The following is a 57,671-nucleotide window of genomic DNA, read 5'->3' on the forward strand; positions in this document are numbered from 1 at the left end:
TCATCATGGCCGGCGTTTCCTATGCCACATGGATGCTCGAGCAGGAAGCTCGTGCGCTGATGACCAGGTTGCAACGCATCAAGCCTTTCGTATTACATGAAAGCATGTTGCCAACAGCGGCTATTTTACCCGCAGCACAAACCGGCATCGAACGGTACCTTATGAAAGGCCGGCGAGAGCTGAGAGATTTAATTCGACGTTATATCAGTTGGTTACGTGGACCATCAGGTCAAAGAGCGACACCAGCGCAAGCGCAACGGCTATTTTCACTACTTCGGCTCAGGTTCAATACCATTTTGACTCAGTTCGATTTGTTCAATGATGCGCTGACGCAGCGGAGTGAGAACGAAATCGGTGTTTGGCTTTCAGGACTCGATATCGTCTCTGCCGATGCGCTGACACTGCCTGGTCATTACTATGATGTTCCCCCCGTAATCTGTTATCTCGATCGCGGCGTCGGAGCCGCCATTCGGCGGGCTCGAACACGACTGCCGGGCGGTGGCGAAAATCCGGTGGCAGTGATTCGCGTGCCAAGGGAACGCTTGATCGGCAGCGGTATCGCCTCTTCCTTGATTCACGAAGTAGGTCATCAGGCCGCTGCTCTGCTCAATCTGGTGAATTCACTGCGGCCCGTTTTGCAGGGGATGCAGCGAGGCAGCGGATCGCATAGCGCCATCTGGTCATTATGGGAGCGCTGGATTTCCGAGATCGTCGCCGACTTATGGTCGGTCGCGAGGATCGGGATTGCCTCTACCTTGGGATTGATGGGTGTTGTAAGCCTGCCGCGTGCTTTTATGTTCCGTCTGAACCGGGATGATCCGCATCCTTCTCCCTGGATTCGCGTCAAGCTGAGTTGTGCCATGGGACAGACGCTTTATCCTCATCCGCAGTGGGGACGCCTGGCCCGGTTATGGGAAACCTATTACCCGCTCAGCGGGCTGGATGCTGAGCAGCAGCGAAATTATGACGCCCTGCAGGCGACGCTACCCGGATTTGTCGCACTGCTGGTCAATCACAGACCTCTCAGCCTGCGCGGCCATAGCCTTGCCGAAGCCTTACAGGTGAGAAACCGCCAGCCACATCAGCTTCAGGCGCTTTTGCGGGTCTGGCAACAACAGCCGTCGAAAATGTACTGGGCATCCCCTACCCTGGCTTTTGCCGTGATCGGCCAGGCCCGCTCCGACGGCCGCATGAGCCCGGAACAGGAAAGCACCATTCTGGGTAAATTGCTGACCCACTGGGCACTCAGCAGCACCTTGAAAATAGCCGCAGACTGCTCCAGACAGGGCTGGGGACACAAAGTACCAGAGTTTAAACTGGCAATCAAATATTGAGCATTAAGTTTATTAAGGAGAAACCCATGTTTACAAAAAATGCACAGTTAGGTGAAGTGATCATTTTGGTGACCGCCGACAACACAGAAATCCCAATAAGAAATGCTCGGGTTACCCTTACCCTTCAAAGTAAAGAAAGAGGAGGGCAAGCTCGGCAGAAATCTAGAATGGAAGAAAACGTCGGAGAATATTCGGATGATTCTTCTTGCGAAGAAAAAACTTTTTATAGGAAAGAAACGAATGAAGATGCTCGCGCCATTTTTGAAGTGCCCTGTGGCTACTATGAAATTTGTTGCGAAGCTTTTGGAGTTTGTTCTAAACCAGAGTTCATCACGGTTATTCCGAAGAGCTGCATCACGAGAACAATACCCGTTCCATTAGAGTTTAACATTGAGTGGGGGGCGCTCCCAGAAGGCTGCCAAGGATCAGAATTTAACGCCTGTGCTCAGGCGGATGAAGGAACGACCTGGATTTTCAGAGCTTCAGCAGCAGTACAACCGGAAAATCGGAAATTCAGATGGACAACAACTGGTGGTAGTTTTTATGAATCCGATACCACGCGGGATATAGTTCATCTCAATACTCATGGGCATGTTGGTGAAACGAAGGTCAGTGTCACAATGAGTGAAATAGGAAGTGCTTCCACTACCTTGACAACAACTGTCTTCTCAAAGCGGCCACCCACAACCAATGTTGACGGTAAGCTTAACGTTTCGCTGACGCGCACAGAAACTTCGTTTACAGAAGATACGGCATTCTGGACAGGTATCCGTAATAGCACCGAGGCGCTCTCGTTCAATAATTATTTTCGTTTCATGGATTGGATTTTTTGCGGCGGAGAACCTCCAAATCCAGAAAATGGTTTTGAAGATGGACGTTTTCTGGTGAAGCAAAGGAAATACGATCACCTGAAGAATCAACGCTTTCTATCCTTTACCGATTCAGATACCTACCGCGTCGTGAAGGCGGCTACCGAAGCCTTCGTGATGGTGAATTGTGGCATACAGCAGGTCAATTGTGGCGTACAGCAGGAGCCGTTACCGTTACCGTTTGATCCGAATACGAATCGCCCCAATCGCGATGACGCCTATCTTGATCGCAGGGATTTGCCCATTCCTGACATAGGATTGAGCGACGCTTTTGGTCAATATCTTGTACCCGTAAATGGCGACAAAACACTTCCTTATCTTGCGGTCATTCGCCGAAAGCTACCAGATATTACCATCAAGACAACATTGTTTGAAAACGCTATTCCGAGAATAAGAAATGGGGGTCAAGCTGAAATACTCGATAATTGTTTCGGGATATTGCAAGACAAGCTCACTAATCCTTGCCTGTTGGAGCTCATCTGGTCTTACTGGCACGAAGAAGGCATGCTGGTACAAACGATGAACGCTCTCTCTCGACGCTTCCAGAACATGCGCTCATCAGCGCAGGACCCGCTTGCCAACCTGGAGATGGATCCATTGCGCCCGCTTAACAATTTGTTATGGAGTTACATCCAGGATGAACAGAATCGGCTAACGATCAATCGTCGTAATTACGAGTACGATCATCATTACGGTCTGCGACTGGAAGGCAAGGCTGTACAGAATTTTCGCCCGGCGGATACGCGCTCGAAATTCCTGGAAGCCTTCCATCACTTGCTACGCTTGTGTGCCGTGTTCTATAAGCAGGATGACGATACCACGGTTAAAGCCGATGCCTTTCCGGTGCTCAATGCCCTCAAGGAAGTGCATCTGATCCTTTCCGAGGGAGCACACAACCAGTTCGGGGATCTGCCGTCAACCGCCCGCATCGAAATGCTGATACAGCAGTGGTTATTAGCCAGACCCGAATTTCGAGAGTTTCTGCCTACCCGCATTATGGTGGCTTATCCAGAACCATGGATGGATCGTGTCGACGCGATGAAGAAGCTCCAAGGTTGGACCGATACTAGCGTGGTGCAGTTCCGTAACCTTGCTATGTTCGGTGAGCAGCTATTCCTTTCAATCCGCTGGGGTCATTGGAGCGATGAATTCGAGCCTGTTAAAGCGCTTAATTGGGCAAGATTCTTCCGTCCACAGGTGCAGGGTTATATCCATGCTTATCGTGCAGCAACGGGCGTGGATCTATCGGCTGATCCAACGGTTAATGCGCGTGTGGATTCCACCTTGCCATCAGTGCTGCTGCAGAAGCGTTTGGCAAGCCAACTGCGGACAAATTGAGATGCATCGGCATGAGCAACTTTACCTCGGCACTCTACCTGGGATTGCATCACCCGAGCAGACTTCTGCAGCCTTGGCAGCAGTTCACCCTGGGGGTTCCGGCTGCGCTGGCCGAACCTCCCGGTGCCGAGGAAGTTGCGCAGAAACTGGCGCAGTTACAGGGTTGCGAGCAAGGCGTGCTGATGCCTTCTACCTTGCATCTCTTCTGGGATTTATTCGGGATGCTGTGCCAGCAACCGGTAGCGTTGTATCTGGACGAGGGAACTTATGCAATTGCACGTTGGGGGATGGAACGTTTAAATGCAAGGGGTATTGCCGTTTACCCTTTTCGCCATCACGCTGCCGCAGCGCTTTGGTCCCAAATTACCGTCCAGACACGCAAAAGGGAGTATCCGGTGGTGGTCGCCAACGGTTTTTGTCCTGCTTGTGGCAAGGCAGCACCTATCGGCGACTATTTGGAGATAGTGCGACGCTTCGGCGGTCTGCTGGTTTTGGACGACACGCAGGCTTTAGGCATCTTGGGTGAAGCGCCCGCGTTGCATGCCCCCTATGGTAGCGGCGGTGGAGGTATTTTGCGCTGGAGCGGACATTTCGGTCCGGATATTCTGCTGGGCTCTTCTCTGGCCAAAGGATTCGGCGTGCCGGTGGCAGTTCTGACAGGAAGCAAACATCTGCTCAGGCGCTTTATAGCGGCAAGTGATACGCGTGTGCATAGTAGTCCACCTTCGGTAGCTGTTATCCAAGCTGCCGCACATGCACTGGCGGTAAACCGGCTTCAGGGTAATTTGCTGAGACAAAGGCTGGCGCAGCGAGTCAGACAATTCCGCAAAGGGTTGAAACGCATCGGATGGTTTACTAGCGGCGGATGGTTTCCAGTGCAAACTCTGCGTGGCATCTCAGGAAATACCGCGATATGGATGCACCAACATCTTTCTCAGCGGGGCATGCAAACCGTGTTATCACGGCCCCATAGCAGCATGGAAACACGTCTAAGTTTTTTAATCACAGCCCGGCACAGTGTCATGGAGATTGATCGATGTATCGATATGTTGGATGCATTGGCCCATCGTCAAAGCTTCAACGAACAATTTCAGGGACAGCCAATTCCGGCTTGTCACCAAAAATGGTGACCTACACATTCAAGAGGTGAATCATGAATCAAGAACTCAGCTTTGAAATGATACCTTTCAAAATCGCACCCGAATCCCAAGGTGAAATGTTCGAAGAAGAAAGCGAATGGGGACGGCGTGGCTCTTATGGTGGCGGGCGCAGGCATGGCGGACCCCACTCCCGGGCGGGGCTGCATCCGAAGGGAATCAAACGCCCGCCGGTTGCAAGGCCCCGTCCCGCTCCGAGGGGGCGTCGGCGGCCTTGGGGAGTGATACGTGAACCTTATGGTATCGTGAGTGAACCCTACTTCGCCGAACCGGTACCGGTTGGCTCGGAGCGAGTACGCTGGCTACAAGACTGCCTGAATCAGGCGATGGGCACGCAATTGCCAGTGACGGGGACGATAGGGCCGGAAACGCGCAGCGCTGTCAGGAGCTTTCAACGGCAGCAAGGCCTAAGAACAACGGGCATCGCCGGTCCCGATACCGAAGAGGCGTTGAGATCCGCTTGTGAAAGGCGGGATGGCCAGCCGTCAGCGGAGGAAATGGAATTCGGTACAGGTTACGAGGGCGAGTGGCTGGAAATGGAATTGCCTACTGACTTTCTAGATAATTACAATCGGCTTCTCAGCTCCATGTCGCCAGCAGATCGGAGTCTCTGGGCCACCAGACGATGTTATCGGCTCTCGCAGTGGGATCGCGCTCCCGCCCAAGGAGGAGTATATCTTGTCATTTTCCGTAAACCGATGCGGGCAGGCCGCATTGGTTATGTCGGTGAAAGCGGAAACCTTCGCGACCGGATGCAAGGATACCGCCGGGATGCCATTTTCCTTGGTCTTGATCCCGACAATTATGCCTTCTGTTATGTCCGAACGCCTGAGCGAGGGATTATCGAAGGACGTCTTCGGGATATTCTGAATCCAACGGGTCTGGTTACCAATCAGCTGGAACTCGAAATAGCGCTGGAAAGCCCGTTCAGTGAGGCTGAAGAAATCGAACTCGCTGCGGAATTGTTATCGATTTCCAGTGAGGAAGAGCTGGATCAGTTTCTCGGCAAGATGTTCAAGGGAATAGGCAGGGGTCTCAAAAAAGCGGGTCGCTTCATCGGCAGGCGCGTGCTGCCTGTACTGGGCAAGGGGTTGAAAACCCTCGCAAAGGCTGCGCTTCCGGTCGCGGGTAAAGTGTTGGGCTCCTTTATTCCAATACCGGGGGTCGGCACCGCCATCGGTGGTGCCGTGGGAACAGCGCTGAGCAAAGCGCTGGAGCTTGAATTCAGTGGCTTGAACACGGAAGAGGCAGAGTTGGAAAGGGCGCGGCGCTTTGTCCGCATTGCGGGCACAGCGATGCGGCAGGCAGCCTTGTCATCGCCCGACATCGACGCGGAAATCGTAGTTAACGAGGCGATTATGAGTGCGGCTCGGAAACATCTGCCTTATCTTCACCTGAGTGAGTCCGAGCGTATCGGCATGCCCGGTGCAATGCAACAAGGCCGATGGATGCGTCGCGGCGACAAGATTGTTGTATTGGGAGCGCCTGCTAGCAGCATGATGAATCCCGCCACATCACAAGGTTTTTCAAGCGAGTTAAAAGACGTTGGCCCGCTAGGCGAATTCGAACCGGGATCTCCATTTAGGGAGTTCGAGACCGAAAGTAGTGCCGGAGAGTTCGAAACACGCGGTGATCAAAAGAATTGGTACTATTTCGACGCCTGGTTGCGTCCGACGAAGGGTAATGTTCGGCGTCTCAAGGAACAGGGACCTTCACTTATGACGGCGGCAGCTGCGAAAATTTTTTGCCAGGGGATGTGTGAAGAATTTGCCAGCCAATCCAACTGGTTGCGCGGAACGGTCGTCACGCGCTGCTGGGTATGGCTTCCGAAATCAGAAAAGTGGCGTCCTTGCAAGAATGTGAGCATGAACGCGACTGGATCGTTCTCGTGCGGATTGCGCTGCTCTGACGAGACCCCGGAGCTGAAATGAGCGCCTTGTGGCCGGTGGAACTGGAGAAGCCGTTTGGCGAAACAGAGGTACCGTTCGGTTCGTTCAATCCCCCATGGTCAGGGGTCTCAAGTGACGGTTTTCGGTTCGAACAAGAATATTCCTTGGTCAGCGATACCCCCGTTCCAGGCCGCTTTTACAAGATCAAGTATGGCGGAGGTGGCCTTCTCGAAACGACCGGACGCGCTTATGGTCTCAAGCAAGGCGCGGAACGCCTGACGCACGCACAAGCCATCAACAGTCATCCATCGAATATTAAATTCTGGCGGCCACCCGGAAATGCTTTCGAATACAAATATTTCGGCAAAGGCGTGATCTCGTTCTCGCCCCGTTTCACCTGTGGCGGCAGGAAATGCTTCGCCACGATCTGGATACCGCCGATGAAGCCGTATGTCCACCCATTCCTGGGGCGCGGTATCGCAGTCGACAGTTTCAACGAGCCGGTCGACCTGCGCCAGTCCCAACGGGAATGGGATGGAGAAAGCTCCTCCGGGCGCTTTTCGGCGGGGCGTCGTATCGATATGACGAAAGTACCGTTCAGGTGGATATGCCGCTTACGGGTGTTTCTTAAACAGCCAGATGGGGAGATCAGACAATCGTTTGCGACCGGCACGCTCGTCGGTCCGAGGCACGTGCTCACGGCCGCACATGTTTTTGACGCGAACTGGGAAAATGATCCAGCTACGCCTGTCGAAGTGCTCGCCATCAATGTTGCCGCCGGCGCTGATGGTTTGCGGACTCCCTTCTCGTGGTCGAAGACGAAGCCCATCGATTGGCGGTCACACCCCAATTGGCGATCCGGCAACTTCGATCCGCGCTTCGATTTCGGCCTGATCAGGCTGCCAAATCCACCCATCGCGTATCGAAGATTTAGCAAACTGAAGAACGAGACGCTGAGCTTCTGGGGCAACGCGGGGGAAATAGATGGCGCCTTCTTGCTACCTGTCGAAATCCTACCCGAATACGAAATTCGGACATTGACCGGGAAAACACTCAACATTTGCGGTTATCAAACAGATTCCAACGGCCGATCAACGCTTCTTCCAGCCACGGTCAGGAGTGTTAGCCCGACTGCGAGGGGGCAGCAAATCCGCCAACTCATTAGCTATGCCGCCGACACATCCCAAGGCATCAGCGGATCTCCGGTTTGGTATTGGGATGAGAAATCGAAGAGACGGTATCTGATCGCGGTTCACCACGGCGGCTGCGGCAATTGTAAAACGCCACCTGGTTTGGATGGCTGCACGACGCAGTTGGTCGGCGAAGATTGTATGAGCGACCCCAGAATCGGCGTCCTGCTGACGCAGCGGGTGGTCAGGCAAGTACGTGATTGGATAAACGAGGACTACGACAGGACTACGACGTGAGGAGAAATATCGCCTTATGATCATCGATTGCCATGCCACGCAAGACCGGATCGATTGGACCTTGATGGCATTTGAGCCTCTGACCCTGCAAGTCGGCATTGAATATTCACCGGTAAGGTGTCGCTGTGACGCCCTTGCCAGAAAAGCAGAGTCCGTCGGACTCTCGGCTGCCCTAAGGAGCGACCTGCGATGCGCTCATATCACACTGCCAACGATTGGGTAAGTGCCACGGCGTTATCCGCCGAGAATGGGGCTCTTGCCTATGTTTCGGCCAAACGTACGCGCTTCGTCTCCGAACTGAAAGAGTTCATCCGCTTCCCAAGCGTCAGCGCGCAGCCCGAGCATGCCGGGGATCTGAAACGATGTGCGGCTTGGCTGGCAGAGCATCTGCAACGGATTGGCATGGAGCGGGTAGCGGTCGTGCCTACGGATAGCCACCCTATTGTCTATGCTGAAAGCTGTCATGCCCCTTGGCGGCCAACAGTATTGATCTATGGTCACTATGACGTACAGCCAGCTGCCCCTCTTATCAAATGGCGTTCGCCGCCATTTAAGCCGGTCATGCGCGGCAACGATCTGTACGGGAGAGGCGCATCGGACGATAAGGGACAGCTATTCACGCATGTGAAGGCATTGGAGGCATTTCTCCAGACGAACGGAGAACTACCGGTCAACGTCAAGTGCCTGTTTGAGGGTGAGGAAGAGATTGGCAGTCCTCATTTGCCCGCCTTCGTGGCCGCCAACCCGCATGTGCTGAACGCTGACTGCGCCGTGATATCGGACACGCAAATTCCCGCCCCTGATCGGCCTGCCATTACCTATGCATTGCGGGGTGCACTTAATCTTGAATTGGAAGTGTTGGGGCAAAAGCGGGAACTGCATTCCGGTGTTTTGGGTGGGGTTGTCCATAATCCGCTGCAGGCATTGTGCGAGATAATCGCCCAATTGCACGATACTAATGGGCGCGTTAACATTCCAGGCTTCTATGACCGAATCCGCCGTTGGGACGCAAAGGAGCGTGCTTACATGAGTAAAGTGGGCCCCTCGGATGCACAAATGCTTCGAGATGCGGCTGCGACAACAGGATGGGGCGAGCGAGGCTATACGCTTTATGAGCGCGCAACGATCCGCCCGGCCATCACGGTAAGCGGCGTCATGGGCGGTTATCAGGGAACGGGCATCAAAGCAGCCATACCGACACGCGCGTTAGCTAAATTGGACTTCCGGCTGGTTCCGGATCAGGATCCGCAGGAAATCGATGATCTGTTCCGGCAGTACATCGCGAAGATCACACCAGCGAGCGTAAAAACGCGAATTCGCACACTCATGTCAGCAAAATCTGCGCTGATCGATCGTAGTCACCCTGCTATCGCAGCCGCAGCTCGAGCCTATCAGCAGGGTTTCGGAACACCACCGGTATTTCTCCGGAACGGTGGTACCATCCCGGTGGTTAACCTGATTCAGGAAACTCTGGAAATTCCGGTAGTGATGATGGGCTTCGGTTTGCCGGATGACCGCATTCATGGTCCCAATGAGAAATTTCATTTGCCCAATTTCTTCAAAGGCATTGAAGCCAGTATTCGCTTCCTGTCTGAAATAAGTAAATGGCAAGGAAATGTCTCCGCCTAGGAGGCATTGCCCCCTCCATAATCCTTAAGGAGAAAAAGATGATCATCGATTGCCACTGCCATGCCGGAATGGGCGATGGCTTAACCGGACCCTGGGATACCCGCGCACCGTTGCAGCATTATTTGCGCCGGGCAGCAGCGGCTGGGATTCGTCGCACGGTGCTGTTTTCTGCGTTTCATTCGAACTATGCCGTCGCCAACCAGGAAGTGGCGCGTATTGTGGCAAGTCAGCCCGATCGGTTTTATGGCTTTGCCTTTGTGCATGCTGAACGTGATCGGGGACGCATACAAAAATTGATTGAGATCGCCGTAAAACGTTATGGCTTCGTTGGCATCAAGGTTCACCGCCACGATGCTGCCATTACTCGTGAGATCTGTGCGGTCGCTCGTGCCTACGCTATACCGGTGCTGTACGATGTGGCCGGTGAGGTATCTGTCTGTGAATTGCTTGCCCAAGAATACCCAGATGTTAACTTCATCATTCCGCATCTCGGCAGTTTTGCCGACGACTGGCGTGCCCAACTTGCCGTGATTGACCACTTGGTTCGGCATCCGAATATTTACGCCGATACGTCCGGAGTACGGCGATTTGATTTGTTGGAACAAGCTGTCAAGCGGGCGGGGGCGGCCAAGCTTTTATTTGGCTCAGATGGCCCCTGGCTTCACCCAGGGGTTGAGCTGGCAAAGATCAAGGCATTGCGATTGCCACCTTCTCAGGAAGGCCTGATTCTGGGAGGAAATTTTAGAAATTTAATCAGTCCAGCTTGGCGCCGCCAAACAATGTCGATATCATCGGCTGACAGATTGTTGGCTACGCGGTACTCGAAAACTCGCTTATCTATTTGGTAAGTGGCTTTACCAAAACGTAGCTTCGCTAAGATTTTGTTTTCTTTCTGAGCACTCTGTTGCCTTGCACTTCACAGGGTATTCCGGGATTTCTACTAGGTTTCCTGTCGCTGTGCTGCTCGTCGCATCTGAAGGGCACGATCGGTTACACCTAAGCGCTGAGCGGCTCGCTGCAGATTACCGCCAGCTTCATCCACTGCAATGCGGATGGTAGTTTCTTCAGTGTGTCGACTAATGATTTTAAGTCCTACGCCTCGATTCAGCGCTACGCGGAGCGCACGTTCGAAACCAATATCACGCCACTCTTTCCAATCTTCTGTCCAGTTTGGTCGATCATCCGGTGGGATACAACCTACTGTAATAGACCCTTTACCAGCATAACGGCACAGCATACGCGCTATAACTTGTTTGAGATCGCGTACATTACCGGGATATTCTCTGCGTAGCAAATACTCCTGAACGGGAGCATCCAGGACGGGCGGATCCTGATCGGGATAGTTCTTTTTTAGGAAATAGTTCGCCAAAGGAAGAATATCCTCAGATCGTTCTCGTAGAGGAGGCAAATGACAAACATAACTGGCGATACGATAGTAGAGATCGGCACGAAATTCACCCTTCTGAACTTGCTTCCAAAGGTCTCGATTGGTGGCGCAAACTAGCCGGAACGAGGTACGTTGCCAAGCATTGCCACCAACACGCTTGAAAGTTTGTTCTTGAATGACACGTAACAGCTGGGTTTGCAGTGTAAGTGGCAACTCCCCTACTTCATCCAGAAACAGCGTACCGCCGTTTGCAAGAGCAAATACACCTTCACGTGAGGATACCGCACCAGTAAAGGCGCCCCGCTCATGGCCGAAGAATTCGCTACCGGACAATTCCGGCACAATAGTGGTGCAATCCTGGATAATTAGATTGCCCTTATTAGGGCGGGGATCCAGCGCATGGATGAGGTTTGCCAACAACTCCTTGCCAGTACCGCTTTCACCCAGAATTAAAACCGAAGCATCTGTGAAATGCGCCACTTCCACTACTTGGCGCAAGATTGCCTTCAAAGCCTGGCTTCCTCCAATCAAAGTATTCTGAACTACAGGTGAATTTATCATACGATTCACAGCCTCCCAGCGCTGGAGACGTGCGGCTATTTCATAGTTTATCGTATTGCTACACTCTTCCTGGCACACTAATACGTCAGAAGCACCTGCCTCCATTAGCTGCCAAATTGCATTACCCGGAATGGCCGCATAGCAACAGGCAAGAACCTGTATCTGACCATTACGGCTAAGTTCGCGTATCTGCTCGCAGACTTTGGGAGTGACCTCACTACTAAAAATTACACCGGGATTGCAGAAAAGATAGTTATCATGGTTTTGTATTTCAATACCCTGCTGGTTAAAGAAACTAATGATTTCATGAGCAGCTTGTTTCTGATATTCACTAATCCAGTGCATCCATACCTTAATAGCCATTTCAAACCTCCAATATCTTGAATTTAGAGTATTAACTCTTAAATAGAGAGAAAAAGAAGTTTATTTTTATTAAAAGCTAGATTTGATTTTCTCAGGTTAAGTTAGTACACAAGCCAACTTGTAAAGAATTTTTTGGTGCTGACATTTTATTAGAAACTTTCCTACTTAATCTACAGATATTTTGTAGTTATCATGAAAGTTATCATGAAGCTGAGCTATTTAATTTTTAACAGAGGAAATCACAGAAGCAGGTGCTTGAGTCAAAGTCGATAACAAAATTCAATGGGTAGAAAGCCAATTAGTTGGCGTACGCTTGGTTGCTTATGGCCGAATAGTTTTTGCCTGAAGAGACGTTTAAATTTCAGGTCTGATTTGTTCCAGCTGTTGGCCATTACATGCTGCAAGCAGTGGCGCAATGGAGCCATGACCTGGAATATGGCAGTCCGGAGCAATCTCCATCAGCGGCTTGAGGACAAACGCTCGTTGCGACATGCGCGGATGTGGTAGCGTCAGTTTTTCATCGCAGCATTCCAAATCATCATACAACAGGATATCCAGATCCAGTGTGCGAGGTGCATTTAAAAATTCACGGATGCGTCCGTGGCAGCGTTCAATATCAAGCAATGCCTTGAGCAGGTCATGCGGTGCAAGACAGGTTTCGATCAGTACCACTGCATTGATAAAATCCGGTTGATCCAAGCGTCCAACCGGCGCGCTTTTATAAAGGGAAGACTTACCTATCAGCCGTGAGCCTGGAAGCTGGTTTAATTCTTCAATGGCTTGCCGTATCTGGGAAAGTGGATTTTCCAAATTGCTGCCTAAAGCGATGAACGCTCGACTTGGATTTTTGCTCATGAGATACAGATCAGTGAGGATTGATAGGAATAGCGTTTTCTGGTTCCAGCACCAGATCTGATGATGTTTTTTTACGACTGCGCCTTCTCCTGCCTTTTTTTGCTAGGGCTTGCTTAGGCAGCATTTTCTCCCGTTTCTCGCTATCAGCCGATAGAAAGGTTTTCCACCATTCTCCCAGTTCCATGCTGAGTTCACCGCTTTCACAACGCAGCAGCATGAAATCGTAAGCGGCACGAAAACGCGGGTGCGTGAGCAAGCGAAAAGGTTTGCGTCCGGCGCGAACTTCGAAACGCGGCTGCATGACCCATATTTCTTGGATCACCGCATCAAAGCGACGCGGGATGGCCAGTTTTTTATGTTGTATCGAAAGAATTTGGTCGATTGCCTTAAACAGAGCGGGCCAAGGCTTTTCGCCGGCCGACTGGAGAGAATTCCACTTCGATAGCACTTCATGCCATAACAGGATGGCAAACAAAAATCCTGGCGAAACCGGTTTGTTTTCTCTGATCCGTTCATCGGTATTCTTTAATGCAATGGTGATGAAGCGTTCGCCCAAAGGCTGTTCCAGTATGATATCGAGCATCGGCAAAAGGCCGTGGTGCAGGCCTCGTGCACGCAACTCAACAACGCAAGGCAGCGCATGTCCGGACAATAACAGTTTTAACATTTCATCAAATAAGCGGGATGGCGGAACGTTTTGCAGTAAGGGCGCCAGATCGCCAATGGGCTTGGCGGTTTCCGCTTCAATTTGCATACCTAGCTTGGCTGCCAGGCGCACAGCCCGTAGCAGGCGCACTGGATCCTCCCGGTAGCGCTGTACCGGATCTCCGATAATGCGCAATTTTTTAGCTTCGAGATCTTCATAACCATTCAGGTAATCAAGAATCTCTTCTTTGATAGGATCATAGAACAGCGCATTGATAGTAAAATCACGGCGTATGGCATCTTCTTCCTGGCTACCAAAGACATTGTCATGTAATAGACGGCCGTGCTGATCGGTTAGCTGTGCCGGTCTATGGTTATGCTCATCATCCAGTGAAGGTCCGCGAAAGGTAGATACTTCCACAGTTTCAGCGCCGCACATCACATGCACCAGACGAAAACGCCGCCCGATAATGCGTGACCGGCGAAAAAGATGATGTGCCTGCTCAGGCGTCGCGTTGGTTGCCATATCGAAATCTTTCGGCGTCAAACCCAACAGCAAATCGCGCACTGCTCCACCGACAATATAGGCTGAAAATCCGGCTTGCTGTAGTTGAGAGGCTATTTTTAATGCACAGGGAGTAATCTGGTTACGCCGGATACCGTGGCGTTGAGAGGGAATAATATTCAGCCTTGCGATTGATTCGGAAGCAGCGGGATTGCGGCTGAATACTTTGCGGAGAAATTTACGGATCATTGTGAATTACTGAAAGTACCAGCATTAGTTATGCATCGGGCATCCGTTTTGCATCATAGTTATGAAATTAGTCAGTCAATAAAATTAAGTGAAGCCAGCCGATAAGCCGGATTCTGTCGTGGACAGTCATTCCTCTAGATGCACAGTTACCTGTACATTCAAGCAACCTACCCGCAGGCTCTGCGAGCAACGTCATTGCCTGCCTATTTGGTCTTGCTCCGGATGGAGGTTACCGCGTTTCACCGTAACTGAATACGCTCGTCTCTGTGGCCCTGTTCCTCACCTCACGGTGGGCGGCCGTTAGCCGTCATCCTGCTCTGTGGAGTCCGGACTTTCCTCCCCCCTGTGTTCTGATGAACAACGGGCGGCGACTGTCTGGCCAGCTTCGCTGATTATTTTATCACTTCTATGACTTGCAAAAATGATCGGTTAGGGAAATAATCGGCCAAAAAGTTCATCTTTATTCCGCGAAAAGCGCAAACAAGGGATATTTAGAGCCCATCAAAGACATGCCAGGTAATTTCTAACTATCTGGTGCTTATTGAAAATCATGCCTTCAGGCTATTCTACTGCTGGATGATTATTTTACCTTTTTACAACTATTTTCATACATGTGGTTAAAGTCATTAGTTAAATTTCTTATTTCTATTTTTTTGTGTAGCACGCTATCCCTGCTTGGGTTATCTGATCATGTTTACTCAAAAACTGAACCTTCTGTATCCAAGGCAATTGATACTGCCCGTAAAACAGTTGAACGCAGCAAACTGGAGGAAACTCAGCGACAGGTGGCGATCGACCATCTGGATGCGGCGCGCGCTGACGAGCGAGAAGTAGAAGCGCTGAACGAACGATTAACTGCGCTGCGCGCTGAGACCGCAGATCAACCGGCACGAATGGAGCAATTACAAAAAGCGCTGGCGATGGACCGTGAGCAGGAACTATCGGAATGGTCCAAGCGCATACCGGCCAATGCCGATGGGGAGACACTTGAACAGCTGCTGGAGCGGGAGCGTACTATTGTGACCGATCTGCGTGCGCAAATCGAAGCAGCCGGCGAAGAGTTGGCTCTGACGCTATCGCGTCCAGCCCAAACAGAAAATGAAATCACAACCTTGCACCGCCGCATTGAAGAGTTATCAGCACCGCTGGTAGCCACAAAGGATGAACCTGCGGTGCTATTTGAAGCGCGGCGCTTGCGTCGCAAGAGCGAGCTACGCCGCTTGCAGGCAACACTGGAACTGCAGGTTGCCGAGCAGAGTACCGCCACTCAACGTCAGAGTCTGGATGACTTGGCACTGCGTGAACTGCGCTTTCGATTGGGGCTGCACGAAAAACGGATAGAACATTTACAACAACGGATTACCAGCCGCGGTCGAAGTGAACTGGAATCGTTACTGCAACGGCTCATCAAACGTGAACAAGCATTGGCAGGCAGTACTGCTACCGTAATATCTGCCGCTGCTGAGAATCGTGCAATTGGTGAGGAGCTCATTCAACAACATGAGTATTTGGCGCAGGATCGCGCTGTATTGACCAGTATTGAGGAAGCTCGCGAGCGCATTGCAGTCAATTTGCAAGATAGCCGTACCCGGCTTGATATGGGTGGAGCCGATGAGCGCGTTGGCCGCTGGCTGTGGAGTGAGCGGCGCCGGCTGAAATCTTCGGAACATCTTCAGCATCGTTTGAAATTGATCCGCGACAATTTAGCCGATTTGCGGCTGAAACGGGTGATGCTAAGCGAACAGCAACGCGATTTACTCGATATCGGAGTTGTCACTCAAGCGTTGACTGAAGCACATGCAGAAACAGACGGTAATGGAAATACGGATGAAAACGCGAAAACCCTGTTACTTCCTTTGTTGCAAAAACGTGTTGAACTCTTATCCTTGCTAGAATCTTTGCTTCAACGGCGCATCTCGGCATTGGAAGAAAGCGCACAGGCTCTGCAAGAGCAGATCAAGACCACCCGGGAGCTGCAGCAGATGCTGGATCGCCACTTGTTATGGATTCCTAGTCATAGCTTGATCGACAGCGACTGGCTGCAGCGATTGCCAGAAGGATTATACGATCTCATTAAACCATCGCGCTTCACCACCTTGATGGAACTGAGCTTACGTGACTTCCACCAGGATCCCCTTCGCTGGCTAGGGAGCCTGCTGCTTGTACTGATTCTTTTGGAACTTCGGCGTCGTGCTCCAGCTCGTATCGAAGCACTGGCAATCGATACTTATCAGATTCGAAAAGATAGTTACCAAACTACCTTCAAATCACTGGGATGGACTTTACTGGCTGCTTTGCCTGCGCCTGTGGCATTAGCATTGCTTGGGCAATTGCTACAAGGGGTGGGTAATCCTGGACGGTTCAGTCATTCTTTTGGTCAAGCTTGTATGTTAGTGGCATTGCCACTGTTGGCGTTACAATTGCTGCGCTGGACCAGTGTGGAACGTGGGCTTGGCCATGCTCACTTTCGCTGGACTCGGCAACGCCGTACCGCACTGCGTGACTGGTTACCGAAAATCGCTGTGATCGTACTACCACTCTATTTCATCAGTGCGCTAGCCTTCATTCGCAGACTTGATCTGGCCATCGATGTTCAGGCCCGCATAGCAATTGTATTGAGTTGTATAGCCCTCGCCTGGACTCTCTGGCAATTACTGGATGCTGGCCGATTGTGGGTGATCCGGGGTGTCATCATTGAACCGTCGACTCTGCGCAAGCAGTTACGCGTACTGCTGCCAATATTACTGCTGGCTGTGGCAATATTGGCGTTGACTGGCTATGTTTACTCTGCTGGTATGATGTTGCAGTCGCTGTTGGCCAGCTTTAACGTAATTGTTGTCGTTGTCATCGTGGTAAGCTTGCTAGCGCGCTGGTTTTTGCTCGGAGAGCGCCGTTTGGCGTTGCACCGATTAGAGGAGCGCCGCTTAGCGGCGGCTCAGGCAGCTGAAACAACGGGGGAGGTAACGCCAGAGCCAGACGAGAACATTACGCTGGAGCAAGTAAACACGCAAACCCGCCGACTGCTGCGTGCTTTACGTCTCAGCCTGCTTGCACTGGGTCTGATCTGGGTCTGGGTGGCTATACTACCAGCTATTACGCGCCTGGATGAGATTGCATTGTGGCATTTCAGCGATACGAGCGCCGATGGTACTACTATCCAACAGCCCGTCACGCTAATGGCAGTGTTGCTGGGTATCGTTACGTTAGCGCTGACGATCGCTGGTGCCAGAAATTTACCCGGCTTGATCGAGATCAGCCTGTTGTCTCATATTCGCATTGATGCAGCTTCCCGTTATGCCATTACCAGCGTCTTGCGCTATGCGATCGTCATCGGCGGCACTTTGATGGGATTGAGCTTTCTGGGTATGCGTTGGTCACAATTGCAGTGGATGGCCGCGGCTTTGACGGTCGGACTCGGGTTTGGTTTGCAGGAAATCTTTGCTAATTTCGTATCCGGCATTATTTTGTTGTTTGAGCGGCCGTTCCGGGTCGGTGATGTGATCACGGTCGGTGGATTTTCAGGGCGGGTCACTCGGATACGCACACGCGCTACCACCGTTCTGGATTTCGATAACAAGGAAATTATCATTCCCAACAAGACTTTCATTACCGGTCAACTGACCAACTGGACATTGACCGATACGATCACTCGCGTGGTTATTAAAGTAGGGGTTATCTACGGTACTGATGCCAATAAAGTACGTGCATTGCTATTGCAAGCCGCCAGGGAAGATACGCGGGTGCTGGCGGATCCAGAACCATCGTGCTGGTTTATGACTTTCAGTGCCAACTCTCTTGATTTTGAGCTGCGTGTATTTGTGAATACCGTCAGTGATCGAATGGAAGTTCAGAATGCGCTCAACACGCGAATCACGACACTATTCGCTGAACATAATATTGAATTTGCATCTACGGCTTGATTTGTATTCAAGTTATCTTGAAATCAGGTCCTTTTAATAAGGAAGTGACTGTATTACAAAGGATTATTTACTATTTAATCAGCATGGCGTTGATTTGGGTTAAGGTATCTTCATCCAGTTCACCGGCTTCTGCATTCAGCCGCAATCTTGACATCAAATAGCTGTGGTAGGCCTTGGCCAAATCGCGCCTGGCTGAATACATTTGCTGCTGTGCGTTTAGCACATCGACTTCGGTTCTGACGCCGACTTGCTGTCCAAGGATGCTTGAATCCAGCTGGCTTTTACTGGATATCAGCGCTTGCTTGAGCGCTTTTACTTGCGCGATGCCGTTGGTGACATTCAGATACTGCTGGCGGATTTGTAAGGCGATATTGCGTCGGGTGGTTTCCAGATCGTGTAATGCCTTATCCTGAAGCGCAAGTGCCTCCCGTACCTTGGATTGCACGGAAAAGCCCTGGAACAAAGGCACGTTGAGTTGTAGTCCAATCGATTTGGAGATGATATCGATGCCGCGGCCGGTGATAGCGCCACCGACACCGGTTTGATCGCTGTATTGTGCAACCAGATCCAGTGTCGGATAATGTTGTGCCCAGGCTTTTTTTACATCCTGATGAGCGCTTTCATACATAGCTTGCTGGATTTTCAAAGTGAAGTTTTTTTCCTCAGCAACCTGTACCCATTCCTCCATGCTGCTGTACTGCAAGTTAGCCAAATTAGAGGCGATTTCCCGAGCGCTTTCAAGATTTTCAGGCAAGCGGTCAATGATGCCCTGGAGTGCGCGCTTCCTGATTTCAATCGCATTACGTGCAGCGATTTCCTGCGACAGGGTAAGATCATAGCGCGCTTGCGCTTCATTGGTATCTACAATTGTAGATGTTCCGACTTCAAAATTGCGCTTGGCTTGTTCCAGCTGGCTCAGAATCGCTTTTTTCTGTGCTTCGGCGACTTCGACATCGACCTGAGCATCCAATACATCAAAATATGCTTGCGCGACACGCAGAATCAAATCTTGTGCAGCAACAACAAATTGTGCATCTGCTTTGCTGACTTCTATTTTTGATTGCTGATAGATGACAATATTTTCCATCCGAAACAGCGGTTGTGTCGCTGATAGCGTTAAACCCCGGCTTTGAATCGTAACCTCTGGCGGATTAACATTGCCCACTCCGGGAAAAACAACATTGTTTGCATCTACTTGCTGAACTGTGCGTGTTCCTAATAACGTAATGCTCGGTAAAAAACCTGCTCTACCTTGTGCTAATTTTTCCTGCGCGGCTTGATAGGTAGCGCGCGCCGATCGATACTTCGCATCCTGCGCCAAAGCCTCATGGTAGATCTTCATCAAATCTGCAGCTTGCAGAGCGGAATGCCATAAGATACAGATAAAAGCAGCAAAAATGAATTGCAAGAATTTCATGGGTTTTTTTGATGGAAATCCAGAGTTGATGAAGTTTCAGCAATAAATGAATGCTACACCGGATAACATGCGCAATTCTTAAATACTCAGAAAGTAAACTTGGGTGGTTGTAATGCATTGATAAGAGGTGCCGTACTGGTTTCAAACAGCTTGGTGGTGGTAGATTCGCCAGGTTTCTTGCAAGTGATCAATAAAGCCTCCATTACTGGCTCTTCTCCAACGATTGCAAATAAACGCCCTCCCGGGTTCAGGCTGTTCTGAAAAGCATCCGGCAAAACCGGTGTTGATGCAGTTAACACGATAACATCATAAGGCGCGTGTTTAGACCAGCCTTGAGCAGCATCACCTTGTTCAATAGTAACATTCGTGATGCCGTGCGCTTTAAGGTTATCTTCCGCCATTGTTTTCAGCTCTGGTATGATTTCAACACTGTAAACGTGCGCGCCTTTTTCAGCCAGCAATGCGGTCATATAACCACTGCCGCTGCCGACTTCCAGGATTTTATCGGTTTTCTTGACATGGAGTTCCTGCAGTATGCGCCCTTCCATTTTGGGGGCCAGCATGACCTGGCCATAACCCAGCGGAATTTCCATATCTACAAAAGCCATTGCGCGACTTTCCGCTGGCACGAATTCTTCGCGTTTTACTTTGTACAGCAAATCCAGCACGTTATCATCCAATACATTCCATGTGCGAATTTGCTGTGCAACCATATTTAACCGGGTTTGTTCAAGATCCATTTTTATTCCATATTCTTAAAATTAATATAAGACTTGCAATTATTTCACAATTCCATTAGCTTCACAGCATCAGCTAGGGGTCCGTTTTCAGAATTGTCTGATACTGGTGAGAGAGTCCCTCAATACCTGACGCGGATAATGCCGCCGTAGGGAAGCTGGGATTCATCCTCCCGCTCTTTATGGCATTTGACTAAGGAGCAACACTATTATGAGCATTACAGTTTTAAATCCAAAAAGTTTTTCCAATACCACAGCCCAAGTCGATGCTGCAGCTATAAAGCCACTGCCTAACTCGCGCAAAATCTATGTGCAAGGCACGCGAGTCGATATTCAGGTACCGATGCGGGAAATCCGTCAGAGCGATACTACCACCAGCATGGGGGGAGAAAAAAATCCGCCGATCTGGGTTTACGATACTTCCGGCCCGTATACCGATCCGGCGGTAAAAATTGATATTCGCGCAGGGCTTCCCGCACTGCGCGAAGAGTGGATTGCCGAGCGCAATGATACCGAAATTTTAGCCAGTCATAATTCCGCTTACAGCCAGGCACGTCTGAAAGATCCCAAACTGGCGGATATGCGCTTTAATCTGCAGCGGCAGCCGCGGCGCGCCAAGGCGGGCTTGAACGTCACGCAAATGCATTATGCGCGCCGTGGCATTATTACCCCGGAAATGGAATTTATCGCCATCCGCGAGAATCAGCGCGCGGAAGCGTTCAATAATCAACATTATGAACTGTTGACACGCCAGCATCCGGGACAAGATTTCGGCGCAGCATTACCGAAAATGATCACGCCTGAATTTGTGCGATCGGAAGTTGCGCGTGGGCGTGCCATCATTCCGGCGAATATCAATCACCCTGAATCCGAGCCGATGATTATCGGACGCAATTTTCTGGTCAAAATCAATGCCAACATCGGTAACTCCGCATTGGGTTCCAGCATACAGGAAGAAGTGGAAAAAATGACCTGGGCGATCCGCTGGGGTGGCGACACGGTGATGGATCTTTCCACCGGCAAGAACATTCACGAAACGCGCGAATGGATCATCCGCAACAGCCCAGTGCCGATCGGCACGGTGCCTATTTATCAGGCGCTAGAGAAAGTCGACGGTAAAGCCGAGGAACTCACTTGGGAGATTTTCCGTGACACGTTAATCGAACAGGCCGAGCAGGGCGTTGATTACTTTACCATCCATGCCGGGGTGCGTCTGGCGTATGTGCCGATGACTGCAAAGCGCATGACTGGCATCGTGTCCCGCGGCGGCTCGATCATGGCGAAATGGTGTCTGGCGCATCACAAGGAAAGCTTCCTGTATACGCATTTTGAAGAAATCTGCGAGATCATGCAGGCATATGATGTCAGTTTTTCGCTTGGCGACGGCTTGCGTCCCGGTTCAATCTATGATGCCAACGATGAAGCGCAGTTTGCTGAACTGAAAACGCTAGGTGAACTCACCCAGATCGCGTGGAAACATGATGTGCAGACCATGATCGAAGGGCCTGGCCATGTGCCGATGCATCTGATCAAGGAAAATATGGACTTGCAACTGAAGTATTGCGATGAAGCGCCTTTTTATACCCTCGGCCCGCTTACGACCGACATTGCACCCGGTTATGATCATATCACCTCTGCGATTGGTGCAGCGATGATCGGCTGGTATGGCACGGCGATGCTGTGTTATGTGACACCGAAGGAACACTTGGGCTTGCCGGACAAGGATGATGTCAAGGATGGTATCATTACCTATAAAATCGCTGCGCACGCCGCCGACCTGGCGAAAGGCCATCCTGGCGCGCAGATTCGCGATAATGCACTATCCAAGGCGCGCTTTGAATTCCGCTGGGAAGATCAGTTCAATTTGAGTCTCGATCCTGACAAAGCGCAGCAATTTCATGATGAAACCCTGCCGCAAGAGGGAGCGAAAGTAGCGCATTTCTGCTCGATGTGCGGTCCGCATTTTTGTTCCATGAAAATCACCCAGGATGTGCGGGATTACGCAGCTAATCAGGGCATTGCCGAGGATGAAGCGTTAACGCTGGGAATGGCGCAGAAGTCAGCGGAATTTAAGGAAAAAGGCGCGGAAATTTACAGCAAACTGTAACTGCTGATCTCGCATCATTGTCAATTTAATAAAAATGTAACAACGCCTATGGACTTAATTTTATTGTTGAAAGCGTTGATCCTAGGTGTTGTTGAGGGATTAACCGAATTCCTGCCGGTTTCTTCTACCGGCCATTTGATTTTAGTGGGCGATTTGCTCGATTTCAATGACGAGCGCGGCAAGGTTTTTACCATTGCAATTCAATTGGGGGCAATTCTTGCAGTATGCTGGGAATATTTCGGCAAGATCGCTGAAGTGATGCGTGGCATCGGTTCTAGTCCGGCGGCCAATCGTTTTGTGATCAATTTGCTGATTGCCTTTTTGCCGGCCGCGCTCATGGGATTGCTGTTCATTAAAACCATCAAGTTTTATTTGTTTCATCCCGTGCCGGTTGCTATGGCGCTGATCATCGGCGGCTTGCTGATTTTATGGGCGGAGCGCAGGGAACATGTGATTGACGTGGAGCAAGTCGATGACATGGACTGGAAGCATGCGTTGAAAGTCGGCCTGGCGCAATGCTTGGCACTGATTCCAGGCACTTCACGCTCGGGTGCCACAATTATCGGCGGCTTGTTTTTCGGCTTGTCACGCAAAGCCGCTACCGAGTTCTCATTTTTTCTGGCAATTCCCATCATGTTTGCCGCTACCTTTTATGATGTATATAAACATCGTGATTTTTTGCAATGGGATGATCTGGGTATGTTTACTGTCGGTTTTGTTTCTGCTTTTCTAAGCGCGCTGCTGGCGGTGCGCGGCTTATTGCGCTTCATCAGTCAGCATGATTTCACGGTATTCGCCTGGTATCGCATCGTATTCGGCATCATTATTCTGGCAACGGCATATAGCGGTATCATTGCCTGGTCAGAGGTGTAAGAAAATAGAATTCAGAAATCTTGGGTTAAGTTTATCATTCGCTGTCACTGTCATAGAGATAGAGTTTGAATTAAGGAATCTCATGATCATCAATTAATGTGTTTGACTGCTCATTCGACTTCCAGTACAGTTGTTAGAGCAGAACAAGTGTTTATTTTTCCTACAACTCGGAGGTAAAAATCATGAATCTGAGCAAATTACTTTTTGGAATTTTTGTTTTGATTGGTGGGGTGTTACCGGCTGCAGCAGACCAGACGAAGTATACGACTTCTCTGCTAGGTAGCAGCGAGGTGCCACCTGTTTCTACACCTGCTACAGGCACAGTGTTGGTCACAGTTAACTCTGACTTGTTGACGATGCGGGTTGAGGCTGGCTTTAGCGATCTACTGGGTAGTGTCACGGCGGCGCATATCCACTGCTGTGTAGGTCCTGGATCCACGATCGGCGTCGCGACTCAGCTTCCGTCGTTTGTCGATTTTCCGATAGGAGTGACAGCGGGATCGTATGACCATATATTTGACATGTCACTGGCCTCCAGCTATAACCCGGATTTTATCACTACTGCCGGCGGCACCGTGAGTTCAGCCTTCAGCACCTTGCTTAGCGGTCTTGATGCGGAAATGGCTTACTTCAATGTTCACACCGATTTATTCCCAGGCGGTGAGATACGCGGGCAGTTGGCCCTTGTGCCAGAGCCTGAGAGCTATGCATTGCTGTTGGCAGGCCTTGGGGTTCTGACGATCTTTGCACGTCGCGCTAAACACAAAGCTGCTTAAGTGTCGGCGTTGAGAAGGGCCTGTTAGTGCCTTTATCATCGGCTGCGCAGTAATTTTCATACGGACCAATGATGGTTAGTCCTTTCTTGGCCAAGCGCAGCCGATTTGGCTTCCAGTATGGCATGACCTTTCTTCCTCCATTACCATCATGATGGCTGGCATGCACATGTACGGCATGTACGTTGGGTGGGTTTCGAATTACAATCAGCGTGCGATGGTGAACTTCTGTTCTTTGCCTAATAGTTAGCAAAAATAACTTGAACAATTAGATATCCCATCACACGGAGCTTGGTTGGATGCGGTAATCCTCTTCTTTCTTCGCAATGATTGCACCTTGATGGGTAACAAACATACCCGTGGAAGCACGATCACTCCATCTTTCATTATTCATCAAACGCTATTCATCAAATGACCCCCGTGATCATCGGTTTTCTGGATCAGCTTATCCAATAACTTAATCAAGATTCATCCGTTTGTTAATATGTTGCGTGTTTATATTGGTTTTGTTTCATTTGTTGTTTTAATTACTGAAGCTGAAGCGGCAGGTGGCTGGAGAACAAATATATTTAATATATGCTTATACGATTATCAGTAACTTAATAAAAATTAAGCTCGATTAATCAAACTGCACGTATTTCCATTGAGGGTATCCGGTAAATGAAATGATTCCAACAGCGTGATGTATTCTCCAATGCAAAAATATTTTTAAATACAACAGATGAAGGCCCAAAAAGATTCGCATACTCCAATGATGCAGCAATATTTGCGTATCAAAGCGCAGCATCCAGATATGCTGATGTTTTATCGGATGGGGGATTTTTATGAGTTGTTCTTTGACGACGCAGAGAAGGCCGCCAAGCTGTTGGGAATTACTTTAACGCAGCGCGGCGCTTCTGCTGGAAAGCCCATTAAAATGGCTGGCGTACCGTATCACGCTGCTGAGCAATATTTGGCGAAACTGGTTAAAGCAGGTGAGTCGATAGTCATCTGCGAGCAGGTGGGCGATCCGGCTGTGAGCAAGGGGCCGGTTACCCGCGAAGTGACCCGTATTATTACCCCTGGAACGTTAACCGATGCGGCATTGCTCGAGGATAAGCGTGACTGCATTTTGCTGGCTGTCTGGGTGAATGAATCAAATCTGGGGCTAGCTTGGCTTAATCTGGCAGCGGGGCAGTTGCGCATGATGGAAACATCACCACGAAATCTGCTCAGCGAGTTGGGGCGCCTGCAGCCATCAGAAATTCTTTTGCCCGAATCGCTGGCATTAGTCGAGGTACAAGGTAAAAATTGGGTGGTAAAGCGCTTGCCTGTGTGGCAATTCGATTATCATACTGCCATTCGTAATCTTACCCGGCAATTTGAAACGCATGATCTTTCCGGTTTTGGCTGTGAGGATTTGTCTGCTGCAATCTGTGCGGCCGGCGCTTTACTGGAATATACCCGTCTGACACAAGAAAGATCTGTCACGCTCCATATTACCTCATTGCAGGCGGAACGGGAAAGTATATATGTACGTATGGATGCCGCGACACGCCGCAATCTGGAAATTTCTGAAACCATACGCGGCGAAAGATCGCCTACTTTATTGTCACTGCTGGATACTTGCTCAACCAGCATGGGTAGCCGGTTATTACAATTCTGGCTGCATCATCCCCTGCGCGATCGTGCAGTTATACAAAAAAGGCTCGATAGTGTCGCGGCCTTGATCGGAGAAAATGAGCGGAATAATTATTCAGTCGTGCGCGATCTACTGCGGCAGATTGTCGATGTTGAGCGAATAACTGCCCGCATCGCACTTAAATCAGCGCGCCCGCGAGATTTGTCGGGCTTGCGTGACAGCCTGAAACTGCTGCCTGAAGTCACTCAGGCGATTGCAGGTTGCTCTAGCGAGAGAATCTGTCAGTTAATCCAAGTCCTGCAGATCGAGCCCGCGCTGCTTGAATTGTTGAGTCGATCATTATTGGAAGAACCTGGCGTGGTGCTGCGTGAAGGTAATGTGATTGCCGATGGTTATGACGCTGAATTGGATGAGTTGCGTGCGTTGCAGAACAATTGCGGCGAGTTTTTGTTACAGTTGGAAATACGCGAAAAAGAGCGTACCGGTATCCCTAATCTCAAGGTGGAATATAACCGTGTACATGGTTTTTATATTGAAGTCACGCACGTACACAGCGAAAAAATCCCTGCTGATTACCGGCGTAGGCAAACTTTAAAAAGCGCTGAGCGCTATATCACGCCAGAACTAAAAGCATTTGAAGACAAAGCATTATCCGCACAGGACCGAGCGTTGGCGCGGGAAAAGTATTTATATGATGTACTACTGGATGCACTTACAAAATATATTCATGCACTGCAGAAACTGGCTGCAAGCATTGCAGAAATTGATGTTTTGAGCACATTTGCAGAACGGGCGCAGGCGCTTGACTATACTGCTCCTCAGTTATCCGATGAGGATATTTTTACCATCGATACAGGTCGTCATCCGGTGGTGGAAAATCAGGTAGAGAACTTTATTGCTAACGATGTTCAGTTGGGCGCCGAGCACACAGGAAAACCACGCATGCTGATGATTACTGGTCCTAACATGGGTGGTAAATCAACCTATATGCGGCAAATCGCACTGACTGCCCTGCTTGCGCACTGCGGCAGTTACGTGCCCGCCGCAAAAGTGCATATCGGGGTGCTGGATCAGATCTTTACCCGGATTGGGGCTGCTGATGATCTGGCCAGCGGGCGCTCCACGTTTATGGTAGAGATGACGGAAACCGCCAATATACTGCATAACGCCACAGCGCATAGTCTGGTACTGATGGATGAAGTCGGGCGCGGCACATCCACTTTTGATGGGCTGGCGCTGGCGCTTGCCATCGCCCGGCAGTTATTGACCAGGAACCGTAGTCTTACCCTGTTTGCGACACATTATTTTGAATTGACGAAACTGGCTGAGGAGTTTAAGTACATTAAGAATGTGCATCTGGATGCAGTAGAGTATAAACATCGCATCGTCTTTCTGCATAAGGTAGCCGAAGGTCCGGCCAGCCAAAGCTATGGACTGCAAGTGGCTGCCCTTGCAGGTGTTCCTGAGACGGTCATTAAATCAGCTCGAAAGCACTTAACTAGACTGGAGCAGGAAAGTGCCAACAAGCAATCTCAGTTGGATCTGTTTTCTTTTTCCGCTCCAGAGCCGGAAAAAGAAATGCCGCAAGAACATCCCGCCATTGCCATGCTGCAGAACCTTTCTCCGGATGAATTGAGTCCCAGGCAAGCGCTGGAACAGCTTTATTTATTGAAACAGGCGCTGAATACCGCTAAGAATGGCTAGCTTATTTATCAGATTTAAAGAGATTCTTAAGGCTCATGGTCATGTGCGCCATGCGCATGTTGATGAGAGATTTCTTCTGGCGTAGCCGGACGAACGGCGGTCACCGTGCAGATAAAATTCAATGTCATGCCTGCAAAAGGATGATTGCCATCGACAACGACGGTGTCATCAGTAACATCGGTCACTTTGTAGATGATGACGTCATCTGAACCTTCGGCGCCACCCTCAAAATGCATGCCAACTGCTACATTATCAGGAAAAGAACTGCGTGGCTCCACACGGATCAATTCGGCATCATATTCACCAAAAGTATCCTCCGGCTCCATCGAAACTGAGCAGGAATAGCCGATTTCCTTCTCATGTAGCGCTTCCTCAACCAAGGGGAAAATGCCGCCATACCCGCCGTGCAAATAACTGATCGGTGTATCCGTTTGCTCCAGAATGTTTCCTGTAGCATCTGACAACTCATAGTTGAGAGAGACTACGGTATTTTTTTCAATGCGCATTTTAGACTTATCCTCGTAGGTGATATCAAAAAGTAGAATATTTATAATAATCAGAACTATTGCAAAAATTGAATTGACTAGATGTCATTATACGCATACAAAATAGGTTTTTTCTTGCTTAGAAATATAAAACACAAGAAAATTCAGGATTACTATTGATTTAGATCAGCTTTTTGCCACCTTTAATGCTCTTACCGGTGCAAAGCTTTGCCGGTGTATTTCGCATGCGCCATGCGTCTGTAGTGCTGTTAGATGCTGCGGTGTCGCATAACCTTTGTGTTGATCAAACCCATACTGCGGAAAACACTGATGCCATCTTTGCATTTCCGCGTCGCGTGCGGTTTTTGCCAAGATAGAGGCAGCTGAAATTTCGGGTATCAAGCTGTCACCCCGGATGATGGTGCGTACCGAGCATTTCAGATGTGGGCTTTGGTTTCCATCAATCAACACGATATCTGGTATCAGGGGCAAGCTTTCTACTGCGCGTTTCATGGCCAGCAAACTGGCTTGTAAGATGTTTAGCTGATCGATTTCTTGCACTGAGGCAGAGGCAATCGCCCATACTTTCGCATATTTCTTGATAGTCATCGCGAGCTCATTGCGCCTTTTTTCACTCAGCACTTTGGAGTCGGCTAATCCATCTATTTTATAGTCAGCATTTAGCACAACGCAGGCTGCATACACAGGACCAGCCAACGGTCCCCTGCCGGCTTCGTCGACACCGCAAGTCAATTCATCAGTATAAGTTTCAATTTTTGCGCCCACTCGTTGCGGTTCTGGTTCTATCAGGGCATAAATATTACACATTTCTTGCAGTACACATGAGCTTGGCTTCAGTGACAAGTTGCCCATCGACTTCGGCGCGGGCTGAATATTTCCATAATCCTTTTATTTGTCGCTCTATTTCAACTCTGAGGATTAACTGATCACCGGCCATCACAGGTTTTTTAAAACGAACACCATCAATGCCTACAAAGTAATAAACTGTGTCATCCTTGTTGATTGTGTCTTCTGTTCTAAGTGTCAGAAGGGCGGCGGCTTGGGCTAAAGCCTCAACGATCAGAACACCGGGCATGACAGGATAATGCGGAAAATGTCCGGAAAAGAAGGGTTCATTGATGGAAACATTTTTTAATGCAACAATATCCTTACCCGCTTCGAAAGAAATGACTCTATCCACCAGTAAAAGCGGATAGCGGTGCGGAAGGTATTTCAGGATTTCGTGGATATTCATCGTGCTCATTTGATTTTTCCTTTTTTAACTCAGGACTTAACTGGCAGCTCTTGAATGAACTCTGCTCAATTTCTATTCATTATCGAGCGCTTTAATAACCTTGTCTGTAATATCGATACGCTGACTCCTGTAAACAGAATCCTGGAGTTGCAATATCAGGTCATAATTTTCTATTTCGGCGATTTTACTGATCGCCCGATTGGTGCGCTCCAGAATCGCACTGTATTCTTCGTTTTGACGCACACTTAAATCTTCTCGCAGTTGTTTTTGCGCACGTTGATACTCCCGGCTGAGATTAGCCAAATTTCTTTCCAAGTTACGTCGCTCTGTTTCTTCCATGGTTGCGCCATTTTTCTCAAGCTTGTCTTGCAGTGTTTTAGCTTGTACAGCAATTTTCTTGATATCTTCGTCGCGTGGTAAAAATTCCTGCTCAATTTTCTTTTGTGCTTGTAGCGCGGGTAATGATTCTCGTAGAATTTTTTCGGTATTGACTACACCAATTTTGATATCACCTGCAAAAGCAATCCCCCATCCATTGGTTGATACAATGGCTATCAGAACCATTACCAGATTGCGCCACACATGGTTGATTTGTTTCAATATATTCACTTAATAGAATCTCATATAAATTCAGAATTGCTGACCAAACATAAATTGGAACCTTTGCAAATTATCGGTGGGTATATCATTTAACGGTTCTGCAACACTGACTTTCAGTGGTCCCATCGGTGATACCCACGTAAGCGCAACGCCAGCCGAATAACGCATGAAATTGTTCAGATCACCAAAATTGTTGAATGTGGTACCGCCATCCAGAAATGTGCTTAAGCGCAACGACCGGTCTTCTTTCATGAAAGGAACAGGAAACATCAGTTCGATATTGCCGACAACGCGTTTACTGGCACCAACTGCAAACAATCTAGAAGTATTGTTATTGAGTGAATCACGGGGCCCCAAGGAATTCAGGTCATAACCCCTGACTGAATTGTTACCGCCCGCAAAGAAGTTCTTGAAGAAAGGCAGCGGGCGTCCTGCATAGCTGTCACCATAGCCAACTTCCCCATTCAGCATCAGCGTAAAAAAATCAGTGATAGGGTAATACCATCTCTGATGATAGCTGATCTTGTAGTAATCCAAATCCCCACCGGGTACGCTGACTTCACCAAACAGCCGGTGTGTTGTTCCTGAGGTCGGCCAGATGGCGCTATCACGGCGATCGCGCGCCCAGCTTAATGTCAGTGGAAAGTTATTGGTTGATCTTCCAAATTCATTAACGAAATCAATGTTGCGTTTCGGACTATTCTCAAAAACGCTGATCACCGTGTTTTCAGCAGCCAAACCTAAAGACACAATATCGTTTTCTGCAATGGGTATTCCCAGCCGAAAACCTGCACCCAAGGTTTCAGTTTTAAAAGTTCCAACCCGGGATAACGGTCGTGTATCCAGGTCACGTTTGTAGGCATCAAATCCCAGGCTAACCCCATTGATTGTAAAATAGGGATTGGTAAATGATGCAGCGTAAGTCTTGTTGATTGCACCGGTATTGACATCAAGACTAAAAAAATTACCGGTACCAAAGATATTGTTCTGAGAGACCGAGCCATTCAGAATCAGGCCTTGACGATCAGAGTAACCGGCCCCGAACATAATCGCGCCAGTCGGTCTTTCTTCGACTTTGACATCGATATCAACCTGATCCGTTTTATTAGGGACAGCGGGTGTTTCCACATTCACACTATTAAAGAAACCCAATCGATCAACGCGTTGCTTGGAATTGTTAATATGCTTGGTGGAGTGCCAGGCGCCTTCCATTTGGCGAAACTCGCGGCGGATCACCTCATCGCGCGTACGATCATTACCTGTTATGTTGATGCGTCGTATATAGACGCGACGATTAGGGTCAATAAAAAAAGTGAAAGCTGCTTTCCGGTTTTCGTGATCTATTTCAGGTGATGCGTTGATATTGGCAAATGCATAGCCATCATCGCCTAAGCGATCGGTAATTAATTTAATGGATTCAGTTAGTTTTTGCCGTGCAAATACTTCTCCGCTTTTGAGCAATATGAGTTTGCGTATTTCTTCTTCCGGTATGATGGTATCGCCTGCTACTTTGATATCGGAGACCGTATACTGGGCGCCCTCGGTGAGATTGATGGTGATATAGATATCACGCATATCAGGCGTTATCGATACTTGCGTAGATTCAATATTAAATTCCAGATAGCCTCGATCTAGATAAAAGGAGCGTAGTGTTTCGAGATCGGCTGCTAACTTTTGTTTGGAATATTGATCATTTTTGGTGAACCAGGTCAATAAATCGGGTTTTCTGAGAACAAGCTCGCTACGCAACTCGCTATCTTTAAATTTCTCGTTACCGACAAAATTTATTTTTTTGATACGAGCTGTCCGGCCTTCGTTAATATCAAAATTAATGGCAACGCGATTACGTTCCAGAGGCGTTGTGGTGGTTGTGATTTTGACGGCATATTTTCCTCGACTGATGTATTGGCGCTTTAATTCCTGTTCGGCTCTTTCCAGTAAAGAACGGCTGAAAATCCGTGATTCCGATATACCAGCCTGTTTTAGGCCTTCAATTAGCTTGCTTTTTTCAAATTCTTTTGCGCCATTGATACTAATTTCAGCAATAGCCGGACGTTCATCGACCTCTACGACTAAGATATCGTTTTCTGATTTCAATCTGACATCTTTGAAGAAACCGGTGGCATACAGTACCTTGATAGCTTCTGTGGCTTTTTCTTCATCCAACGTATCGCCGACTTTGACCGGTAGATAACTGAATACCGTACCCGCTTCAGTACGTTGTATCCCTTCAACACGAATATCTTTCACTACAAAAGGTTCAACAGCCCAGGATGAGATAGCATAGAAGAAGCTTGCAAATGCAACAGCATGCTTGAATTTCATTGTTTAACCAGTGATGAGCCGATTGATATCGTTATAGATGGCAAAAATCATGAGTGTAAGCAACATCGCCAAGCCTATCTTTTGGCCAATCATCATAGTTTTATCAGAAAGCGGAGCTCCTCTAATTATTTCAATGAAGTAATACATTAAATGCCCACCATCAAGAATCGGAATGGGCAGTAAATTCAGCACACCAATGCTGACGCTGATCAGAGCAAGAAATGCTAGATAGGAGACCAACCCCATCTGTGCCGATTGCCCAGCGTAGTCGGCAATAGATATCGGTCCGCTGACATTTTTCCAAGACACATCGCCGGTAATCATTTTAGAGAGCATTTGTAACGTCAATACCGTCGTTTCCCACGTTTTCTCGAAGGCTTTCTGAAGCGCTTTACCGGATGGATAGCTTACTGTGACCATCAATTCTTCAAACTCGGCTTGATTGATAACGGGTGCTACCCCAATCTTACCAACTTGCTTGCCATTTTCTGTCGTGGTCTCCGGCGTGACGGAACGTGTGATGACTTGATTATCGCGTAGAATTTCCAGTTCTAGTGTACGTCCTGGATGCGTGCGAATTTCGCGGACAACATCCACCCAGCTTTTAATTTCGAGGTCATTGATGGCTAAAATTTCATCCCCCGCTAGTAAGCCTGCCTGGTAGCCGGCACCATCAGCCAGCACTTGAGCAATCACAGGCTTTATAAGAGGCTGGTAACTGTTGAGTCCGATCACACCGAGGAAATTTTCGTTGAGCTTGTCTGGATCAATATGACTTAAATCTAATTGCCGCCAATTGATCTCGCCATTTTTATTGATGGTTTGTACTTTTACATTGGTTGATTGATCAATACCGTATCTTAATAAAGTCCAGCGCACATCCTGCCAGCTGACCACCGGTTCATTTTCGATACTGACAATGGTTTCGCCTGTTTCAAATTTTGCGTAGGCAGCAGGCGTGGCTGGCTCAATAGGGCCCAGTATGGGCTTCACGCCATTCACGCCCAGTACAAAAAGCAGCCAATACAGAACAATGGCTAGCAGGAAATTGGCCATGGGACCGGCGGCAACGATGGCAAAGCGGCGTGCTACCGGTTGACGGTTAAACGCACGAGGCAAATCTTCGGGAGCTACCTTACCTTCATTTTCATCCAACATCTTGACATAACCTCCCAAGGGAATAGCTGCAATCATCCATTCTGTTTGATCTTTCCCCCAGCGTTTGCGGAAAATGGGTTGGCCAAAACCTATACAGAAGCGTAACACTTTGACACCGTTCCAGCGTGCTACCAGATAATGGCCGAATTCATGAAAGGTGATTAGGATGCCTAAGGCGATAATGAAAGAAATGATGGTATAAGTTATTGACATATCAGATCATGGTATAGGAAGCACTGTGAAGAAGGAGGAAGGATTTAACTGCATGATACTTCATTACTTCATTGCGTAAGATGCAGGATACTATCATTAAAATTGGATCTAATCATCTCAGCAAGCTTTTTTATTCAGCTTGTTGCGAGCGGCAAGCCACTCCCGTGCTGTATCACGAGCCAGTGTGTCAGTTCTCAGTACATCGTCCAGCGTAGCCATTTCTTCCTGCTGTACTGTTTGCATCACGTGCTCAATCATGGCGGGGATGGATGTAAATGCCATATGCCTTTTAAGAAAGGATTCTACCGCTATTTCATTGGCTGCATTCAATACTGCCGGCATGTTTCCACCAGTAGTGAGTGCTTGATAGGCTAATCCTAAGCATGGAAATCTTTTAAAGTCAGGGGGCTCAAAATCAAGATGAGCGACTTTGAACATATCTAAAGCAGATACTCCACTGTCAATCCTATCAGGATAGCCCATCGCATGTGCGATAGGTGTACGCATATCAGGATTGCCTAATTGCGCGATAACCGAGCCATCCACATAAGCAACCATTGAGTGAATCACACTCTGCGGGTGAATCACTACCTGAATTTTATCCGGAGCTGCGTCAAATAGCCAACGTGCTTCAATGACTTCCAGTCCCTTATTCATCATAGTAGCCGAATCAACGGAAATTTTTTGCCCCATATCCCAGTTCGGATGCGCGCAAGCTTGTTCTGGCGTCACTTTTTCCAATGAAGCCAAAGGTGCGCATCGAAATGGACCACCTGATGCGGTAAGCAATATGCGACTGATGCCTGCCGCGGCCAGGTTACCGTTAAAGTGATGCGGCAATGATTGATAAATCGCATTATGTTCGCTATCAATAGGCAGTAGCGTGGCGCTGCTCTGCTTTACTAAATCCATGAAAATCCGCCCAGCCATCACTAAGGTTTCTTTATTGGCGAGTAAGACGAGTTTTCCTGTTCGGGCTGCTGCAAAAGTTGGCCGAATACCGGCAGCACCTACAATAGCTGCCATCACAGCGTCTACTTCAGGTAGTGAAGCTACTTTTTCTAAAGATTCAATGCCTGATAATATTTCCGTATCTATCCCAGTTGCTTTGATTGCTTTAGCCAATTGCTCAGCACTTTCCGTATCCAGCATTACTGCATAGCGTGGTTGAAAACGTTGACATTGTGATAGCATCTTTTCAGTATTATTATTTGCAGTCAGTGCAAAAACCTGAAAGCGATCCGGATGACGGGTTATAACATCTAGCGTGCTTTCTCCGATACTGCCAGTAGAACCGAGAATAGTAACTTGACGGATAGTTTTCATAACGAAGGTGAATAAAAAATGAGTAATGCCAGAATAGCAAGAGGCAGTGTAGATGTCAGCGCATCGATTCGATCAAGTATTCCCCCATGACCTGGCAAAATATGGCCACTATCCTTAACACCCGCATGCCGCTTAATCAGTGATTCGTACAAATCTCCGATAATACCCAGTATGGTCATAACGATCAGCAAGGGTATCAATTTCGTCGCCAAAGACTCTTCAGTGACCCACCAATCCCAGACTAGACCGTACAGGAATACAGCAACCAAAGCACCAGCGACACCTTCCCAGGTTTTATTCGGACTAATCGTGGGCGCAAGTTTGCGCTTGCCTAGCGATCGTCCGGTAAAATACGCTGCGGTATCTGAGATCCAGATAGTCGCCATAAAACCCAGCAAGAGCAGCGGGCTGATCGCGCGTAACTGATAGAGTGCAAGCCAGGTGGGTAATAATACGATCCAGCCAGTCAACATCCAAATAAGGGGGTTTTTTATGGTATAAGACTGCTTTAGATAGAGTGGCGCCCCAACTATCCAGAAAACGACGGATAAGATATATAGTCCTATCAGATTCGATGAGTAAGCATTGATTTGTACAGATTCGCGTAATAGGAACAATAATTCTCCACCTACTAATACTGTGAGCAGTAGAAAAATAATAGTATTTCTAACTGAGAGCTGCGCCAATTTGCTCCACTCGTATGCTCCGATAATTGTCAGTACGAGTAGAAGGGCCGACCAGAAAATGTCCTGCAAGTAGAATATCGCGGCTAGAAATAAAGGCAGGATAACAATTGCAGTAAGAATGCGGGCTTTAAGCATGTCAACTGTCTTCTTATCCTTCAGCGGACATGGCCATCTGGAGCTGCTCGCTGGTACGACCAAAGCGGCGTTCCCGCTGCTGATAAGATTGAATGGCTAACTCAAGTTCATGCTCATCAAAATCAGGCCATAAAGTATTCGTAAAATATAATTCGGTATAAGCAAGTTGCCATAGCAAAAAATTACTGATGCGGCATTCTCCACCTGTCCGGATAAACAAGTCCGGTTCAGGCGCATAGCTTAGGGAAAGATATTGTGCCAGATTTTCTTCTTCGAAGTTAAGCGGTAACTCGGTGGATTGAGCCATCATCTTACGCATGGCCTGCATAATATCCCAGCGGCCTCCGTAATTGGCTGCAATAGTAAATGTTAGCCGGGTATTTTGGGCAGTTAATTGCTCGCCACTTTTAATGAATTCCCTTATCTTGGATTCAAATTTGGATAAATCACCGATTACTTTGAAGCGAATACCATTTTGGTGCAACTTGGTAATTTCTTGTTCCAATGCTCCAGTAAAAAGCTGCATCAAAAAAGAAATTTCTTCTGTAGGTCGGCGCCAGTTTTCACTACTGAAAGCAAATAAGGTGAGATATGCAACCTCGCGCTCGATGCAAGCTTTTATAATCCCGCGGACTGTTTCAACGCCTTGTTGATGTCCAGCCATGCGGGGCATGAAGCGATTTCGAGCCCATCGGCCATTTCCATCCATGATAATGGCGATATGTTTGGGTATTAAACCTGTTTCAGGTATTTCTCGTGTTGAACTCGGGCCTTGAGGCATATCAAACAGCCATCAGTTCTGCTTCTTTAATTTGTAAAATCTTATCGATCTCAATGATATAACGATCAGTCAATTTCTGAATATCATCTTGACCCCGGCGCTCATCATCTTCAGATATTTCTTTGGATTTTAATAATTCTTTCAAATGAGCATTGGCATCGCGGCGAATATTGCGCATTGCGACACGTACAGCCTCCGCTTCATGTTTTACAACTTTAATGAGGTCACGACGTCGTTCTTCTGTAAGTGCTGGCATAGGCACGCGAATGGTTTCGCCTACTGGCATTGGGTTTAAACCTAGATCAGACTCACGAATCGCTTTTTCAATCGCGCTAGCCAATTTTTTCTCCCAGGGAATAACGCCAATCGTTCGTGCATCGATCAGGTTGATGTTAGCTACTTGGTTAATAGGTGTTGGTGTACCATAATAATCCACAGTGATATGATCCAAAAAACCAGTATGTGCTCGCCCACTTCTGATCTTACTTAAATCTACTTTCAATGCTTCAAGGCTTTTTTGCATTTTTTGTTCAGCAGATTTTTTTACATCACCAATCATCATATTTATCCCTTTTGTATCTTATTGCAAGAGATTCTCATTATATAAATCAAACAGTTACTAAAGTTCCTTCATCTTCTCCAGTTATTATACGTTTAAGAGCCCCAGCCTTGAAAATACTAAATACATTCAGTGGCAATTTCTGGTCACGGCACAGTGTCAACGCTGTGGCATCCATTACCTGCAGATTTTGGGTAATCGCTTCATCAAAAGATAGCTTATGAAAGCGAGTTGCTTCGGGGTTAATCTTGGGATCACTAGTATAGATGCCATCCACTTTGGTAGCTTTAAGCATAATATCGACGTTCATTTCCATGCCACGTAAGGCAGCTGCAGTATCAGTAGTAAAAAAAGGATTGCCAGTGCCTGCTGCAAAAATAACTACTCTACCGTCTTTCAGATAACGCATTGCCCTTCCGCGGATATAAGGTTCTACTACTTGTTCGATACGCAAGGCAGATTGTATGCGTGGTACTAATCCGACCAGTTTCATCGCGTCTTGTAATGCTAAAGCGTTCATTACTGTAGCCAGCATACCCATATAATCCGCGGTGACACGTTCGAGCCCGTCGTTAACTGATTTCATACCACGAAAAATATTACCGCCGCCTACCACAATAGCGATTTCAACACCCAGTTTACTTATTTCCTCAATTTCAGCAACAATTCTTCTCATTACGGTATGGTTAATGCCATATTTGTCTTCTCCCATCAGGGCTTCACCTGATAGTTTAAGGAGGATGCGTTTATAGATAGGAGCTGGGGTCATGGGTGATCGTTTTTGAAATATCGAAGTTATTTTGCTTGTCCCATCTGTGCTTTTACTTCTTCCGCAAAATTCTCCGCTTTCTTTTCTATTCCTTCACCTACAATGAACATGGTAAAACCATTTACTTTGGCGGATTTTTTCGCCAATAATTTATCGACAGTTTGTTCCGGATCTTTAACAAAAGGTTGGCCCAGTAGTGTTATTTCTGCAAGATATTTCGCAATACGCCCATCGACCATTTTCTCAATAATATTTGCTGGCTTGCCGCTTTCAGCGGCCTGAGCAGTAAAAATTTGACGTTCATGTTCCAATACATCAGCTGATACCTGCTCTGTGGACACGCACACAGGCTTGCTTGCTGCAATATGCATTGCGAGGTCCTTACCCAGTGCTTCATCTCCTCCTGTGTAATCCACCATTACACCGATTTTTGTTCCATGCAGATAAGAAGCCAGTTGCCCTTGTGTTGCATGACGTCCGCAGCGGCGAATGCTGATGTTTTCACCTAATTTCATGATCAATGCCTTGCGCGTTGCTTCTACCGTTTCACCAGAAGGTAATGACGCATCGCTCAGCGCCGTCATTTCAGTCAGATCCTTCTTTGCTACGAGCTCAGCCAAACCCTTGGCAAAATTAATAATATCGTCGTTTTTGGCAACAAAATCTGTTTCGCAATTAACTTCAACCAATGCACCGCTTTGGCCATCTGCTGAAATATAGGCACTTACAACTCCTTCTGCTGCAATCCGACCAGCCGCTTTACTGGCTTTGGCGCCACTTTTTATTCTCAACAGATCTTCAGCCGCCTTCATATCACCGTTAGTCTCTGCTAAGGCTTTCTTGCATTCCATCATGCCAAGCCCTGTCATCTCGCGTAATTCTTTTACCATGCTTGCGGTAATTTCCGCCATATTTACTCCAGATACAAAATTAGTTTATGAATGAGATATAGATATTTATCAGGGGGAAGAATATACTTACCTTACTGCAAATTAATTTAATTCCTGACATCCGGTAATAAAAAATTAAACTAGAACAGGTAATTTCTAAGATAATCCAGTACCAATATTTCGATAAGTAATTCTATGTAAATTACAATTATATATCCAATCTATTTCTGAATATTCAGGAAGTGTTCTTCTATCTATTCAGCTTCAGCAGTACCCATTTCAACAATTTCTTGAATCGCTTGATTACGTCCTTCTAGAATGGCATCAGCTACACCGCGGGCGTATAAGCGTATTGCTCGGCTTGAGTCATCATTCCCTGGAATGATGTACTGCAAACCTTCCGGATTATGGTTGGTGTCGACTACGCCAATGACTGGAATACTCAGCTTTCTGGCTTCTGTAATAGCACCTTTTTGATATCCCACATCTATTACAAATAGGGCGTCAGGTAACCCTTTCATATCCTTGATGCCGCCCAAACTGCTATTGAGTTTATCCAACTCTCTTTGAAGATCAAGCGCTTCTTTTTTCACGAGCTTATCCAGAGTACCATCTCGAACCATAGTTTCCATATCTTGTAAACGCTTAATGGATTGCTTGATGGTTTTGAAGTTAGTCAGCATTCCTCCAAGCCAGCGTTGGTCTACATAAGGAGATCCACAGCGGGTTGCTTCCTCGCGTATAATGTCGCGCGCTTGTCGCTTGGTACCAACAAATAAAATCACCCCTTTGTTCGCTGCTAATTGCCGCACATATTTCAAGGCCTCTTCATACATTACGAGGGTGTTTTCAAGATTGATAATATGGATTTTGTTACGATGGCCAAAAATGTAAGGGGCCATTTTGGGATTCCAGAAGCGCGTCTGGTGTCCAAAGTGAACACCTGCTTCCAGCATTTGTCGCATGGTTACAGACATAAATTCTCCTTTAGGATTGAGCCTCCACTCGCCTTAATCACTATTGCTTAGTTGAGTATTGATAGACGAATGTGTGAATTTAATTTGACTTGCTAATCACATCAACTGCAAGCTCGACGTCAAATTATCCGCGTATTATAAACATCTTAAAATACTTACTCAAGCTGACAGAAAGCAGAATAGAATAGAGAGCTAATTGAATATTGATCTAATAGAATATTTTTCAATCTGAAGCGAAGATCATCAGAACTTATTACGGAACACAGGTAGAATTACCCATTTTCATTTTCAAACGAGCAATATCATTAATTTTTATATGCTTATTATCAACTGTAATAATATTCTCGTCTTGTAGTTTAGAAAAAGCACGACTCACGGTTTCCAGCTTAAGTCCAAGATAGCTGCCAATTTCCTCACGAGTCATGCGCAAATAAAAATTGGATTCAGAATAGCCTCGTATAAGAAACCGGCGCGATAAATTGAGCAGAAAGGTTGCCAAACGCTCTTCTGCTTTCATGCTACCTAGCAACAGCATTACACCATGATCTTGCACTATCTCTCGACTCATAATTTTATGAAAATGACGCATCAGTGATGGAATGATACGACTAATTTCCTCTAATTTAGCAAAGGGAATCTCGCATACTTCACTATCTTCAAGAGCAACCGCATCACATGTATGTAATTCTGTGCTGATAGCATCCAACCCCAGCAATTCCCCTGTCATATGAAAACCGGTTACCTGTTGCCGCCCATCCTGCTCAAGAATGCAAGTCTTTAGAAATCCCCTGCGAATAGCAAACAATGATTGAAACTTTGAACCTGTCCGATATAAATATCCGCCACGTTGAACCTTACGTTTATGGCTGACTACATCTCCAAGCACTTGTATTTCATGCTCATTAAGACCAACTGGCAGGCATAACTCACGCAAACTGCAAGTTGCGCAGCTTGATTTTATGTGTGAGATATCAAGATGATGATGTGATGAAATTTCTAAAGACAAAGTATTTTCCAAATATCAGGAGCTACATTTCAACGCCTGATTGATCTGAATCAAAGCCAGCGTTTGATGAGCTATGCATAATTTTACCTCGGATTATCAAAAAAGTTCTTTCTGATTTGAAATTGCTTTAGGTAAAAGTAAGTAGCTCTATTTCAGAGACGATACTTCTCTTTCCTGAGCAATGCGCAATTAAGCGGCTTCACCAATGAAGTCCAGCAAAATCTTTATTTAATAAAAGAAGGGAATTTGCATAGAAATCAATTTCCGAAATATCGTTCAGTGCTCACTATTTGCATTGAAAGAAATGGGCTTTAATTATTGATGTTCAGGATTTTAGTCAACTGGAACATTTTTGATAAATATCTACACGCTAATCAGCAATGCAGAATTACTCTTTGGTTTATTTACCTGAGAATCATTCAAATTCTCAGGTAAGAAATTTATTTGACTTGGCTATTCGTTAAAATATAGTCGGCCAAGCGATCTGCAGCTTCACCCTGGATATTCTTGAACGCAGGCATTCTCATACTTCCTGACTGAAATTTTTTGATAAGAGCTTCCTTATTGGCTACCTTCTCACTGAGTATCATTGCAACATTCGGGCTTAAAGGTTTATGGCATTCTGTGCATGCTGTGCTGAAAATCTGTTCGCCAGAAGCATCAGCTGGGGGCGTATAGTCTCTACTGGCTCCACAACCGACTAATATAAACAGTGCCGATATTGCTAATCCAAAATTTAATTTTTTCATTTTTAACTCCAGTTGTAATAGATAAGAGAGATACGCCAATCTGAACTTGATTGCCTTATTTTAATCAAGCGCTGTGATACAGGAGAACTACCATACCTACTGTTAAGACAAGTTGTCAAACGAATGTTTTAGAGCATCGGTCAGTTTACGCAAAGGTTCGTTTTATAGTCACTAATTATTAATCATGAGTGATGAATTTCCTCAATCTATAAGCTGAATAAAAAAGATATGTTCAAGTCTCTAATTAAAAAAGATATGTTCAAGTCTCTAATTTAATTTATACAAGCTTATACAAGTGCTTAAGCCAAGCTTAAGTGGGAATTAATCACAATAACATCACTTATTATAGTTTTTTTTCTTGACACTTTCTTAACATTTACTGTGTTATCGTGCGCGACGGCGTGTTAGGAATGCGATTAAGATTCTTTTGTTTTTAATAAAATCAAGCGCCATTTATGAAAAAAATGGGGTAAGCAACTACCTACAGTCAATATGGAACTGAGTTGTTGCATGCAATAGAGATTATTATTTATAAACAAAATTTTAATTAACAAATTTTGCAGAATTAAATTGTTTAAACAAAGGAGATTGCATGTTTAAAAAAATAAACATTTTTATTATATGGGCTGCACTTGGCTTGATTCTAAGTACCCCGGTTGCCGCTGACAGGACCGTAGAAGACTTTCAAGTTTGGGGAAACGTTACGGCACTTGGTAATTTTGGTTCACTTAACCCCAATAATCCTGATTTGAAAAAATTCAGATGGTGGATGGAAGGACAAGGACGTTTTGGTAATGATGCTACTCAATTTACGCAATCCCTGATACGTCCCGGTTTAGGTTATGCGCTAACCGATAAAATTGTTGTGTGGGCAGGCTATGCTTGGGCACCAACGGCTGAACCGCTAGCAGCGAAACCATTTAACGAACATCGTATCTGGCAGCAAGTAACGTGGGCCGATAGTTTTTCATTCGGCAGATTGTCGGCGCGCAGCCGTTTCGAGCAGCGATTCTTCGATCATAATGCACCCAATCCTGGTGACGATGATGTGGCTCATCGATTCCGTCAGTTAGTTAAACTCGCAGTTCCAGTGCCATCAATAGATCCGAATCTTAGTTTTATCGTTCAAAGTGAATTGTTTATTGCCATGAATACTGTTGATAATCCGGGCTTTATTTCTCGCGGTTACGATCAGAATCGTGCCTTCGTTGGATTAGGTTACAAAGTCAACCAGTATGCGACCGTTGAATTGGGCTATATGAATCAATTTATCAACAGACCGCATAATACTCGTCCTGATCAAATGATGCATAACTTTGTTGCCAATTTATTCTTGAATTTCTAATGAGACGATAGAGATAACAATCTATAGCACCTAGTGAGACTTATAGATAGCCGGTTAAATTTTCCTTGCAAAGAATTAACCGGCTAAATTTTTCTACTATTTTCTACTATTACTTCGTTGTATCTGCAGATGGTAAGCTGGTTTTTCACTTGATTGTCTTCATTGAATTCAATAGAAAGAAATAGTAATATTTTTTCTTTATTTTCTATTACCATACTGTTCCTTTCGATCTGTAACAAAGTAACACATGCATGAATTTAAGCCAGGTCAGCGTTGGATCTGCGACGTTGATTTACAACTCGGTCTTGGCACAGTTCAGGCTGTTGAACACAGAATTGTGACTATTCGCTTCGAGGCGGTGGATGAAACGCGCTCATATGCCAAGCATTCGGCTCCCTTGACACGCATTGTATTTAAGGTGGGAGATGTCATCAGTAGTCATGATGGTACTGTACTGGAAGTAACGCATGTAAAAGAGCAGGAGGGCTTGGTTGTCTATTCTGGCATAAGTGAACAAGGAGAGCGAACTGAGCTCGCCGAAGAACAACTGGCGCCTCATTTGCAATTGAACCGCCCAATGGAGCGCTTATTTACCGGTCAGTTTGATCAGGATAAATGGTTTCAGATTCGCTATCAGACCTTATTGATACGTCATCGATTGGCAAAAATGCCCCTGTATGGGCTGATTGGTACCCGCACCAGCCTGATTCCACATCAACTCTATATCGCCCATGAAGTTGCGCATCGCTATGCCCCTCGTGTTTTGCTGGCTGACGAAGTAGGACTCGGGAAAACGATTGAAGCAGGGTTAATACTGCACCAGCAATTGTTAACAGAACGTATCAAGCGGGTACTCGTCGTGGTTCCAGAAACTTTGATGCATCAATGGCTAGTGGAAATGTTGCGGCGTTTCAATCTGCAATTCAGTATTTTTGACGAAGCACGCTGCCTATCATTGGAAAAAAGCGATGGCAGGGAAAATCCGTTTCATAGCGAGCAGCTGGTACTTTGCAGCCTGAATTTCTTGCGCCAATATCCAAAACGATTTAAAGCCGCACTGGAAGGCAACTGGGATTTGCTGGTGGTCGATGAAGCGCATCATCTGCATTGGTCTCCACAAGCCGTCAGTCCAGAGTATGCCATGATTGAGCAATTGGCGACCCGAACCAAAGGTGTGCTGTTATTAACGGCGACACCGGAACAGTTAGGTAAAGCCAGTCATTTTGCCCGCCTGCGTTTGCTTGATCCGAATCGCTTTGATAGTTTTGAACATTTCATTGCTGAAGAACAATCCTATGAGCCCATAGCCAAAGCCGTGGAAGCATTGCTTGAAGGCCAAAAACTGGATGACGAAATCAGCCAAATAATCATTTCAACAATTGATCCTGCGCAATCCGTGGACTTGCTTGCTCAACTGCAAGATCACAAAGTAAGTGAGGAGCAAATCCAGCAAGCCAGAACGACGCTGGCCGAATTGCTGCTGGACCGGCATGGCACCGGCCGTATCCTGTTTCGAAATACACGTGCAGCGGTTAAAGGATTTCCTGAGCGAGAGCTTATCGCTGTTTCGCTGGCATTACCTGATGAATATCAGCAATGCCTGGCGACTTTTGAAACTTCCAAGTTATCCAAACCGCAACTGCTGCTGTGTCCTGAATTACTCTATCAGGTCAGGGCCGAGCCAGAACAGCCATACTGGACTGAGATCGACCCCCGGATGGGTTGGTTGAGTGCTACGCTGAAGCGACTAAAACTTGAAAAAGTGCTGGTCATTACTGCCACAGCGCAATCTGCACGGGATATCGCTCAGGCGCTTAAGACATCGACTGGTCATTATATTCCAGTATTTCATGAGGGTATGAGCTTGATTGAACGTGACCGTGCGGCCGCATTTTTTGCGGATAAGGAAACAGGCAGTCAAGTCCTGGTATGCTCGGAAATCGGCAGCGAAGGCCGCAATTTCCAGTTTTCCCATCATCTGGTGCTATTTGATTTACCCCTTAATCCTGATTTATTGGAACAGCGCATCGGCCGACTGGATCGTATCGGTCAGGCAGAAACCATTCAGATCCATGTGCCTTATCTGGAAAACAGCGCGCTGGCAGTGATGTTTCACTGGTATCACGAGGGATTGAATGCGTTTGAGAAAACTTGTCCGGCAGGTCAAACGGTGTTTCTGCAGGTCGAAACGGAGCTTATTGCTGCGCTTCATCAACGTCAAGCCAATGTTGAGGCGCTCTCAGACTTAATCCGTGCGACACAATCAGCCAACCAGGCTCTGAATGATGTGTTGGAACGTGGACGCGACAAGTTATTGGAATATAATTCTTTTCGTCCCACTGTTGCTGAAAAATTGTGTCAGAAAGCCTATTCTTGTGATGCTGATCCCATGCTACCGTACTATATGGAGGCTGTTTTTGATTGCTGTGGTGTGCATATTGAAGAGCATCGCGCAGGCAGTTATTTGCTTGAACCTAGTGAGCATATGACGATTCCTTTTCCTGGCTTAATGGATGAGGGATCGGTAATTACTTATTCCAGAGCTGTTGCTTTAGCCAATGAAGACATGTATTTTCTGACGTGGGAACATCCGATGGTTGTGCACGCGATGGATAGAATTTTAAGTAGTGAATCGGGTAATGCCGTTGTTACTACGTTAAAACATAAAAGGGTACAGCCCGGTACTTTATTGCTGGAAAGTATATTTGTACTGGAAGCCAGCGGACAGGGCGTCCAGGAAAGTAACTATTATTTGCCGCCTGTTGCCATTCGTATTTTTATGGACGAACATGGCAGCGATCAGTATGAAGATCTTGATCACGAAACCATTAATCGGCATCTGGCACCGGTATCAGCAGGTATTGCAAAACAAGTGATTCAACTCAAAGGAGACAACATAAAAACATTGCTTGCAATAAACGAGCAGCAAGCGAGCGTGCAAGTGCCACACATCATTTCACAGGCGCGAGATACGGTAAAACAAAATTTCACCTTGGAAATCGAACGACTCAAAGCTTTACGCAAAGTCAATCCCAACGTGCGTGAAGAAGAAATCCAGTTTTTCGAGCAACAATCGGAGAAACTGATGGTTGCCCTAAATACCAGCAGTCTGCGGCTGGATGCCGTGCGGGTTATTGTAGCGATTTAAATCTGATGGCGAAAACTAAACATTGAAGCGAAAATGCATCACATCGCCATCTTTAACGACGTATTCTTTTCCTTCCAGGCGCATTTTGCCAGCTTCCTTGGCGCCTTGTTCGCCGTTATAAGCGATAAAATCCTCATAGCTGATCACTTCAGCGCGAATAAAGCCTTTCTCGAAATCAGTATGAATGACACCTGCAGCTTGGGGTGCAGTATCACCTTTGTGGATGGTCCAAGCTCTGACTTCCTTAATGCCGGCGGTAAAGTAAGTTTGCAATCCGAGCAAATCGTAGCCAGCGCGCACCAGGCGATTGAGCCCAGGTTCTTCCAGATTAAGGTCAGCTAAAAAGATTTTTTTATCTTCCTCAGAAAGTTCTGCAATTTCTGCCTCAAGGGCAGCACATATGGCTACGACAGGGGCATTTTCACTCACTGCGTATTCTTTTACTCGTGTTAATAGCGGATTATTTTCAAAGCCATGATCATTCACATTAGCAACGTAAATAGCCGGTTTTGCAGTTAATAGGCAAAGCGGCTGCAGTAATTGTTTTTGTTCCTTATCCAGAACCAGTGTTCTGGCTGGATTGCCTCGGTCAAGATGAGCCTGTACCATTTCCAGCAGAGCACAGAATTTAATGGCATCCTTATTGCCTGACTTGGCTACTTTGGATTCGCGCTGAAGTGTTTTTTCTATAGTGGTTAAATCAGCCAGAGCCAGTTCGGTCTGAATGACCTCAATGTCAGCTATGGGATCTACCTTGCCGGCGACGTGCACAACGTTATCATCAGTAAAACAGCGCACCATATTGACGATGCCATCCGTTTCCCGGATGTTGGCAAGAAACTTGTTGCCAAGACCTTCCCCTTTGGATGCGCCAGCCACCAGCCCGGCGATATCCACGAATTCGACGATTGCCGGCTGTACTTTTTGCGGTTTGACGATTTCACTGAGCTTCTGCAAGCGGGGATCGGGAACTTCAACAATGCCAATATTCGGATCTATCGTACAAAAAGGATAGTTTTCTGCGGCGATCCCTGCCTTGGTTAATGCATTAAACAATGTCGATTTACCGACATTGGGAAGGCCTACGATTCCGCATTTCAAACTCATGACCCGATTCTCATCAAAATTATTTTAAATAGCAATGGAATTTCTAGAAAACATTATAATGATATGATTTTTATACTTTAGTATGCAATTTTAACATCGCTGCTTCACAAGCACCTTGAACAAGGAGTGGCCAAACTTCCAGACTCCTTTGAATAGCCTCGTCAATGAGCTGCGCTTCTTCCTTTTTAGGGGGATGTAATACATAACCGACCACAGCATTGCGTTCGCCCGGATGACCTATACCTATTCTTAATCGCCAAAAATCCTGAGTACCCAATTTCGCTGCAATATCCTTGAGTCCGTTATGACCACCCAAGCCACCACCCTTCTTTAATTTTGCGATACCTGGTGGTAGATCCAGCTCATCATGGATAACGATCAGTTCGTCTGGCTGAATTTTATAAAACTGGCACAGGGCGGCTACAGATTGTCCACTCCTATTCATAAAGGTCTGCGGTTCCAGTAACCATAACTCCATATCTTTCTGGCGGACTTGGGCGCACAATCCATGAAACCGCGCTTCCGGCTTTAGGGTCACATGCAGCATCTCGGCTAATCGATCTACCCAATGAAAGCCAGCGTTATGGCGTGTACCGGTATATTCTTTGCCCGGGTTACCCAATCCAATAATAAGCTTCATGAATGCGATAGACTGTCTATGAGATGGTTAAAAAATAAAAACTGCCGGTATTGGTGTAATCCCAGCAGATTTATCAAGTTTCTCAGAGCGATTAAAGAGTCTTTTCTTATCCGGTGCTTATTTTTTCTCTGCACCCGCTTCCTCGGAAGCTTCCTCAGCGAGCACCGAGCGCGGAATGGCAATGGTTGCAACCGGTAAATTATCACCTTTGGTTAGTGCAACAACTTCTACTCCCTTGGGTAATACCAGATCATTCAAGTGCAGTGTATGTCCTGCGGTTAGCTCAGCCAGATCCACTGAAATAAATTCCGGCAAATCTGCCGGCAAACAACTGATATCCACTTCAGTCAAAATATGAGAAACGATACCACCAGAAGTTTTTACTCCCGGTGAAATTTCTGCATTGATAAAATGCAATGGAACTTTCATATGTATTTTCTTGTTTTGATCGACTCTCTGAAAATCCACATGCAGTACCTGCTGCTTAAAAGGATGCATTTGTATATCGCGTAGCAGCACTTGTTCTTTTTTGCCCGCTACGTTCAAAGACAGGATGGATGCGTGGAAAGCCTCCATCTTGAGATTGTAAAATAAATCCTTATGATTCATTTCAATGGGTTGTGCTGCTTGATCACCACCATAGATGATTGCTGGGACTTTACCAGAACCACGCAGGCGGCGGCTCGCACCTTTTCCCTGCAATGTGCGCTTGTCGGCACTGATTTCAATTTTCATTGAGATTGCTCCATCATTGTGACTTGTTCGCGACCAAACAAATCGGTTAAAAAACCAAGTTAATTTATTCCATAAAGAGAGAGCTTAATGAGCTTTCATTGCTGATACGGAGCATGGTTTCCGCCAGCAGACTAGCAATGCTTAGCTGGCAAATGCGATCACATGCCATCGCATCCTCACGCAGGGGTATCGTATCGGTGACTACCAGCTTATCCAGATCGGAGTTCTGAATACGTTCCACTGCATTACCCGATAATACAGCGTGCGTAGAATAAGCCAAGACCGATTTTGCTCCTTGCTGCTTTAATGCTTTTGCTGCTTCACACAAGGTGTTGGCCGTATCCACCATGTCATCAATAATAACGCACGTGCGATCCTTAACTTCACCAATGATATTCATGACCTTTGCTTCGTTGGGTTTCGGGCGTCGCTTATCAATAATTGCCAGATCACATTCTAGGCGCTTAGCCATATGTCTGGCGCGCACCACTCCGCCAACATCAGGTGATACGACAACCAGATTCTGGTAATTATTCTTCCACACATCCCCCAGTAAGATGGGCATACCATAAATATTATCGACCGGTATGTCAAAAAATCCCTGAATCTGATCCGAATGCAAATCCATGGTCAGCAATCGATCAATGCCGACAGTCGTTAGCATATTAGCCACTACTTTGGCTGTGATCGGCACACGAGCTGAACGCGGTCTTCTGTCCTGACGTGCATATCCAAAATAGGGGATCGCAGCAGTGATTCGGCCAGCCGATGCGCGTTTCAGCGCATCAACCATGACCAATATCTCCATCAGACTGTCGTTGGTAGGAGCGCAAGTGGACTGCAGGACAAAAACATCCTTTCCCCGCACATTCTCAAGGATTTCCACCATGATTTCACCGTCGCTGAAGCGACCCACATTAGCGCGCCCCAGATGGATATTCAGATGCTTCACCGCATCCTGGGCCAATTTGGGATTGGCAGTACCGGTAAAAACCATCAAACTGTCATAAGACATGTTATTTTTTAGATTCATACACAGACTGGCTGTATAACTGAAAACTGGCTGGGGAGGTAGGGATCGAACCTACGAATGCCGGAATCAAAATCCGGTGCCTTACCACTTGGCGACTCCCCAAAATTTACTCTACTGATTTATATATGGGATGATAATCAAGTCCTTTTGCTACAAAGCCTCTCATATCATCAGGAATTTGTTTAAAAGCGTTCTGAGCTGCCCATTCTGTTGTAAATTCAGCAAACACACAAGCACCCGAACCACTCATTCTTGTTATTGTAGTATTTTCTAATCGCTTTAGCCACTCCAAACATTTTGCTACTTCAGGGTGTGTTCGACAAACGACCACTTCCAGATCATTATGTCCTTGCCAGACAGAAAAGGGCGGTATTTTGATCGGTAATGTATTGCGTGTCAATTCCTTACTCGCAAAAATTTCTGCAGTTGATACCTGTATTGATGGTATAAGAACTAAATACCAAGCCGGCGGCAGCTCTATAGCTGCCAATTTCTCACCAATTCCTTGCGCAAATGCATTCTGTCCGAAAATAAATACGGGAACATCTGCACCGAGTTGCAGCCCTAATTCAAGCAACTGATCTTTGCTTAAATTTAATTTCCACAGATGATTAAGTGCCAGCAATGTCGTTGCTGCATCAGAACTGCCACCACCTAAACCTCCACCCATCGGAATCCGTTTTTGCAGGAAAATATCGACACCTTGCCCAGTATCGGTTTTTTGCTTGAGCAGCTTGGCGGCGCGAGTACATAAATCGATATCTTCTGGCACACCGGCAATAGGGTTATGCAGTTTGATAGTATCATCTGCACGCAGCTTGAAACTCAATTGATCAGAAAAATCTATAAAACGAAACACTGTTTGTAATAAATGATAACCATCCTGTCTGCGGCCGACGACATGTAAAAAAAGATTCAGCTTGGCAGGGGCTGGAAATGTAAGCATGGATAACTATGAATTAAATGGTTATGTTTAGAAGGAAATCATTTATTCGGCCTTCCAATCATCCACTACTAGCCTGATTTTCAAATTCTCATAGATGAGATTCAATACTCGGGGAAGAGGAGGTTGATTTAACTGTGCAGGCGCGTAACTACTATAATGAATTTTCCAACCATCCTGTCGGATTGCTATAACCTGATCTTTGTTGTTTATGTCCTTTTCGGCTGCGGTAGCAGGGGAATGTGTGCCCTGTATCCAATACTGCAAACCATTGAGCGGTAGACGCCACCCCAAGACTTCTTCTGTCAAGCTTTCTGCATCATTGGCATAAAAAGCTTCGAGTTTTGATGTGATCAAACGCACGCCATCCTGATTTTTTGAAATCTCCGCTACCGCTTGACCGAGCGGGGTAAATAACAAAATTTCATCACTGATGGCTAAATGTTGCCAGCGGAAGCTACCGGAAAAACTTTGATTCTGATCCTGAATGAATATTCGGCCGAGCAGATTGAAATCAGCCGCTGGAACAGTTTGGGCATCTGCAACAGGCTCAGTAAGAATCGTCTTAATCGTCGAATCAATCGGGGCTTGAGGAGTCAATGTGGCACAACCGGAAACCCAGGCAAAAACGCAGACTATCAGAATTTTTCCATAGATATCCTGCTGATTAATTCTGAGCCACATCAAGAATGGTTTAAGATTTTTCAATTCGAGATTGGAATTATCTGAGATTGATGGGTAAATATAGCAGCGATTTTTAGTGGATTTGAATGGATATTTTAATTATTTAATCCTTTGCTGGAATGTTGATAATCAGGCAATACGATATTGAGCTCAAGGGTTTCCTGATTCTCATCCTGCTCAAAATTGACTGATATTGCGTCCTGATCCACATTGACGTATTTACGGACAACTTCTAAAAGCTCTTTTTGCAATTGTGGTAAATAGGAAGGCTGATTGCGATATTTGCGCTCATGCGCTACAAGAATTTGTAGCCTTTCTTTGGCAACCGATGCGGTTTTAGGTTTAGACGATCTAAAATAATCCAATAAGCTCATTTTCTTCCTCCGAAAAGCCTCCTGAGAAAGCCTTGTTTACCATCGATAAATCGATGAGGTCGTTTTTCTCCTAAATAACGCGCAACAACATCGGCATAAGCCTGGCCTGCTTCACTTTTCTCATCCAGGATGACTGGTATACCAGCGTTAGATGCGGATAAAACTGATTTTGATTCAGGAATGATACCCAATAACTCCAGGGATAAGATTTCTTGCACGTCATCCAGGCCCAGCATTTCGCCTTGCCTGACGCGGTCGGAATCATATCGCGTCAGCAATAAATATTCCTTAATGGGTTCTTCATTTCTTTCAGCACGTCGTGATTTGCTAGACAAAATACCTAACATACGATCCGAATCTCGCACTGAAGAAATTTCTGGGTTAGTAACGACAAAAGCATCATCTGCAAAATAAAGTGCCAAATTCGCCCCTTTTTCTATGCCTGCGGGCGAATCACAAACAACATAATCAAATTCCTTTGATAATTCATCTAAAACTCTGCCAACGCCTTCCTGAGTCAATGCATCCTTATCACGCGTTTGAGAAGCGGGCAGAATGTACAGCAAATGGCAATTTTTATCACGAATGAGGGCTTGATTGAGACTGGCTTCACCATTGATCACATTGATAAAATCGTATACAACCCGGCGCTCGCAACCTAGAATCAAATCCAGATTGCGTAAACCCACGTCAAAATCAATAACAGCCGTTTTATGACCTGCTTTTGCTAATCCCATGGCAATTGCTGCGCTTGTTGTTGTTTTACCAACACCACCTTTGCCTGATGTCACGACGATAATTCTTGCCAATTGAGCCTCCTTTGCTATATTTGGTCTTAAGCAATTTCTTTAATGATCAAAGCATGATTCTGCAAATATATCTGCACGGGATTTTTATAGGTTTGCTTGGTTAGATCCTCACTGGTTTTATAATCCCCTGCGATAGAAATAAGCTCGGCCTGCAAATCAAAACAAAATATCCTGGCAGCCGTATTGCCATGCACACCTGCTAAGGCGCGCCCTCTCAAGGTATTATAGACATGTATATTGCCTTCAGCCATTATTTCGGCACCTGCGCTGACCTGAGATAGAATGATCAAATCACCTGATGCATAAATACGCTGTCCTGATCGAACCGGCTGGGTAATCAATGTAGTCGCTGCTGAATCCGTTGGCGGAGCAGCTACAGGATCTGCCGATTGGGTAACTGGGATCTCGGGCTGCGAGGAAAGTTGCGAAGTAATTTCCTGTTTTGGTGTGTCGCCTATAATGATGGAATTGCCCTGCTCGCGTACTGTGTCTATCGGAATTGATAATGCGCGTGCTTGCCTATTTTGTTGTTCATTACCCCCACGCAGACCGACCGGAAAAAAACCTATTCTGCGTAGCATCTGGATGATCTGAACAACATCCAGATCTTGATTCTGCTTGTTCAATTCACGCAAATCAATAACCAAAGGAGAGTCTTTAAAGAACTCTGGTGCCAAGCTTATTTTCTCTTGTAATGCTTCTTCAATGGCGACAATATCATGTTTGAAAAGAACCAAAATAGGTGCAAAAAAAGTACCGCTTTTAAATTCAAGTACTGATGAAGTATTAAGCATTTTTGAGGATTTCTATCTACGGGAGGAGTAATATGACAATTTTATTTCAATTGTACTGCCAACTCATCATTGATTGCATTGAATCTGTAGCGTCATGGACTATCTTGCCGAGTCAAGTCTTAAAAATCCAAAAGAAATAAAATTAATCCATTACTTTCTTTTTCATAAAACGCTGCAGGGTTTCAAGCAATACTTCATTGTCAGGATCTTTTTCCAAGGCAAAACGCCAGATATTTTTAGCATCTTCCTTAGCCCCTTGCATCCAAAGAACTTCTCCTAAATGCGCTGCAATTTCTGGATCAGGGCGGGCTGCAAAAGCCAGATTCAAGTAATTTAATCCTTCTACAAAGTTGCCCATCCGATAATATACCCAACCAAGACTATCCATAATATAGGGATCTTCGGGAGAAAGTTCGACTGCTCTGCGAATTAATTTCAAAGCCTCCGGCAATTGAGCGCCACGCTCAGCAAGACTATAACCCAGCGCATTATAAGCATGCGCGCTGTCAGGTTTGAGTTGAATTAATTTGCGCAGATCCTGTTCAAGAATATTAAACTTGCCCAGCTTGTCGGCGGCCAAAGCACGATCATAAAGCAACTCGGGATAATCAGGCAGTTTCTTTAAACCAGCATTCAATAAATCGAATACTTCTTGATAGGCTTTGGATCTTCGCAAAATTTGCGCTTCGGCCAATATTAAATGGGCTGCTTGCTGGTCGTTGGCTGCCGGAAGTTTCTGCAAGTGTTCGCGCGCTTCTTTCAAATAGCCTTTGGATGCTAGTAAATCTGCATAGCGTATTTGTGCAGGCAGATAACGAGGTCCGCTTTTTACCATTTGATAGGATTCCATCGCCATATCAGGGCGCTTGGTTTCTTCATAGATCTGAGCCAGATGAAAATGGACAGCATTCAGATCCTTATACCCCAGGCTAAGCGCTTTTTTGAAAGTCGTCTCCGTAATATCGAAATCTCCCATTTCTGTAGCTAGCAATCCGATCGCCAGCATGATCTCAGGGTCTTCAGGATTCTTATCTAATAACAGTTGCAACTGCTCACGGGCTAAATCGATCTCGTTGTCGTTAATTAATACCCGGCTATAGGCAATCCTCACTTCATTGGCGGCAGGATATTTTTTGAGATAATTGCGATAGAATTCGCTCGCGCCCGTATTAGAAATACGCTGTAATATTCTGCCATTATAAATGGCAGCAATTTCCCAATCAGGCCGTAAAGCAAGTGCCCGCTGCATTTCCTCCAGTGCAAGTTGATGTTGATTAGCAAACCATGCCGCTTGGGAAATTGCAAAATGTATTTCTGGTAAATTTTTATAAGGCTGAGACAGCTGTTGTATTAACTGTAATGTCGCTGCTCTATCGGGGTTACGCGACAATAGTTGGTTGAGTTGCATAAATGCATGGCCAACGCCTTCTTTTTCTGAAGCCAGTAATTTTTCTAAATGAGGTCGCGCTGTATCTAATTTGCCCAGATTGACTAATAGCGCTGCGATAGTTTGACGGGCATCGACTGAATCAGGATCAAGCTCAACCCACAGGGCAGTAGCCTGTTCTGCAGCCAATGGGTTGCCTGTGTGCAAGGCAATTTCACTGGCGCGTTTGGCGATTCGAGGATCGCGCGTAGTCTTGGCCAGCTTGAGATAACGGTTGAGCGCAATGTCCAGATTGCCTCGCTGCAAGGCAGTTTCGCCCACTAAAAAATCAAATAAAATAGGCGCAGTCAGTTCCTGCTTGGGCAAATTGGCTTGGCTGACTTCTTCTTGCTCAATGGATTCTCCTGTTTCTTCTATTCCCTCTTTAGCGGGAATCTGCGCGCAGGCAGTAAGTCCAGACAGCAATAACACGCATAGAATTTTAAATTTCATGAAAAATCCGGTTGTTTTTTTCCAATATCGAAGAAAGATATAACGATTGCACAATGCTAAAACGATGAGTTAAATAACCTCATATTATTCTTTACCTAAGAGAGATCTTTCTATTCATCGGTAAATTCTTACCACAATAATGAGCATATTCTACTTTTATACCGACAATAAAGTGAATAAATAATTATTTAGGTATTTGATTTTCAGTGCTTGGTATTCATTACCATAAAAAAGCAAGATCAAAATTGTGTCAGAGATATCACTGATTAATTTATGATAGGCAAATGCTGAGAACAGCATTAAATCATGAAAGTTCATATAACCTTATAATGTACGCCATTAACGCGTGAGCTGATAACTTCGCATTTTTTTATCGAATAATCTTATCGAATGGCTACGCTTCAATCTTCGCTTGCTTGATGAATCTTTATAGTATCAAATTAGTTATTGTTTTTTTGCTGGGGTTGCTAACAGTACTTGGTTTTGCGCCATTTTATTGGTTTCCGGTACCTGTTATTACACTAGCAGTATTGCTGGGATTTTGCTACAAAAGCCAAACCCCTCTGCAAGCGGCAGTGTTTGGATTTGGTTTTGGCATGGGATTGTTTTGCGCGGGAGTGACCTGGATTTATGTCAGCCTGCACGATTTTGGTGCCATGCCCATGCCCATCGCGGTCATTGCGCTGATCATCTTATGTGCTTATTTGTCCCTATTTCCGGCATTCAGTATCTGGATATTAGCTAAGCTCCGCCTCGCTTCTCCCTTGCTCTGGGCATCAGTAGCTGCTGCATTATGGATGTTATTTGAATGGTTGCGCGGCAGTTTGTTTACTGGATTTCCATGGTTGGCAATGGGTTACTCACAGGCACCCTTCAGCCCATTGGTGGGCTTTGCGCCCATCCTGGGCGCTTATGGTATTTCACTGATTGTGGTATTTAGCGCTGCCCTGCTTTTTCTGTGGTTTGAAAAAGGCAGGAAATGGAATTATGGATTGCTATTGGCTTTGATCTGGTTTAGCGGTTTTTATTTGCTAACGATTGAATGGGTTAAACCACAGGGAGAGCCAGTAACGGTTAGTTTATTGCAAGGCAATATTGCTCAGGACATGAAATGGCGTGAAGATCATATCGAAAATACCATGGAAATTTACGCCAAACTCATCCTGGAAAGTGACAGCCGTCTGATTGTAACACCGGAAATTTCCATTCCGCTGTTTAGTGATGTCGTGCCACGTACTTATTTGTCTTATTTGGCCGCGCATGCCAAAAGCAACAATGGGGATGTATTAATCGGCCTGGCTGAGCGCACAACTAATGACAATAATGAATATTACAACACCATGTTTAGTTTAGGTATATCTCCAGAACAAAGCTATCGCAAACACCATTTGGTTCCTTTTGGTGAATTCATTCCCTTAAAACCCATTTTCGGCTGGGTAATTCATGTGCTGCAGATTCCACTCTCCGATTTTTCACGCGGTGGCCTGGATCAGCAACCGATGGATTTGGCAGGACAGCGTGTAGCGATTAATATCTGCTACGAAGACGTGTTTGGCGAAGAGATCATCAATCAATTGCCACAGGCAACGATGCTAGTCAATGTCAGCAATGATGCCTGGTTTGGACGTTCCATCGGACCGCAGCAACATTTGCAGATTTCGCAAATGCGCGCACTGGAAACCGGCCGTTATATGCTGCGCGCCACCAACACCGGTGTAACAGCGATCATTAACGAGCGCGGTAAGGTATTGCAAACCATAGAAATTTTCACCACTGCGGCACTGCATGGATTGGCGCAAGGCTTCAGTGGTGCCACACCTTATGTGCGCAGCGGAAATTATCCGGTTCTCGGACTTGCCGGATTAATATTGTGCATGGGGTTGATATCTGCCTTTCGCGCTGCAAGGAAAACCCTGTAAAATTCGTTTTTTATTTTGGGCTGTCCCGATTCTTCATGTCAACACATACATTTCAGGAAATTATTCTTGCCCTGCAACATTATTGGGATAAGCAAGGTTGTGCAATTCTGCAGCCCTATGATATGGAAGTCGGCGCGGGAACAAGTCATACCGCCACTTTCCTGCGGGCCTTAGGCCCGGAACCGTGGAAAGCGGCGTATGTACAACCGGCACGCCGGCCAAAAGACGGACGTTATGGGGATAACCCCAATCGCCTGCAACATTATTATCAGTTTCAGGTAGTGCTCAAGCCGGCGCCAAAAAACATTCTGGATCTGTATTTCGATTCGTTGCGCGAATTGGGATTTGATTTGGCGCAGAATGACGTGCGTCTGGTTGAAGATGATTGGGAAAATCCAACCCTGGGTGCCTGGGGTTTAGGTTGGGAAGCCTGGCTCAACGGCATGGAGGTCACACAGTTTACCTATTTCCAGCAGGTCGGCGGCATTGACTGCAGGCCTGTGACTGGTGAAATCACGTATGGACTAGAACGCTTGGCGATGTATCTGCAGAGCGTGGAAAGCGTGTTTGATCTGGTGTGGACCAAGGGGTTGACTTATCACGACGTATATCATCAAAACGAAGTGGAGCAATCGATTTATAACTTTGAGCAGAGTGATACTGAATTTTTATTTGAGCTATTCAACAAGCACGAGGCACAAGCCAAGGATTTAATCAAGAAGCAACTGGCGCTGCCTGCCTACGAGCAGGTGCTGAAAGCAGCGCATACGTTCAATCTGCTCGATGCGCGCGGCGCTATCTCAGTTACGGAACGCGCCGCCTACATCGGGCGCATCCGCAATCTGTCACGGCAGGTTGCCAAGGCGTATTACGTCAGCCGCGAAAGCCTACATCCATCTTTTCCCATGGCACCCCGCGAATGGGTTGCGCAGCTACCTCACTCAGCAGAATCCGCATGACATCGAGAAATTTACTGGTTGAATTATT

At 46.7% G+C, this 57,671-nt stretch carries 49 protein-coding genes, 1 tRNA gene, 1 other RNA gene and 1 riboswitch (1 of these 52 only partly in view); of the genes, 18 read left to right on the forward strand and 33 right to left on the reverse strand.

Annotation, left to right across the window (positions count from 1 at the left end; genetic code table 11):
- The first annotated feature begins 5 nt into the window (after positions 1-5).
- The 8 genes from BM021_RS02090 to BM021_RS02120 are packed head-to-tail and all read left to right on the forward strand — an operon-like array spanning position 6 to position 10,491.
- Positions 6-1,334: a hypothetical protein gene (locus BM021_RS02090; RefSeq protein WP_090718281.1), complete on the forward strand. Its 1,329-nt coding sequence runs from the start codon at positions 6-8 to the stop codon at positions 1,332-1,334.
- A 26-nt stretch (positions 1,335-1,360) separates the two neighbouring features.
- On the forward strand, positions 1,361-3,541 hold the full coding sequence (locus tag BM021_RS02095) for a hypothetical protein (RefSeq protein ID WP_090718283.1): 2,181 nt from the start codon (positions 1,361-1,363) through the stop codon (positions 3,539-3,541).
- Between the two features lie 11 nt (positions 3,542-3,552).
- The gene (locus tag BM021_RS02100) at positions 3,553-4,671 is read left to right on the forward strand and encodes an aminotransferase class I/II-fold pyridoxal phosphate-dependent enzyme (protein WP_090718286.1); all 1,119 of its coding nucleotides are present in this window, start codon (positions 3,553-3,555) and stop codon (positions 4,669-4,671) included.
- A 23-nt stretch (positions 4,672-4,694) separates the two neighbouring features.
- Entirely contained in the window at positions 4,695-6,629 is a 1,935-nt protein-coding gene (locus tag BM021_RS02105; protein ID WP_090718289.1) for a peptidoglycan-binding protein, read from the forward strand.
- Entirely contained in the window at positions 6,626-8,014 is a 1,389-nt protein-coding gene (locus BM021_RS02110) for a trypsin-like serine peptidase (RefSeq protein ID WP_090718293.1), read from the forward strand. Before BM021_RS02105 ends, BM021_RS02110 begins: the two co-directional genes overlap by 4 nt.
- A gap of 16 nt (positions 8,015-8,030) precedes the next feature.
- The gene (locus BM021_RS15110) at positions 8,031-8,237 is read left to right on the forward strand and encodes a hypothetical protein (RefSeq protein WP_143074275.1); all 207 of its coding nucleotides are present in this window, start codon (positions 8,031-8,033) and stop codon (positions 8,235-8,237) included.
- On the forward strand, positions 8,204-9,643 hold the full coding sequence (locus BM021_RS02115; RefSeq protein ID WP_090718295.1) for a dipeptidase: 1,440 nt from the start codon (positions 8,204-8,206) through the stop codon (positions 9,641-9,643). Before BM021_RS15110 ends, BM021_RS02115 begins: the two co-directional genes overlap by 34 nt.
- A gap of 38 nt (positions 9,644-9,681) precedes the next feature.
- A complete protein-coding gene (locus BM021_RS02120; protein ID WP_090718298.1) occupies positions 9,682-10,491 on the forward strand; it encodes an amidohydrolase family protein in 810 nt (269 codons plus the stop codon).
- A gap of 92 nt (positions 10,492-10,583) precedes the next feature.
- Here BM021_RS02120 and BM021_RS02125 read toward each other — a convergent pair whose 3' ends face one another.
- From BM021_RS02125 to rnpB, 4 genes are all read right to left on the reverse strand, one after another.
- Positions 10,584-11,954 (reverse strand): sigma-54-dependent transcriptional regulator, encoded by a 1,371-nt coding sequence (locus BM021_RS02125; protein ID WP_090718301.1) that lies wholly within the window; start codon positions 11,952-11,954, stop codon positions 10,584-10,586.
- Between the two features lie 354 nt (positions 11,955-12,308).
- Complete coding sequence (folK, locus tag BM021_RS02130) at positions 12,309-12,809, reverse strand: 2-amino-4-hydroxy-6-hydroxymethyldihydropteridine diphosphokinase (protein WP_090718303.1); 501 nt, start codon at positions 12,807-12,809, stop codon at positions 12,309-12,311.
- A gap of 10 nt (positions 12,810-12,819) precedes the next feature.
- Positions 12,820-14,208, reverse strand: coding sequence for a polynucleotide adenylyltransferase PcnB (pcnB, locus tag BM021_RS02135; RefSeq protein ID WP_090718305.1), 1,389 nt, complete (start codon positions 14,206-14,208; stop codon positions 12,820-12,822).
- 86 nt (positions 14,209-14,294) lie between these two features.
- Positions 14,295-14,595, reverse strand: an RNA gene (gene rnpB, locus BM021_RS02140) — RNase P RNA component class A.
- 224 nt (positions 14,596-14,819) lie between these two features.
- On the opposite strand from rnpB, the gene BM021_RS02145 reads away from it, so the two are divergent.
- Entirely contained in the window at positions 14,820-18,128 is a 3,309-nt protein-coding gene (locus BM021_RS02145) for a mechanosensitive ion channel domain-containing protein (protein WP_256207730.1), read from the forward strand.
- A gap of 70 nt (positions 18,129-18,198) precedes the next feature.
- Here the strand turns inward: BM021_RS02145 and BM021_RS02150 are convergent, their stop codons facing one another.
- Positions 18,199-19,545, reverse strand: a complete 1,347-nt coding sequence (locus BM021_RS02150) for a TolC family outer membrane protein (protein WP_090718308.1) — start codon at positions 19,543-19,545, stop codon at positions 18,199-18,201.
- Positions 19,546-19,631: 86 nt separating this feature from the next.
- Positions 19,632-20,285, reverse strand: a complete 654-nt coding sequence (locus BM021_RS02155) for a protein-L-isoaspartate O-methyltransferase family protein (protein ID WP_090718311.1) — start codon at positions 20,283-20,285, stop codon at positions 19,632-19,634.
- Positions 20,286-20,350: 65 nt separating this feature from the next.
- A riboswitch (TPP riboswitch) is annotated at positions 20,351-20,455 on the forward strand.
- A 38-nt stretch (positions 20,456-20,493) separates the two neighbouring features.
- Between BM021_RS02155 and thiC the strand changes: the two genes are divergently transcribed.
- From thiC to BM021_RS02170, 3 genes are all read left to right on the forward strand, one after another.
- A complete protein-coding gene (gene thiC / locus BM021_RS02160; RefSeq protein ID WP_090718314.1) occupies positions 20,494-22,389 on the forward strand; it encodes a phosphomethylpyrimidine synthase ThiC in 1,896 nt (631 codons plus the stop codon).
- A 48-nt stretch (positions 22,390-22,437) separates the two neighbouring features.
- On the forward strand, positions 22,438-23,262 hold the full coding sequence (locus tag BM021_RS02165) for an undecaprenyl-diphosphate phosphatase (protein ID WP_090718316.1): 825 nt from the start codon (positions 22,438-22,440) through the stop codon (positions 23,260-23,262).
- A 182-nt stretch (positions 23,263-23,444) separates the two neighbouring features.
- Positions 23,445-24,038: a CHRD domain-containing protein gene (locus BM021_RS02170; RefSeq protein WP_090718319.1), complete on the forward strand. Its 594-nt coding sequence runs from the start codon at positions 23,445-23,447 to the stop codon at positions 24,036-24,038.
- Here the strand turns inward: BM021_RS02170 and BM021_RS15115 are convergent.
- The gene (locus tag BM021_RS15115; protein ID WP_143074276.1) at positions 24,019-24,303 is read right to left on the reverse strand and encodes a hypothetical protein; all 285 of its coding nucleotides are present in this window, start codon (positions 24,301-24,303) and stop codon (positions 24,019-24,021) included. The genes BM021_RS02170 and BM021_RS15115 overlap by 20 nt on opposite strands.
- Before the next feature lie 453 nt (positions 24,304-24,756).
- Between BM021_RS15115 and mutS the strand changes: the two genes are divergently transcribed.
- On the forward strand, positions 24,757-27,360 hold the full coding sequence (mutS, locus tag BM021_RS02175; RefSeq protein ID WP_090718322.1) for a DNA mismatch repair protein MutS: 2,604 nt from the start codon (positions 24,757-24,759) through the stop codon (positions 27,358-27,360).
- A gap of 26 nt (positions 27,361-27,386) precedes the next feature.
- Here mutS and BM021_RS02180 read toward each other — a convergent pair whose 3' ends face one another.
- The 15 genes from BM021_RS02180 to BM021_RS02250 form a co-directional block, all read right to left on the reverse strand.
- Complete coding sequence (locus tag BM021_RS02180; RefSeq protein ID WP_090718325.1) at positions 27,387-27,866, reverse strand: FKBP-type peptidyl-prolyl cis-trans isomerase; 480 nt, start codon at positions 27,864-27,866, stop codon at positions 27,387-27,389.
- A gap of 165 nt (positions 27,867-28,031) precedes the next feature.
- A complete protein-coding gene (gene rnhB, locus BM021_RS02185) occupies positions 28,032-28,673 on the reverse strand; it encodes a ribonuclease HII (protein ID WP_090718329.1) in 642 nt (213 codons plus the stop codon).
- On the reverse strand, positions 28,666-29,109 hold the full coding sequence (gene fabZ, locus BM021_RS02190) for a 3-hydroxyacyl-ACP dehydratase FabZ (RefSeq protein WP_090718332.1): 444 nt from the start codon (positions 29,107-29,109) through the stop codon (positions 28,666-28,668). Before fabZ ends, rnhB begins: the two co-directional genes overlap by 8 nt.
- A 63-nt stretch (positions 29,110-29,172) precedes the next feature.
- Positions 29,173-29,700, reverse strand: a complete 528-nt coding sequence (locus BM021_RS02195) for an OmpH/Skp family outer membrane protein (protein ID WP_256207731.1) — start codon at positions 29,698-29,700, stop codon at positions 29,173-29,175.
- A 30-nt stretch (positions 29,701-29,730) separates the two neighbouring features.
- A complete protein-coding gene (gene bamA / locus BM021_RS02200; protein WP_090718334.1) occupies positions 29,731-32,025 on the reverse strand; it encodes an outer membrane protein assembly factor BamA in 2,295 nt (764 codons plus the stop codon).
- A 3-nt stretch (positions 32,026-32,028) separates the two neighbouring features.
- The gene (rseP, locus tag BM021_RS02205; RefSeq protein WP_090718337.1) at positions 32,029-33,396 is read right to left on the reverse strand and encodes an RIP metalloprotease RseP; all 1,368 of its coding nucleotides are present in this window, start codon (positions 33,394-33,396) and stop codon (positions 32,029-32,031) included.
- A gap of 117 nt (positions 33,397-33,513) precedes the next feature.
- Positions 33,514-34,722 carry a 1-deoxy-D-xylulose-5-phosphate reductoisomerase gene (gene ispC, locus BM021_RS02210; protein ID WP_090718339.1) on the reverse strand — a complete coding sequence of 403 codons (1,209 nt, stop codon included), beginning with the start codon at positions 34,720-34,722 and terminating at the stop codon, positions 33,514-33,516.
- Positions 34,719-35,543 carry a phosphatidate cytidylyltransferase gene (locus BM021_RS02215; RefSeq protein ID WP_090718342.1) on the reverse strand — a complete coding sequence of 275 codons (825 nt, stop codon included), beginning with the start codon at positions 35,541-35,543 and terminating at the stop codon, positions 34,719-34,721. The genes ispC and BM021_RS02215 overlap by 4 nt, the downstream gene beginning before the upstream one ends.
- A gap of 13 nt (positions 35,544-35,556) precedes the next feature.
- Positions 35,557-36,324, reverse strand: coding sequence for a polyprenyl diphosphate synthase (gene uppS / locus BM021_RS02220; RefSeq protein WP_090718345.1), 768 nt, complete (start codon positions 36,322-36,324; stop codon positions 35,557-35,559).
- Position 36,325: 1 nt separating this feature from the next.
- Complete coding sequence (gene frr, locus BM021_RS02225; RefSeq protein WP_090718443.1) at positions 36,326-36,883, reverse strand: ribosome recycling factor; 558 nt, start codon at positions 36,881-36,883, stop codon at positions 36,326-36,328.
- Positions 36,884-36,932: 49 nt separating this feature from the next.
- Positions 36,933-37,652: a UMP kinase gene (gene pyrH, locus BM021_RS02230; RefSeq protein ID WP_090718347.1), complete on the reverse strand. Its 720-nt coding sequence runs from the start codon at positions 37,650-37,652 to the stop codon at positions 36,933-36,935.
- Between the two features lie 26 nt (positions 37,653-37,678).
- Positions 37,679-38,563, reverse strand: coding sequence for a translation elongation factor Ts (gene tsf, locus BM021_RS02235; protein WP_090718350.1), 885 nt, complete (start codon positions 38,561-38,563; stop codon positions 37,679-37,681).
- A 233-nt stretch (positions 38,564-38,796) separates the two neighbouring features.
- Complete coding sequence (rpsB, locus tag BM021_RS02240; protein ID WP_090718353.1) at positions 38,797-39,519, reverse strand: 30S ribosomal protein S2; 723 nt, start codon at positions 39,517-39,519, stop codon at positions 38,797-38,799.
- A gap of 253 nt (positions 39,520-39,772) precedes the next feature.
- Complete coding sequence (fnr, locus tag BM021_RS02245; RefSeq protein ID WP_090718356.1) at positions 39,773-40,525, reverse strand: fumarate/nitrate reduction transcriptional regulator Fnr; 753 nt, start codon at positions 40,523-40,525, stop codon at positions 39,773-39,775.
- A 440-nt stretch (positions 40,526-40,965) separates the two neighbouring features.
- Positions 40,966-41,274 (reverse strand): c-type cytochrome, encoded by a 309-nt coding sequence (locus BM021_RS02250; protein WP_090718359.1) that lies wholly within the window; start codon positions 41,272-41,274, stop codon positions 40,966-40,968.
- 592 nt (positions 41,275-41,866) lie between these two features.
- Between BM021_RS02250 and BM021_RS02255 the strand changes: the two genes are divergently transcribed.
- Together BM021_RS02255 and rapA are read left to right on the forward strand one after the other, a co-directional pair.
- Positions 41,867-42,619, forward strand: a complete 753-nt coding sequence (locus tag BM021_RS02255) for a DUF2490 domain-containing protein (protein WP_090718363.1) — start codon at positions 41,867-41,869, stop codon at positions 42,617-42,619.
- Between the two features lie 247 nt (positions 42,620-42,866).
- A complete protein-coding gene (gene rapA / locus BM021_RS02260) occupies positions 42,867-45,767 on the forward strand; it encodes an RNA polymerase-associated protein RapA (protein WP_090718366.1) in 2,901 nt (966 codons plus the stop codon).
- 15 nt (positions 45,768-45,782) lie between these two features.
- On the opposite strand, the gene ychF is transcribed toward rapA, so the two are convergent.
- From ychF to BM021_RS02315, 11 genes are all read right to left on the reverse strand, one after another.
- Positions 45,783-46,874, reverse strand: a complete 1,092-nt coding sequence (ychF, locus tag BM021_RS02265; protein WP_090718369.1) for a redox-regulated ATPase YchF — start codon at positions 46,872-46,874, stop codon at positions 45,783-45,785.
- Positions 46,875-46,944: 70 nt separating this feature from the next.
- Positions 46,945-47,514, reverse strand: coding sequence for an aminoacyl-tRNA hydrolase (gene pth / locus BM021_RS02270; protein ID WP_090718372.1), 570 nt, complete (start codon positions 47,512-47,514; stop codon positions 46,945-46,947).
- Positions 47,515-47,631: 117 nt separating this feature from the next.
- Complete coding sequence (locus BM021_RS02275) at positions 47,632-48,249, reverse strand: 50S ribosomal protein L25/general stress protein Ctc (RefSeq protein WP_090718374.1); 618 nt, start codon at positions 48,247-48,249, stop codon at positions 47,632-47,634.
- 64 nt (positions 48,250-48,313) lie between these two features.
- Entirely contained in the window at positions 48,314-49,264 is a 951-nt protein-coding gene (locus tag BM021_RS02280; RefSeq protein WP_090718377.1) for a ribose-phosphate pyrophosphokinase, read from the reverse strand.
- A gap of 45 nt (positions 49,265-49,309) precedes the next feature.
- A tRNA-Gln gene (locus BM021_RS02285) sits at positions 49,310-49,384 on the reverse strand.
- Between the two features lie 4 nt (positions 49,385-49,388).
- Positions 49,389-50,228 (reverse strand): 4-(cytidine 5'-diphospho)-2-C-methyl-D-erythritol kinase, encoded by an 840-nt coding sequence (gene ispE, locus BM021_RS02290; protein WP_090718380.1) that lies wholly within the window; start codon positions 50,226-50,228, stop codon positions 49,389-49,391.
- 42 nt (positions 50,229-50,270) lie between these two features.
- Positions 50,271-50,909, reverse strand: coding sequence for a lipoprotein insertase outer membrane protein LolB (gene lolB, locus BM021_RS02295; protein ID WP_090718382.1), 639 nt, complete (start codon positions 50,907-50,909; stop codon positions 50,271-50,273).
- Between the two features lie 95 nt (positions 50,910-51,004).
- Positions 51,005-51,283: a cell division topological specificity factor MinE gene (gene minE / locus BM021_RS02300; RefSeq protein WP_090718385.1), complete on the reverse strand. Its 279-nt coding sequence runs from the start codon at positions 51,281-51,283 to the stop codon at positions 51,005-51,007.
- Entirely contained in the window at positions 51,280-52,092 is an 813-nt protein-coding gene (gene minD / locus BM021_RS02305) for a septum site-determining protein MinD (RefSeq protein WP_090718388.1), read from the reverse strand. The genes minE and minD overlap by 4 nt, the downstream gene beginning before the upstream one ends.
- A 26-nt stretch (positions 52,093-52,118) precedes the next feature.
- Positions 52,119-52,886 carry a septum site-determining protein MinC gene (gene minC, locus BM021_RS02310; RefSeq protein WP_090718391.1) on the reverse strand — a complete coding sequence of 256 codons (768 nt, stop codon included), beginning with the start codon at positions 52,884-52,886 and terminating at the stop codon, positions 52,119-52,121.
- Positions 52,887-53,028: 142 nt separating this feature from the next.
- A complete protein-coding gene (locus tag BM021_RS02315) occupies positions 53,029-54,765 on the reverse strand; it encodes a tetratricopeptide repeat protein (RefSeq protein WP_090718393.1) in 1,737 nt (578 codons plus the stop codon).
- Positions 54,766-55,184: 419 nt separating this feature from the next.
- Between BM021_RS02315 and lnt the strand changes: the two genes are divergently transcribed.
- The 3 genes in view from lnt to glyS are tightly spaced (at most 35 nt apart) and all read left to right on the forward strand, a layout consistent with a single transcriptional unit that may run on beyond the window.
- On the forward strand, positions 55,185-56,684 hold the full coding sequence (lnt, locus tag BM021_RS02320) for an apolipoprotein N-acyltransferase (protein ID WP_090718396.1): 1,500 nt from the start codon (positions 55,185-55,187) through the stop codon (positions 56,682-56,684).
- A 35-nt stretch (positions 56,685-56,719) separates the two neighbouring features.
- Positions 56,720-57,643 carry a glycine--tRNA ligase subunit alpha gene (gene glyQ / locus BM021_RS02325; protein ID WP_090718398.1) on the forward strand — a complete coding sequence of 308 codons (924 nt, stop codon included), beginning with the start codon at positions 56,720-56,722 and terminating at the stop codon, positions 57,641-57,643.
- Positions 57,640-57,671 carry the 5' end (the start) of a glycine--tRNA ligase subunit beta gene (gene glyS, locus BM021_RS02330; protein WP_090718401.1) on the forward strand. Its footprint extends 2,164 nt past the window's final position, so the window shows 32 of its 2,196 coding nt (coding positions 1-32); it begins with the start codon at positions 57,640-57,642; its stop codon lies off the right edge, out of view. The genes glyQ and glyS overlap by 4 nt, the downstream gene beginning before the upstream one ends.

Source organism: Nitrosomonas sp. Nm166 (assembly GCF_900112825.1).
In the GTDB taxonomy this organism is placed as follows: domain Bacteria; phylum Pseudomonadota; class Gammaproteobacteria; order Burkholderiales; family Nitrosomonadaceae; genus Nitrosomonas.

Bases quoted from the DNA above. Each gene is read 5' to 3' on its own strand.
- minE (WP_090718385.1), bottom strand. From the start codon at position 51,283: ATGAGCTTATTGGATTATTTTAGATCGTCTAAACCTAAAACCGCATCG.
- BM021_RS02155 (WP_090718311.1), bottom strand. From the start codon at position 20,285: ATGGATCTTGAACAAACCCGGTTAAATATGGTTGCACAGCAAATTCGC.
- BM021_RS02105 (WP_090718289.1), top strand. From the start codon at position 4,695: ATGAATCAAGAACTCAGCTTTGAAATGATACCTTTCAAAATCGCACCC.
- ispC (WP_090718339.1), bottom strand. From the start codon at position 34,722: ATGAAAACTATCCGTCAAGTTACTATTCTCGGTTCTACTGGCAGTATC.
- BM021_RS15110 (WP_143074275.1), top strand. From the start codon at position 8,031: ATGATCATCGATTGCCATGCCACGCAAGACCGGATCGATTGGACCTTG.
- rpsB (WP_090718353.1), bottom strand. From the start codon at position 39,519: ATGTCTGTAACCATGCGACAAATGCTGGAAGCAGGTGTTCACTTTGGA.
- BM021_RS02145 (WP_256207730.1), top strand. From the start codon at position 14,820: ATGTGGTTAAAGTCATTAGTTAAATTTCTTATTTCTATTTTTTTGTGT.
- BM021_RS02255 (WP_090718363.1), top strand. From the start codon at position 41,867: ATGTTTAAAAAAATAAACATTTTTATTATATGGGCTGCACTTGGCTTG.
- frr (WP_090718443.1), bottom strand. From the start codon at position 36,883: ATGATTGGTGATGTAAAAAAATCTGCTGAACAAAAAATGCAAAAAAGC.
- mutS (WP_090718322.1), top strand. From the start codon at position 24,757: ATGAAGGCCCAAAAAGATTCGCATACTCCAATGATGCAGCAATATTTG.
- BM021_RS02095 (WP_090718283.1), top strand. From the start codon at position 1,361: ATGTTTACAAAAAATGCACAGTTAGGTGAAGTGATCATTTTGGTGACC.
- BM021_RS02170 (WP_090718319.1), top strand. From the start codon at position 23,445: ATGAATCTGAGCAAATTACTTTTTGGAATTTTTGTTTTGATTGGTGGG.
- glyQ (WP_090718398.1), top strand. From the start codon at position 56,720: ATGTCAACACATACATTTCAGGAAATTATTCTTGCCCTGCAACATTAT.
- BM021_RS02250 (WP_090718359.1), bottom strand. From the start codon at position 41,274: ATGAAAAAATTAAATTTTGGATTAGCAATATCGGCACTGTTTATATTA.
- fabZ (WP_090718332.1), bottom strand. From the start codon at position 29,109: ATGAGCACGATGAATATCCACGAAATCCTGAAATACCTTCCGCACCGC.
- tsf (WP_090718350.1), bottom strand. From the start codon at position 38,563: ATGGCGGAAATTACCGCAAGCATGGTAAAAGAATTACGCGAGATGACA.
- rnhB (WP_090718329.1), bottom strand. From the start codon at position 28,673: ATGTGTAATATTTATGCCCTGATAGAACCAGAACCGCAACGAGTGGGC.
- BM021_RS02275 (WP_090718374.1), bottom strand. From the start codon at position 48,249: ATGAAAATTGAAATCAGTGCCGACAAGCGCACATTGCAGGGAAAAGGT.
- pth (WP_090718372.1), bottom strand. From the start codon at position 47,514: ATGAAGCTTATTATTGGATTGGGTAACCCGGGCAAAGAATATACCGGT.
- lnt (WP_090718396.1), top strand. From the start codon at position 55,185: ATGAATCTTTATAGTATCAAATTAGTTATTGTTTTTTTGCTGGGGTTG.
- BM021_RS02120 (WP_090718298.1), top strand. From the start codon at position 9,682: ATGATCATCGATTGCCACTGCCATGCCGGAATGGGCGATGGCTTAACC.
- lolB (WP_090718382.1), bottom strand. From the start codon at position 50,909: ATGTGGCTCAGAATTAATCAGCAGGATATCTATGGAAAAATTCTGATA.
- ychF (WP_090718369.1), bottom strand. From the start codon at position 46,874: ATGAGTTTGAAATGCGGAATCGTAGGCCTTCCCAATGTCGGTAAATCG.
- BM021_RS02180 (WP_090718325.1), bottom strand. From the start codon at position 27,866: ATGCGCATTGAAAAAAATACCGTAGTCTCTCTCAACTATGAGTTGTCA.
- BM021_RS02090 (WP_090718281.1), top strand. From the start codon at position 6: ATGGCCGGCGTTTCCTATGCCACATGGATGCTCGAGCAGGAAGCTCGT.
- BM021_RS02100 (WP_090718286.1), top strand. From the start codon at position 3,553: ATGAGCAACTTTACCTCGGCACTCTACCTGGGATTGCATCACCCGAGC.
- folK (WP_090718303.1), bottom strand. From the start codon at position 12,809: ATGAGCAAAAATCCAAGTCGAGCGTTCATCGCTTTAGGCAGCAATTTG.
- BM021_RS02280 (WP_090718377.1), bottom strand. From the start codon at position 49,264: ATGTCTTATGACAGTTTGATGGTTTTTACCGGTACTGCCAATCCCAAA.
- BM021_RS02110 (WP_090718293.1), top strand. From the start codon at position 6,626: ATGAGCGCCTTGTGGCCGGTGGAACTGGAGAAGCCGTTTGGCGAAACA.
- BM021_RS02165 (WP_090718316.1), top strand. From the start codon at position 22,438: ATGGACTTAATTTTATTGTTGAAAGCGTTGATCCTAGGTGTTGTTGAG.
- pyrH (WP_090718347.1), bottom strand. From the start codon at position 37,652: ATGACCCCAGCTCCTATCTATAAACGCATCCTCCTTAAACTATCAGGT.
- BM021_RS02125 (WP_090718301.1), bottom strand. From the start codon at position 11,954: ATGGCTATTAAGGTATGGATGCACTGGATTAGTGAATATCAGAAACAA.
- thiC (WP_090718314.1), top strand. From the start codon at position 20,494: ATGAGCATTACAGTTTTAAATCCAAAAAGTTTTTCCAATACCACAGCC.
- ispE (WP_090718380.1), bottom strand. From the start codon at position 50,228: ATGCTTACATTTCCAGCCCCTGCCAAGCTGAATCTTTTTTTACATGTC.
- minC (WP_090718391.1), bottom strand. From the start codon at position 52,886: ATGCTTAATACTTCATCAGTACTTGAATTTAAAAGCGGTACTTTTTTT.
- rseP (WP_090718337.1), bottom strand. From the start codon at position 33,396: ATGTCAATAACTTATACCATCATTTCTTTCATTATCGCCTTAGGCATC.
- BM021_RS02150 (WP_090718308.1), bottom strand. From the start codon at position 19,545: ATGAAATTCTTGCAATTCATTTTTGCTGCTTTTATCTGTATCTTATGG.
- BM021_RS02315 (WP_090718393.1), bottom strand. From the start codon at position 54,765: ATGAAATTTAAAATTCTATGCGTGTTATTGCTGTCTGGACTTACTGCC.
- BM021_RS02115 (WP_090718295.1), top strand. From the start codon at position 8,204: ATGCGCTCATATCACACTGCCAACGATTGGGTAAGTGCCACGGCGTTA.
- pcnB (WP_090718305.1), bottom strand. From the start codon at position 14,208: ATGATCCGTAAATTTCTCCGCAAAGTATTCAGCCGCAATCCCGCTGCT.
- BM021_RS02215 (WP_090718342.1), bottom strand. From the start codon at position 35,543: ATGCTTAAAGCCCGCATTCTTACTGCAATTGTTATCCTGCCTTTATTT.
- uppS (WP_090718345.1), bottom strand. From the start codon at position 36,324: ATGCCTCAAGGCCCGAGTTCAACACGAGAAATACCTGAAACAGGTTTA.
- bamA (WP_090718334.1), bottom strand. From the start codon at position 32,025: ATGAAATTCAAGCATGCTGTTGCATTTGCAAGCTTCTTCTATGCTATC.
- rapA (WP_090718366.1), top strand. From the start codon at position 42,867: ATGCATGAATTTAAGCCAGGTCAGCGTTGGATCTGCGACGTTGATTTA.